The organism is Citrobacter portucalensis (assembly GCF_023374935.1).
Taxonomy (GTDB): domain Bacteria; phylum Pseudomonadota; class Gammaproteobacteria; order Enterobacterales; family Enterobacteriaceae; genus Citrobacter; species Citrobacter portucalensis.
The window spans coordinates 5,060,858-5,118,528 of record NZ_CP092466.1 but is presented as its reverse complement, the minus strand read 5'-3'; the positions used below and the strand labels follow the sequence as shown (position 1 = coordinate 5,118,528).

General features: G+C 51.5%; 48 protein-coding genes, 3 tRNA genes and 3 rRNA genes (2 of these 54 running past the window's edge). 24 read left to right on the top strand and 30 right to left on the bottom strand.

What is annotated here, in order from left to right:
- Together yidC and mnmE are read left to right on the top strand one after the other, a co-directional pair.
- Positions 1-916: the 3' portion of a membrane protein insertase YidC gene (gene yidC, locus LY264_RS24665; protein ID WP_003827058.1), read on the top strand. The gene continues 731 nt to the left of window position 1, outside the view; 916 of the gene's 1,647 nt are visible here — the last part of the coding sequence; its start codon lies beyond the left edge, outside the window; its stop codon occupies positions 914-916.
- Between the two features lie 105 nt (positions 917-1,021).
- Positions 1,022-2,386, top strand: a complete 1,365-nt coding sequence (gene mnmE / locus LY264_RS24660; protein WP_032945460.1) for a tRNA uridine-5-carboxymethylaminomethyl(34) synthesis GTPase MnmE — start codon at positions 1,022-1,024, stop codon at positions 2,384-2,386.
- A gap of 68 nt (positions 2,387-2,454) precedes the next feature.
- Here the strand turns inward: mnmE and LY264_RS24655 are convergent, their stop codons facing one another.
- Genes LY264_RS24655 through LY264_RS24645 form a run of 3 tightly spaced genes read right to left on the bottom strand, consistent with a single transcriptional unit; the run spans position 2,455 to position 6,039 of the window.
- The gene (locus tag LY264_RS24655) at positions 2,455-3,222 is read right to left on the bottom strand and encodes a hypothetical protein (RefSeq protein ID WP_244298659.1); all 768 of its coding nucleotides are present in this window, start codon (positions 3,220-3,222) and stop codon (positions 2,455-2,457) included.
- Entirely contained in the window at positions 3,219-4,004 is a 786-nt protein-coding gene (locus tag LY264_RS24650) for a hypothetical protein (protein ID WP_167493791.1), read from the bottom strand. The genes LY264_RS24655 and LY264_RS24650 overlap by 4 nt, the downstream gene beginning before the upstream one ends.
- Complete coding sequence (locus tag LY264_RS24645; RefSeq protein ID WP_048227369.1) at positions 3,991-6,039, bottom strand: lipase family protein; 2,049 nt, start codon at positions 6,037-6,039, stop codon at positions 3,991-3,993. Before LY264_RS24645 ends, LY264_RS24650 begins: the two co-directional genes overlap by 14 nt.
- A 184-nt stretch (positions 6,040-6,223) precedes the next feature.
- On the opposite strand from LY264_RS24645, the gene LY264_RS24640 reads away from it, so the two are divergent.
- The 4 genes from LY264_RS24640 (at position 6,224) to LY264_RS24625 (ending at position 9,843) form a co-directional block, all read left to right on the top strand.
- Complete coding sequence (locus LY264_RS24640; RefSeq protein WP_048227370.1) at positions 6,224-7,405, top strand: MFS transporter; 1,182 nt, start codon at positions 6,224-6,226, stop codon at positions 7,403-7,405.
- A complete protein-coding gene (yidZ, locus tag LY264_RS24635; protein ID WP_003827051.1) occupies positions 7,374-8,333 on the top strand; it encodes an HTH-type transcriptional regulator YidZ in 960 nt (319 codons plus the stop codon). The genes LY264_RS24640 and yidZ overlap by 32 nt, the downstream gene beginning before the upstream one ends.
- 166 nt (positions 8,334-8,499) lie before the next feature.
- Positions 8,500-9,246: a 4'-phosphopantetheinyl transferase family protein gene (locus LY264_RS24630; RefSeq protein WP_048227371.1), complete on the top strand. Its 747-nt coding sequence runs from the start codon at positions 8,500-8,502 to the stop codon at positions 9,244-9,246.
- A 30-nt stretch (positions 9,247-9,276) separates the two neighbouring features.
- On the top strand, positions 9,277-9,843 hold the full coding sequence (locus LY264_RS24625) for an NADPH-dependent FMN reductase (RefSeq protein WP_048227372.1): 567 nt from the start codon (positions 9,277-9,279) through the stop codon (positions 9,841-9,843).
- Positions 9,844-9,899: 56 nt separating this feature from the next.
- Here LY264_RS24625 and adeP read toward each other — a convergent pair whose 3' ends face one another.
- The gene (gene adeP, locus LY264_RS24620; protein WP_003827042.1) at positions 9,900-11,237 is read right to left on the bottom strand and encodes an adenine permease AdeP; all 1,338 of its coding nucleotides are present in this window, start codon (positions 11,235-11,237) and stop codon (positions 9,900-9,902) included.
- Positions 11,238-11,404: 167 nt separating this feature from the next.
- Here adeP and yieH point away from each other — a divergent pair, with 167 nt between their 5' ends.
- A complete protein-coding gene (gene yieH / locus LY264_RS24615) occupies positions 11,405-12,070 on the top strand; it encodes a 6-phosphogluconate phosphatase (protein ID WP_003827040.1) in 666 nt (221 codons plus the stop codon).
- Between the two features lie 121 nt (positions 12,071-12,191).
- Here the strand turns inward: yieH and phoU are convergent, their stop codons facing one another.
- From phoU to asnC, 20 genes are all read right to left on the bottom strand, one after another.
- Positions 12,192-12,917, bottom strand: a complete 726-nt coding sequence (phoU, locus tag LY264_RS24610; protein WP_003023824.1) for a phosphate signaling complex protein PhoU — start codon at positions 12,915-12,917, stop codon at positions 12,192-12,194.
- Between the two features lie 14 nt (positions 12,918-12,931).
- A complete protein-coding gene (gene pstB / locus LY264_RS24605) occupies positions 12,932-13,705 on the bottom strand; it encodes a phosphate ABC transporter ATP-binding protein PstB (RefSeq protein ID WP_003023821.1) in 774 nt (257 codons plus the stop codon).
- Between the two features lie 46 nt (positions 13,706-13,751).
- Complete coding sequence (gene pstA / locus LY264_RS24600) at positions 13,752-14,642, bottom strand: phosphate ABC transporter permease PstA (protein ID WP_003827037.1); 891 nt, start codon at positions 14,640-14,642, stop codon at positions 13,752-13,754.
- The gene (gene pstC / locus LY264_RS24595) at positions 14,642-15,601 is read right to left on the bottom strand and encodes a phosphate ABC transporter permease PstC (protein ID WP_008786549.1); all 960 of its coding nucleotides are present in this window, start codon (positions 15,599-15,601) and stop codon (positions 14,642-14,644) included. The genes pstA and pstC overlap by 1 nt, the downstream gene beginning before the upstream one ends.
- 143 nt (positions 15,602-15,744) lie before the next feature.
- A complete protein-coding gene (gene pstS, locus LY264_RS24590; RefSeq protein ID WP_003827033.1) occupies positions 15,745-16,785 on the bottom strand; it encodes a phosphate ABC transporter substrate-binding protein PstS in 1,041 nt (346 codons plus the stop codon).
- A gap of 334 nt (positions 16,786-17,119) precedes the next feature.
- Positions 17,120-18,949, bottom strand: a complete 1,830-nt coding sequence (gene glmS / locus LY264_RS24585) for a glutamine--fructose-6-phosphate transaminase (isomerizing) (RefSeq protein WP_003827031.1) — start codon at positions 18,947-18,949, stop codon at positions 17,120-17,122.
- Positions 18,950-19,189: 240 nt separating this feature from the next.
- A complete protein-coding gene (gene glmU / locus LY264_RS24580; protein WP_048227373.1) occupies positions 19,190-20,560 on the bottom strand; it encodes a bifunctional UDP-N-acetylglucosamine diphosphorylase/glucosamine-1-phosphate N-acetyltransferase GlmU in 1,371 nt (456 codons plus the stop codon).
- A 674-nt stretch (positions 20,561-21,234) separates the two neighbouring features.
- Positions 21,235-21,654, bottom strand: a complete 420-nt coding sequence (locus LY264_RS24575) for a F0F1 ATP synthase subunit epsilon (RefSeq protein ID WP_003023809.1) — start codon at positions 21,652-21,654, stop codon at positions 21,235-21,237.
- Between the two features lie 20 nt (positions 21,655-21,674).
- Positions 21,675-23,057, bottom strand: coding sequence for a F0F1 ATP synthase subunit beta (gene atpD, locus LY264_RS24570; RefSeq protein ID WP_003023806.1), 1,383 nt, complete (start codon positions 23,055-23,057; stop codon positions 21,675-21,677).
- 26 nt (positions 23,058-23,083) lie between these two features.
- On the bottom strand, positions 23,084-23,947 hold the full coding sequence (gene atpG / locus LY264_RS24565; RefSeq protein WP_006687765.1) for a F0F1 ATP synthase subunit gamma: 864 nt from the start codon (positions 23,945-23,947) through the stop codon (positions 23,084-23,086).
- 50 nt (positions 23,948-23,997) lie between these two features.
- The gene (gene atpA / locus LY264_RS24560; RefSeq protein WP_003827026.1) at positions 23,998-25,539 is read right to left on the bottom strand and encodes a F0F1 ATP synthase subunit alpha; all 1,542 of its coding nucleotides are present in this window, start codon (positions 25,537-25,539) and stop codon (positions 23,998-24,000) included.
- 12 nt (positions 25,540-25,551) lie between these two features.
- Complete coding sequence (atpH, locus tag LY264_RS24555) at positions 25,552-26,085, bottom strand: F0F1 ATP synthase subunit delta (protein ID WP_003827024.1); 534 nt, start codon at positions 26,083-26,085, stop codon at positions 25,552-25,554.
- Between the two features lie 14 nt (positions 26,086-26,099).
- Positions 26,100-26,570 carry a F0F1 ATP synthase subunit B gene (atpF, locus tag LY264_RS24550; RefSeq protein ID WP_003827022.1) on the bottom strand — a complete coding sequence of 157 codons (471 nt, stop codon included), beginning with the start codon at positions 26,568-26,570 and terminating at the stop codon, positions 26,100-26,102.
- 59 nt (positions 26,571-26,629) lie between these two features.
- On the bottom strand, positions 26,630-26,869 hold the full coding sequence (gene atpE, locus LY264_RS24545; protein WP_003023794.1) for a F0F1 ATP synthase subunit C: 240 nt from the start codon (positions 26,867-26,869) through the stop codon (positions 26,630-26,632).
- Between the two features lie 46 nt (positions 26,870-26,915).
- Positions 26,916-27,731, bottom strand: a complete 816-nt coding sequence (atpB, locus tag LY264_RS24540) for a F0F1 ATP synthase subunit A (RefSeq protein WP_003023792.1) — start codon at positions 27,729-27,731, stop codon at positions 26,916-26,918.
- A gap of 7 nt (positions 27,732-27,738) precedes the next feature.
- A complete protein-coding gene (gene atpI / locus LY264_RS24535) occupies positions 27,739-28,119 on the bottom strand; it encodes a F0F1 ATP synthase subunit I (RefSeq protein ID WP_003827019.1) in 381 nt (126 codons plus the stop codon).
- A gap of 614 nt (positions 28,120-28,733) precedes the next feature.
- Positions 28,734-29,357: a 16S rRNA (guanine(527)-N(7))-methyltransferase RsmG gene (rsmG, locus tag LY264_RS24530; RefSeq protein ID WP_032945471.1), complete on the bottom strand. Its 624-nt coding sequence runs from the start codon at positions 29,355-29,357 to the stop codon at positions 28,734-28,736.
- A 102-nt stretch (positions 29,358-29,459) separates the two neighbouring features.
- On the bottom strand, positions 29,460-31,349 hold the full coding sequence (mnmG, locus tag LY264_RS24525; protein WP_003827014.1) for a tRNA uridine-5-carboxymethylaminomethyl(34) synthesis enzyme MnmG: 1,890 nt from the start codon (positions 31,347-31,349) through the stop codon (positions 29,460-29,462).
- 372 nt (positions 31,350-31,721) lie between these two features.
- On the bottom strand, positions 31,722-32,171 hold the full coding sequence (mioC, locus tag LY264_RS24520; RefSeq protein WP_032945473.1) for an FMN-binding protein MioC: 450 nt from the start codon (positions 32,169-32,171) through the stop codon (positions 31,722-31,724).
- Between the two features lie 88 nt (positions 32,172-32,259).
- Positions 32,260-32,718, bottom strand: a complete 459-nt coding sequence (asnC, locus tag LY264_RS24515) for a transcriptional regulator AsnC (RefSeq protein WP_003023780.1) — start codon at positions 32,716-32,718, stop codon at positions 32,260-32,262.
- Positions 32,719-32,869: 151 nt separating this feature from the next.
- Between asnC and asnA the strand changes: the two genes are divergently transcribed.
- Positions 32,870-33,862, top strand: a complete 993-nt coding sequence (gene asnA / locus LY264_RS24510; RefSeq protein ID WP_003827009.1) for an aspartate--ammonia ligase — start codon at positions 32,870-32,872, stop codon at positions 33,860-33,862.
- A 3-nt stretch (positions 33,863-33,865) separates the two neighbouring features.
- On the opposite strand, the gene viaA is transcribed toward asnA, so the two are convergent.
- Both viaA and ravA read right to left on the bottom strand, forming a co-directional pair.
- A complete protein-coding gene (viaA, locus tag LY264_RS24505; RefSeq protein WP_008786554.1) occupies positions 33,866-35,317 on the bottom strand; it encodes an ATPase RavA stimulator ViaA in 1,452 nt (483 codons plus the stop codon).
- On the bottom strand, positions 35,311-36,807 hold the full coding sequence (ravA, locus tag LY264_RS24500) for an ATPase RavA (protein WP_020996042.1): 1,497 nt from the start codon (positions 36,805-36,807) through the stop codon (positions 35,311-35,313). Before ravA ends, viaA begins: the two co-directional genes overlap by 7 nt.
- Before the next feature lie 329 nt (positions 36,808-37,136).
- Between ravA and kup the strand changes: the two genes are divergently transcribed.
- The 7 genes from kup (at position 37,137) to rbsR (ending at position 45,083) form a co-directional block, all read left to right on the top strand.
- Complete coding sequence (gene kup, locus LY264_RS24495) at positions 37,137-39,005, top strand: low affinity potassium transporter Kup (RefSeq protein ID WP_003827003.1); 1,869 nt, start codon at positions 37,137-37,139, stop codon at positions 39,003-39,005.
- 192 nt (positions 39,006-39,197) lie between these two features.
- On the top strand, positions 39,198-39,617 hold the full coding sequence (rbsD, locus tag LY264_RS24490) for a D-ribose pyranase (RefSeq protein WP_048227374.1): 420 nt from the start codon (positions 39,198-39,200) through the stop codon (positions 39,615-39,617).
- Between the two features lie 7 nt (positions 39,618-39,624).
- Positions 39,625-41,130: a ribose ABC transporter ATP-binding protein RbsA gene (rbsA, locus tag LY264_RS24485; RefSeq protein WP_048227381.1), complete on the top strand. Its 1,506-nt coding sequence runs from the start codon at positions 39,625-39,627 to the stop codon at positions 41,128-41,130.
- A gap of 5 nt (positions 41,131-41,135) precedes the next feature.
- On the top strand, positions 41,136-42,101 hold the full coding sequence (rbsC, locus tag LY264_RS24480) for a ribose ABC transporter permease (protein ID WP_003826999.1): 966 nt from the start codon (positions 41,136-41,138) through the stop codon (positions 42,099-42,101).
- Between the two features lie 24 nt (positions 42,102-42,125).
- Positions 42,126-43,016 carry a ribose ABC transporter substrate-binding protein RbsB gene (gene rbsB / locus LY264_RS24475; RefSeq protein WP_003023760.1) on the top strand — a complete coding sequence of 297 codons (891 nt, stop codon included), beginning with the start codon at positions 42,126-42,128 and terminating at the stop codon, positions 43,014-43,016.
- Positions 43,017-43,157: 141 nt separating this feature from the next.
- Positions 43,158-44,087, top strand: coding sequence for a ribokinase (rbsK, locus tag LY264_RS24470; protein ID WP_003826997.1), 930 nt, complete (start codon positions 43,158-43,160; stop codon positions 44,085-44,087).
- A gap of 3 nt (positions 44,088-44,090) precedes the next feature.
- Positions 44,091-45,083, top strand: coding sequence for a ribose operon transcriptional repressor RbsR (rbsR, locus tag LY264_RS24465; RefSeq protein WP_003023757.1), 993 nt, complete (start codon positions 44,091-44,093; stop codon positions 45,081-45,083).
- Here rbsR and mdtD read toward each other — a convergent pair.
- Together mdtD and LY264_RS24455 are read right to left on the bottom strand one after the other, a co-directional pair.
- On the bottom strand, positions 45,049-46,476 hold the full coding sequence (gene mdtD, locus LY264_RS24460) for a multidrug transporter subunit MdtD (RefSeq protein ID WP_008786557.1): 1,428 nt from the start codon (positions 46,474-46,476) through the stop codon (positions 45,049-45,051). The genes rbsR and mdtD overlap by 35 nt on opposite strands.
- A 1-nt stretch (position 46,477) precedes the next feature.
- Complete coding sequence (locus tag LY264_RS24455; protein WP_003023753.1) at positions 46,478-47,182, bottom strand: FadR/GntR family transcriptional regulator; 705 nt, start codon at positions 47,180-47,182, stop codon at positions 46,478-46,480.
- 481 nt (positions 47,183-47,663) lie between these two features.
- Between LY264_RS24455 and LY264_RS24450 the strand changes: the two genes are divergently transcribed.
- The 6 genes from LY264_RS24450 (at position 47,664) to LY264_RS24425 (ending at position 52,962) form a co-directional block, all read left to right on the top strand.
- Positions 47,664-49,205, top strand: a 16S ribosomal RNA gene (locus LY264_RS24450).
- Between the two features lie 85 nt (positions 49,206-49,290).
- Positions 49,291-49,366 (top strand) — tRNA-Glu (locus tag LY264_RS24445).
- 221 nt (positions 49,367-49,587) lie between these two features.
- Positions 49,588-52,494: ribosomal RNA gene (locus tag LY264_RS24440) — 23S ribosomal RNA — on the top strand.
- 92 nt (positions 52,495-52,586) lie between these two features.
- Positions 52,587-52,702 (top strand): 5S ribosomal RNA (gene rrf / locus LY264_RS24435).
- The 16S, 23S and 5S rRNA genes sit together here with 3 tRNA genes alongside, the layout of an rRNA operon.
- A 55-nt stretch (positions 52,703-52,757) precedes the next feature.
- Positions 52,758-52,834: transfer RNA gene (locus LY264_RS24430), tRNA-Asp, on the top strand.
- Between the two features lie 52 nt (positions 52,835-52,886).
- A tRNA-Trp gene (locus LY264_RS24425) sits at positions 52,887-52,962 on the top strand.
- Between the two features lie 99 nt (positions 52,963-53,061).
- On the opposite strand, the gene hdfR is transcribed toward LY264_RS24425, so the two are convergent.
- Positions 53,062-53,907 carry an HTH-type transcriptional regulator HdfR gene (hdfR, locus tag LY264_RS24420; protein ID WP_008787063.1) on the bottom strand — a complete coding sequence of 282 codons (846 nt, stop codon included), beginning with the start codon at positions 53,905-53,907 and terminating at the stop codon, positions 53,062-53,064.
- 106 nt (positions 53,908-54,013) lie between these two features.
- Between hdfR and maoP the strand changes: the two genes are divergently transcribed.
- On the top strand, positions 54,014-54,352 hold the full coding sequence (gene maoP, locus LY264_RS24415) for a macrodomain Ori organization protein MaoP (protein ID WP_003018025.1): 339 nt from the start codon (positions 54,014-54,016) through the stop codon (positions 54,350-54,352).
- 24 nt (positions 54,353-54,376) lie between these two features.
- Here the strand turns inward: maoP and LY264_RS24410 are convergent, their stop codons facing one another.
- Positions 54,377-55,897, bottom strand: coding sequence for a YifB family Mg chelatase-like AAA ATPase (locus LY264_RS24410; protein ID WP_048227384.1), 1,521 nt, complete (start codon positions 55,895-55,897; stop codon positions 54,377-54,379).
- 352 nt (positions 55,898-56,249) lie between these two features.
- On the opposite strand from LY264_RS24410, the gene ilvL reads away from it, so the two are divergent.
- Both ilvL and ilvG read left to right on the top strand, forming a co-directional pair.
- Entirely contained in the window at positions 56,250-56,348 is a 99-nt protein-coding gene (gene ilvL, locus LY264_RS24405) for an ilv operon leader peptide (protein ID WP_001311244.1), read from the top strand.
- A gap of 139 nt (positions 56,349-56,487) precedes the next feature.
- A protein-coding gene (gene ilvG / locus LY264_RS24400; protein WP_048227383.1) for an acetolactate synthase 2 catalytic subunit crosses the window boundary here: on the top strand, positions 56,488-57,671 show its 5' portion. It continues 463 nt past the right edge of the window; the window shows 1,184 of its 1,647 coding nt (coding positions 1-1,184); its start codon is at positions 56,488-56,490; its stop codon lies off the right edge, out of view.

Sequence of the window (57,671 nt, the reverse complement as noted above, 5' to 3'; positions counted from 1 at the left end):
GAACGTCAATGCTAAAGACGGCTGGGTCGCAATGCTGCAACAGTATTTCGCAACGGCATGGGTTCCGCGTAACGACGGCACCAACAACTTCTATACCGCTAACCTGGGTAACGGCATTGCCGCTATCGGCTATAAATCACAGCCGGTACTGGTTCAGCCTGGCCAGACTGGCGCGATGACCAGCACCCTGTGGGTCGGCCCGGAAATTCAGGATAAAATGGCGGCCGTTGCACCGCACCTGGATCTGACCGTGGATTACGGCTGGTTGTGGTTCATTTCTCAGCCGCTGTTTAAACTGCTGAAGTGGATCCATAGCTTCCTGGGTAACTGGGGCTTCTCCATCATCGTTATCACCTTTATCGTTCGTGGCATCATGTACCCGCTGACCAAAGCGCAGTACACCTCCATGGCGAAGATGCGTATGCTGCAGCCGAAGATTCAGGCTATGCGTGAGCGTCTGGGCGATGACAAACAGCGTCAGAGCCAGGAAATGATGGCCCTGTACAAAGCTGAGAAGGTTAACCCGCTGGGCGGCTGCTTCCCGCTGATCATCCAGATGCCAATCTTCCTGGCGTTGTACTACATGCTGATGGGCTCCATTGAACTGCGTCATGCGCCATTCGCTCTGTGGATCCATGACCTGTCTGCACAGGACCCGTACTACATCCTGCCGATTCTGATGGGCGTGACGATGTTCTTCATTCAGAAGATGTCTCCGACCACTGTAACCGACCCGATGCAGCAGAAGATCATGACCTTTATGCCGGTCATCTTCACCGTGTTCTTCCTGTGGTTCCCGTCAGGTCTGGTGCTGTACTATATCGTCAGCAACCTGGTAACCATTATTCAGCAGCAGCTGATTTACCGTGGTCTGGAGAAACGTGGCCTGCATAGCCGCGAGAAGAAAAACTCCTGATTCGGTGTAGGCCGGATTAGGCGAAGCCGCCATCCGGCAAACGGAACATAAAGTAAAGGGCGGTCATTAGACCGCCTTTTTTATTGCATTAAGAAGAGACAAACCATGAGCCATAACGACACCATCGTCGCTCAGGCCACCCCACCGGGACGTGGTGGCGTGGGTATCCTGCGTATCTCCGGCCTGAAGGCGCGTGAGGTCGCAGAAACCGTACTGGGGAAACTGCCCAAACCGCGTTATGCCGATTATCTGCCGTTTAAAGACGCGGATGGCAGCGCGCTGGATCAGGGGATTGCCCTGTGGTTCCCCGGCCCAAACTCCTTTACCGGCGAAGACGTTTTAGAGCTTCAGGGCCACGGCGGTCCAGTGATTCTTGACCTGCTGCTCAAACGTATTCTGACCATTCCCGGGCTGCGCATTGCCAGACCGGGTGAATTCTCCGAGCGAGCGTTTCTCAATGATAAGCTCGATTTAGCCCAAGCCGAGGCGATTGCCGACCTGATCGATGCCAGCTCAGAGCAAGCCGCTCGCTCGGCGCTGAACTCGTTGCAGGGCGCATTTTCCGCACGGGTAAATCATCTTGTGGAAGCGCTCACTCACCTGCGCATCTATGTTGAAGCAGCGATCGACTTCCCGGATGAAGAAATCGACTTCCTGTCTGACGGCAAGATTGAAGCGCAACTCAACAGCGTTATCAGCGATCTTGATGCCGTACGTGCGGAAGCGCGTCAGGGCAGCCTGCTGCGCGAAGGGATGAAGGTGGTGATTGCCGGGCGTCCAAACGCCGGGAAATCAAGCCTGCTGAACGCGCTGGCTGGCCGTGAGGCGGCCATTGTCACCGATATCGCCGGGACTACCCGCGACGTGCTGCGTGAGCATATTCATATCGACGGCATGCCGCTACACATCATCGACACCGCCGGTTTGCGCGATGCCAGCGACGAAGTTGAACGCATCGGTATCGAACGTGCCTGGCAGGAAATTGAACAGGCCGACCGTGTACTGTTTATGGTTGATGGCACCACCACCGACGCCGTGGACCCGGCAGATATCTGGCCAGACTTTATTGCCCGTCTGCCAGCCAAACTGCCGATCACCGTGGTGCGTAACAAAGCGGATATTACCGGTGAGACGCTGGGCCTTAGCGAAGTAAATGGCCACTCACTGGTTCGCCTCTCCGCGCGTACCGGTGAAGGCGTTGACGTACTGCGTAATCATCTCAAACAGAGCATGGGCTTTGAAACCAATATGGAAGGCGGCTTTCTGGCCCGTCGTCGTCACCTGCAGGCGCTGGCAGAAGCTGCAGAGCATCTCGAGCAGGGTAAAGCCCAACTGCTCGGAGCATGGGCCGGAGAATTGCTGGCTGAGGAGCTACGCCTTGCGCAGCAGAACCTCAGTGAGATCACCGGAGAATTTACCTCCGACGATCTGCTGGGACGGATTTTCTCCAGCTTCTGTATTGGTAAGTAATTCTTCAGAAATTGGCCATTAATGAAAAATCCCGCCAGCACATTCTCTGGCGGGAACTACATAAATCATCATTTCATCGACAGCAATTTTTCATAGCTGGGATAAATATGCGGGATCTTTTCACTACTGCCATCGGGATAAGTTGCCGTAAGTTTGCCTGGAGCATCTGGAGGTGTCAATATAACAACTTTATCGAAATGAATGACTGGCTCAATAAGGATGTTTTGAGTATTCCTAAGCCGAAAACGCCTTCGCCATTTTTCAGGGCCGGTATTTCCACCAAATAAGTTCAATGTTGTTTGATTAAATAAATGGCTAATAAATACTTCAGGGAAATAATCCGTTTTTAAGTCAAGATCTCCACTGACCTCTTTTGCCCTCCCTGTCCCATACCCGTCACTGAGGCCATAATCTCCAAAATCAAAGATATAACTGGTCTCAATGACTTCTTTTCCTTTCACCAGTGGAATATTATCCGCAATCCTGAAACTTACTCTCAGTGAATTTAGCTGCCACTGGCACGGCCCGCCACCATCAATGGCAATACTGATATGCCACAGCCCCCCCATACCCTGCCGGACGAAAGGCTGCGTAAAACCGTTGTATCCCTGCACAGGATAAGATTCAAAGCTGGAGTTATAGCTTTTATCCATACACTTTTCAGAACGGTAAAGAATCTGCATCGGCATTAGAGTGATGCCCTCTGGCATCCGGAATGACACTCTGACACGTTGGGCATTATCAGGAGGGGAAAGTGTCTGATCTGTGTTATCTCCGCAACCGTAAAGTGGTGCGATAGTTAACATAATAACGATGGTTCTCTTAAAATAATTCAACGCTTTCCTCCGTTACAGCTGCGAATCGACAGCAATTTTTCATAGCTGGGATAAATATGCGGTATCTTTTCACTACTGCCATCGGGATAAATTGCCGTAAGTTTGCCTGGAGCATCTGGAGGTGTCAAAGTAACAACTTTATCGAAATGAATGACTGGCTCAATAAGAATGGTTTGAGTATTCCTAAGCCGAAAACGCCTTCGCCATTTTTCGGGGCCGGTATTTCCACCAAATAATTTCAAACTCGTTGTGTTATCAATATGGTTTGCCACCATAGGGAAAAAATCAGTTTTTAAGTCAAGATCTCCACTGACCTCTTTTGCCCTCCCTGTCCCATACCCGTCACTGAGGCCATAATCTCCAAAATCAAAGATATAACTGGTCTCAATGACTTCTTTTCCTTTCACCAGTGGAATATTATCCGCAATCCTGAAACTTACTCTCAGTGAATTTAGCTGCCACTGGCACGGCCCGCCACCATCAATGGCAATACTGATATGCCACAGCCCCCCCATACCCTGCCGGACGAAAGGCTGCGTAAAACCGTTGTATCCCTGCACAGGATAAGATTCAAAGCTGGAGTTATAGCTTTTATCCATACACTTTTCAGAGCGGTAAAGAATCTGCATCGGCATTAGAGTGATGCCCTCTGGCATCCGGAATGAAACGCTGACACGTCGGGCATTATCAGGAGGGGAAAGTGTCTGATCTGTGTTATCTCCGCAACCGCAAAGTGGTGCGATAGTTAACACAATGACGTTAATTCTATTAAAATAATTCAACGCTTTCCTCCGTCACCGCCGCGAAACGGGTCAGGGCATTGCGGCCAATTACATCAGACTCCGTGAGTTGCAGGGCTATCGGCAGTAAATCCTGAAGCATCAGAAATTCACGGTTACGCTGGAACTCATCCGGCTGCCCGTTACTGGATGCACTTTTCTCAACCTCATCGCGAAAGCGCATCCGCATTTCTTTTCTTCTCATCTTTAGCTCCGGATTTGCCAGTTCAAGCAGTTGATTATGGATGTAGGGCAAATAGCGGTGCGCCATCGAATGGTTTTGCGGGTCCGTACCTAAACCGTTCAGCGTTGGATTGGTATTTTTCGGAAAGGTCTTTGTCAGAGCATGCGGTGCGAGGCACTGGATGAACGTTTCCTGATGCTTACCGCTAGATTTCAGACATTCATCATTCAGAGAAGGAACCAGATATAGTTTCACCCCCACAAAATGGCGTGTGTAGATCTGTCCATCAAGTAGAGTTTTGTGGTTCGGGCTGGCAACCCGCATTGAACACTGCTCAGCCAAGAAAAAAACCACCGTTTTACCGTGATGCCAGTAAGGATCTTTTTTATCTACAAGTCCCACAGACTGATAAGTCAGATCCCGAACTGCGCCCCCAAGACCGGCAGCAGTCGTCAGTGACCAGTCAAACCCCAGCTTGTCTCCCAGCAGTCCCCATTTCTTATAAAAAGCGTTATCCAAATCAGCATCCGGAGGGATTTGTGTAATTGAGTCATTGTCGTTGACGTGCCGGTAATGGGTAATGCTGTCCAGAAAAGATATGGCCGCACGGGTAAATGTACGCGGCATTCCGTAGGTATACAGTATAGGCTGGTTGGTTTTCATCTCTCCTGCATATAGCAATGCTAACGCACCGCCTAAGCTATGCCCGCAGATAAAAAGTTTTTTCTCTTTATCTAACATTGCCTTAACAGAATCTAGCTGTTCCTTGAATTTCCGTTTAGCTAGCTCATAAGCCTCCAGAAATCCTCCATGAACATTTCCCGCCCCAGCCAGTTCCGGCAGGCAACGTTTTGGTGCAAATGATAAATCAGTTAGCACATTCAACAGACTATCAGTCCCGCACCATGCAACCAGCACATGCGTGCCACATTCCACCGTAAAGAGCCGGGAGTCCCCCTCCGGTTGATCACTATCTTTCGTGCTCAGATACACTGGTGGGAGATAGCGGTCATGAAAAGGAACATCGACCGCCAACGTGTGGTACCAGGAAGGAAATTCAGCAAACTGAGGAATGCATGATAGATCCTGACACTTATTCCGGAAGAAATAGTTGATAGTTTTATTATCTTTTTCTGCCGCATAAACCAGGTCAGCCATAATACCGAGATTCAGTGCGTTGGCGAGGTCATAGTCTTTTGTGTCGTGCAATGCCAATACCCATGCCCGAAATGGACAGATTTCAATAACGTGTCTTTTTTCCAGTAACTCGCAGGGGATCTCCGTCCCCTTCAAGGAGCGATTCGGTGGGAAATGGAATTCCGGAGCCTCCGGTTCATCCCAGCCTTCAATCAACGGCAGGCGGTCGCATAACTCCCCGATAGTGACATAGTGATACACATGATTAGCCGCTTCTGTTATTTCCTGTACATTCGATCGCCAGCTATTGTCACGGAGGCCCGACCAGAACATATTTTTACTCTCTGGCTGGCTGTTAGGATTACGCCTGACGCCCAGTGGCCGCAGTGTCATCTCGTCAGCCAGTTGCTGCCCATCCGTCTTAACGTCTACAGTTATCCAGTAAAGATCATCAAACCGGACCAATCCTTGATTGTCGGTAACGCCCGCCGGAGGGTTGGGGGGAGGCGTTGGGCTGTAGCTGTTTTCATGCTGATGCCACACTGATGATGTCAGCGGACGATATTCCAGCCTGACATTAAGTCCGCATACAGGAATGTTGTTCTCATCGACGAACTGCAGTTCAAGCCAGTATTTATGCTGTTCTCCACGACAGTAAACGATTTTTCCTTTCGGGTTTATACTCGTAACACAAGTATTATCACCAACTATTTCCACACCAATCCCTTTAACTTTGCATGGTTATATTTAATTCATCTTATCTCGCACATTTCTTAACCAATATAAATACATTCCGAATCAATAATAATTTCCTAACAGGAAATCACTGTTGTCCAAATGGCAACTCGTGCTGTTGACTCTCTGACCGTATGCTTAGCGCCACATTTCTTATGAGGTCGCTATGACACGCTTTCTAATCTGCAGTTTCGCCCTGGTTCTTCTTTATCCTGCCGGTATTGATATGTATCTGGTGGGGCTGCCCCGTATTGCTGCCGATTTACAGGCCAGCGAGGCGCAACTGCATATCGCGTTTTCGGTATATCTGGCAGGAATGGCGACGGCGATGCTGTTCGCCGGTAAAATTGCCGACCAGTCAGGTCGCAAACCGGTCGCCATAGTCGGCGCACTCATCTTTATTTTCGCCTCTGCGCTATGTTCTTTCGCCGAAAGCGGTACGCCATTCCTCATAGGTCGTTTTATTCAGGGCGTAGGTGCGGGCTGTTGCTACGTGGTGGCTTTCGCCATCCTGCGCGACACACTCGACGATCGCCGTCGGGCGAAGGTACTGTCGTTGTTGAACGGTATTACCTGTATCGTGCCGGTGCTGGCTCCGGTGATGGGGCATCTGATCATGCTCAAATACCCGTGGCAGAGCCTGTTCTACACGATGATGGGAATGGGTGTGGCTGTTTGCCTGCTGTCGGTGTTTGTCCTGCGAGAATCGCGCCCAGCAACGCTTATGGCGACGACGGAAAAGAACCACACGACCGAATCACTGGTAAACCGCTTTTTCTTAAGCCGTCTGGCCATTACCACCCTCAGCGTGTCGGTGATCCTGACCTTCGTGAATACGTCTCCGGTGCTGCTGATGGAAGTGATGGGCTTCGACCGTGGTGAGTATGCCACCACGATGGCCATGACCGCAGGCATCAGTATGGCGGTCTCTTTCTCTACGCCATTTGCTCTGAGCGTATTTAAGCCTCGCGTTCTGATGCTGACCTCACAGGTGCTGTTTCTGTGTGCCGGCGTGGTGTTAACCCTTGCCACTTCACACGCAGTAACGCTTCTCGGGCTGACGTTAATCTGCGCCGGATTCTCGGTCGGCTTCGGTGTTGCGATGAGCCAGGCGCTTGGGCCGTTCTCGCTGCGCGCGGGCGTCGCCAGCTCGGCATTAGGTATTGCCCAGGTTTGCGGTTCCTCTCTGTGGATTTGGCTGGCGGCGGTTCTTGGCCTTGATGCGCTGAATATGCTGTTCGGGATTCTGATTGGCTGTAGCATAGTGAGTATCATGCTGATTATCACTGTTGCACCTAACCGGTCCGCGCCAACTCATGAAGAAATCCCTCAGCAGTCTCGATCTTAATTTATTGCTCTGCCTGCAGCTGTTGATGCAGGAACGCAGCGTCACTAAAACCGCCAAACGGATGAACGTCACACCGTCGGCGGTCAGTAAGTCGCTGTCGAAGCTGCGGACCTGGTTTGACGATCCCTTGTTTGTGAACACCCCGCTGGGGCTATCACCGACGCCGCTGATGGTCAGCATGGAGCAGAGCCTTGCTGAATGGATGCAGATGGGCAATCAGTTGCTCGATAAGCCACACCATGAGTCTCCACGCGGGCTGAAGTTTGATCTGGCGGCCGAAACGCCGTTAGTAATGATCATGTTCAATGCGCTCTCCCAGCAGATTTATCAGCGCTATCCCCAGGCGACAATCAAAATACGCAACTGGGACTATGATTCGCTGGATGCCATTATTCGCGGTGAAGTGGATATTGGCTTTACCGGGCGCGAAAGCCATCCGCGTTCGCGCGAACTGCTGAGTTTGTTGCCATTGTCGATCGACCATGAAGTGCTGTTTTCCGATCTGCCCTGCGTCTGGCTACGTGAAGATCATCCCGCACTGCAGGAAGAGTGGAATCTGGACACCTTTCTGCGCTATCCGCACATCAGCATTAGTTGGGAACAAAGCGATACATGGGCGCTGGATGAAGTCCTGCAAGAAATGGGACGCGCACGCAATATCGCGTTATGTCTGCCCGGTTTTGAGCAATCGCTGTTTATGGCCGCGCAGCCGGATCACGCGCTGATAGCCACCGCACCGGTCTATTGCCAGCGTTATAACCAACTCCACCAGCTTCCACTCGTTGCACGGCCGATGCCATTTGATACGGCGCAACTGGAAAAAATGCGCGTACCGTTCACTCTTCTTTGGCATAAACGCAACAGCCACAATCCTAAGATCGTCTGGCTAAAAGACACGATCAAGGCGCTTTATCGCGATATCTCCTGACGATCCTTCGTTTTGGTGTTGCTAAATCGACCATTCTGGCAACAGAAATGTAAATATCGCGTAATGTCTCCCATTTTCGCTTAGTTTTTGGGCAGCAAAGCCTGCCCGGAAGCCGTGTAAATGTTACTCTGGTAATAATCACGGACCATTAATCACGGAGCGACAAATGGCGACACATTTTGCCAGAGGGATTCTTACGGAGGGACACCTGGTTTCAGCTCGCCTCCCTTCTCCATGTCATATCGAAGCAAGAGATCTACCCGCTCATCGCCGGACACGTTTCCTGGCTTCCCGAAGTCTTCTCGCTGAACTGATGTTTATGCTTTACGGCACCAGCACGCTGCCCGAAATTGTTACTCAGGCCAAAGGTAAGCCCGTTTTTCGCGATAAGAACCTGCCAGGTTTTTCGATTTCCTATGCCGGGAATATCGTCGGCGTTGTGCTAACAACTGAAGGAACGTGCGGCCTGGATATGGAACTTCAGCGGGCCACCCGCGGGTTTCACAATCCAAATTCAGCGGAAACGTGGCGCTTCTCCAGTAACGAAAACCTGTGGATCAATAACCAAAACGACCCCAACGAAGCACGCGCGCAGCTCATTACATTGCGCCAGAGCGTACTCAAACTCACTGGCGATGTGTGCAATGACGATCCGCGCGAGCTCCAGCTTTTACCCGGCGCAGGGCGCCTGAAATGTGCCCATGTGGCGCAGGTTGAAGCCATTTGCGATGCGGAAGATGTACTGGTGTGGTCAGTTGCGGTTACGCCAACCATTGAAAAACTCAAAGTTTGGGAGTTTGATGGTAAACAGGACTGGAAAATTTTGCCTGATATCCAGACTCGCGCCAATGAGCCAACGGGTCGTCTGATCCGGTTCTCTCAATTATGTGCAGCGAAGAGCCATACGCTTTGATTTAACCTTCATGATGAAACAGGAGCCACCATGTCTGAAACATTGAATGTTGTTACGTTACTGGGAAGTCTGCGCAAAGGTTCGTTTAATGGAATGGTTGCCCGTACGCTGCCCAAGATTGCTCCAGCGGGAATGGAAGTGAACGCGCTGCCGTCGATTGGTGATATCCCTCTGTACGATGCCGACCTCCAACAGGAAGAGGGTTTTCCGGCCATCGTAGAAGCACTGGCTGAGCAAATCAGAAAGGCTGACGGTGTCGTCATCGTCACTCCTGAATATAACTATTCTGTTCCGGGCGGACTGAAGAACGCCATTGACTGGCTGTCCCGCCTGCCCGATCAGCCATTATCGGGTAAGCCGGTGCTGATCCAGACCAGTTCTATGGGCGCTATTGGTGGCGCGCGCTGCCAGTATCATCTGCGTCAGATCCTGGTATTCCTCGATGCCATGGTAATGAACAAGCCGGAATTTATGGGCGGCGTCATTCAGAACAAAGTAGACCCGCAGACAGGTGAAGTGATCGACCAAAGCACGCTGGACCATCTGACCGGTCAATTGACCGCATTTGGCGACTACATTCAGCGCGTGAAAGCGTAAAAGAAAAAGCCCGGCGATATGCCGGGCTTGTTGATATATGGGCAAATAAACAACGATTAGTGCGCGTCGATAAACACAATCTTCAGCACAAACAGCAGCGCGACAATGATGACGCACGGGCTGAGATCGCGGAAACGTCCGGTACCAATCTTCATCACGCAGTAAGAAATAAAGCCCAGCGCAATACCTTCGGTAATTGAGAAGCTAAATGGCATCATCACGGCAGTAATAAACGCCGGAACCGCTTCTGTAAGGTCATCCCACTTCACGCGCGACAGGCTTGATGTCATCAGGACGCCAACGTAAATCAGCGCACCTGCTGCTGCATAGCCCGGTACCATCCCCGCCAGCGGCGACAGGAAGATAACCAGCAGGAACAGCAGACCAACGACCACGGCGGTCAGACCGGTACGTCCACCGACCGAAACCCCGGAAGAAGATTCGATATACGCAGTAACGGAAGAAGTCCCGATAAACGCCCCGGTAACCGACGACACGCTATCCACATACAGCGCTTGCTTCATGCGCGGGAACTTGCCCTTCGCATCCGCCAGACCGGCTTTATCCGTAACGCCAATCAGCGTACCGGAGGAGTCGAACAGGTTAACCAGCATGAACGAGAAAATCACACCCGCCAGGCCAATGTTAAACGAACCGGCCAGGTCGACATGTCCGATAACGGACATCACGCTCGGTGGCGCAGAAACGATACCGTTGTAATGAACATCGCCAAGCATCCAGCCCAGCAGCGTGGTTACGATGATAGAAATCAGCACCGCCGCGTGAATGTTACGGGACGCCAGAATCGCGATGATAAAGAAGCCCAGGATACCGAGCAGTACGCTGTGGGACGTCAGGTTACCGATAGACACCAGCGTGTCTTTGTTGGCGACGATAACACCGGCGTTTTTCAGCCCCATCATGCCGATGAACAGACCAATACCGCTGGTGATCCCCACACGCAGGCTAACCGGGATATTGGCAATCATCCAGTAACGAACGCGGAAAATCGTCAGCAGCAGCAGACCAACAGCGCCCCAGAAGATAGCGCCCATACCAATCTGCCATGACAGCCCCATCGCGCCAACGACCACGAAAGCGAAGAATGCGTTCAGGCCCATAGCAGGCGCAAGTGCGACCGGCAGGTTGGCAAACAGGCCCATCAGGATGCTACCAAATGCAGCAATAAGGCAGGTGGTAACAAAGACAGCGCTGGTATCCATGCCAGCCACGCCAAGAATTTGCGGGTTAACAAAAACGATATACACCATCGTCAGGAAGGTCGTTAAACCGGCGATCACTTCGGTCCGTGCCGTCGTGCCATGTTCGCGCAGTTTGAACACGCGTTCCAGCATCCCCTGGCCAGAAGCCTGGGTTGTGTGTTGTTGACTCATTATCAATTTCCGAACAAGGAGGGAAAATTCGTCGCTATCCTATACCAAAATGCGACAATAGGGTTGGGTTATGAGCAACTTTTTTCATTGATTTTGCTTATACGGCAACGATTGCGTCGCCCAATAATGCATTACGAAAACGTTAAACTTGTTAAAACGGAAATGACATGTCCCAGATAGAAGCCGTATTTTTTGACTGTGACGGTACCCTTGTCGACAGTGAAGTGATTTGTTCTCGCGCGTATGTCAGCATGTTCCAGGCGTTTGGCATTACGCTCGATCTTGAAGAAATTTTCAAACGCTTCAAGGGGGTAAAGCTGTACGAGATCATCGACATTATCAACGAAGAGCACGGTGTCGAACTGGCAAAAGCCGATTTAGAACCGGTTTACCGCGCTGAGGTCGCACGTCTGTTCGATACGGAACTGGAGGTGATTGCCGGTGCCAATGCGCTACTGGACAGCATGGCCGTACCAATGTGTGTGGTCTCTAACGGTCCGGTCAGCAAAATGCAGCATTCGCTGGGGAAGCTGGGCATGTTGCACCATTTCCCTGATTTACTGTTCAGCGGCTACGATATTCAGCGTTGGAAGCCCGATCCTGCCCTGATGTTCCATGCAGCGAAAGCGATGGATGTTAATGTTGAGAACTGCATTCTGGTTGATGATTCCAGCGCAGGCGCGCAGGCGGGGATTGCCGCCGGGATGGAAGTGTTCTACTTCTGCGCCGATCCGCATAACAAACCGATCGATCATCCAAAAGTGACGACGTTTACCGATCTGGCACAGTTGCCGGAATTGTGGAAGGCGCGGGGTTGGAATATCGTCGAATAAACAGTAGGCCCGATAAGCAAAGCGCCATCAGGTGAATGGCGCAGAATGCCGGATGCGGCGTAACGCCTTATCCGGCCTACAATAGCGACGCCGGGGGAATCCGGCGCACGCAACAAGCTGCTTATTCCTTCGGATCTTTGCCCGCCAGCAGCTTATCCAGCTCATCCCCGCCCACGTGACGGAAGTCTTGTCCCTTCACGAAGTAGAAGATATATTCGCAGATATTCTGGCAGCGGTCACCGATACGTTCGATGGAACGTGCGCAAAACAGCGCGGTCAGCACGCTTGGAATGGTACGTGGGTCTTCCATCATATAAGTCATCAGCTGACGCACGATGCCTTCATATTCCTGGTCAACTTTCTTATCTTCGCGATAAATACGCACTGCTTCGTCCAGATCCATACGCGCAAACGCATCCAGCACGTCATGCAGCATTTGTACGGTGTGGCGGCCCAGTGATTCCAGGCTTACCAGCAGCGGCTGGTGCTGTTGCGAGAACTTCTCCAGCGCGGTACGGCAAATTTTGTCCGCCACGTCACCAATACGTTCCAGCTCAGCGATGGTTTTGATAATAGCCATCACCAGACGCAGGTCGCTCGCTGTCGGTTGACGCTTGGCGATGATACGCACGCAGGCTTCGTCGATCGCCACTTCCATCATGTTAACGTTCTTATCGCCTTCAATGACGCGCTTCGCCAGCTCGCTGTCCTGGTTGTGCATCGCCGTGATTGCATCAGAAAGCTGCTGCTCGACCATGCCGCCCATGGTCATCACCTGGGTACGGATGCTTTCCAGCTCTGCATTGAACTGGCCGGAAATATGTTTATTAAGGTTAAGGTTATCCACAACAAGCTCCTGAATCAGCCGTAACGACCGGTGATGTAATCTTCAGTTTGTTTCTTCGCGGGCTTGGTGAACAGATCGTCCGTGTTGCTGAACTCAATCAACTCGCCCAGGTACATAAATGCCGTGTGATCGGAACAACGCGCAGCCTGCTGCATGTTGTGGGTAACGATAACGACGGTGTAATCCTCTTTTAGCTCAGTGATCAGCTCTTCGATACGCCCGGTAGAAATAGGGTCGAGCGCTGAACATGGCTCATCAAGCAGAAGCACTTCCGGGCGAATGGCGATACCACGCGCAATACACAGGCGCTGCTGCTGACCACCCGAGAGAGAGTACCCGCTCTGGTGTAATTTATCTTTGGTTTCGTTCCACAATGCGGCCTTGGTCAATGCCCACTGCACACGCTCGTCCATATCTGCACGCGAGAGTTTCTCAAACAGACGTACGCCAAAAGCAATGTTGTCGTAGATGGACATAGGGAACGGCGTCGGCTTCTGAAATACCATGCCCACTTTGGCACGCAGCAGAGCGATATCCTGGGTATTGGTGAGAATATTGTCGCCATCCAGCAGGATTTCACCTTCCGCACGCTGCTCCGGGTACAGTTCAAACATTTTGTTGAACGTACGCAGCAGCGTCGATTTACCACAGCCTGACGGCCCGATAAACGCCGTTACCTGGTTTTTAGCTATATCCAGGTTGATGTTCTTCAGGGCATGGAATTTGCCATAGTAGAAGTTCAAATCACGAACCTGAATCTTACCCGGGGCAGTATCAACCATACTCATTTCAATCTCTTCCTCATCCGGCGCCGCATCAGCCACGCCGTAAAAATTAACCGTGTTTCTTCTTCGCGAAAATGACGCGCGCCAGAATGTTCAGCAGCAGTACGCACAGGGTAATAATCAGTACCCCGGCCCAGGCCAGTTGCTGCCACTCAGCAAACGGGCTCATAGCAAACTTAAAGATAGTGACCGGCAGGTTGGCGATAGGCTGCATCATGTCGGTGCTCCAGAACTGGTTGGAGAGCGACGTAAACAGCAGCGGAGCCGTTTCACCTGCGATACGAGCAATCGCTAACAGAACACCTGTAATGATCCCCGAGACAGACGCCTTCAGGGTGATCGCAGAAATCATCTTCCATTTCGGCGTACCCAGTGCATAGGCAGCTTCACGCAGGCTATCCGGCACCAGCTTGAGCATGTTCTCCGTGGTACGGATAACAATGGGCACCTGCAGCAGCGCCAGCGCGATAACGCCCGCCCAGCCAGAGAAGTGCTCCATTTTTGCTACCACGATGGTGTAAACGAACAGACCGACTACGATTGATGGCGCAGACAGCAGAATGTCATTGATAAAGCGGATAACCTCAGCCAGCCAGGACTTACGTCCGTACTCTGCCAGGTAGATACCCGCCATAATGCCAAGCGGAGTACCAAACACGGTCGCCCACAGAATTAACAGTCCGCTACCGGCCAGGGCGTTCGCCAGACCACCACCCGCTGTATTCGGCGGAGGCGTCATTTCGGTGAACAGCGCCAGCGACATACCGTCAATACCACGGGTGATCGTGGACATCAGGATCCAAATGAGCCAGAACAGACCGAACGCCATGGTCGCCATAGAGAGCGTCAGCGCGATGCGGTTCTTCAGACGGCGACGTGCCTGCATTTTACGGCGGGACTCCGCCAGCGCAGTGGTGTTTTGCATTTCAAGCGTAGCCATTAGCGTGCCCCCTCGTTCTTCGCAAGGCGCATGATCATGAACTTAGACGCCGCCAGTACGATGAAGGTGATCACAAACAGAATCAGACCCAGTTCCATCAACGCAGCAACGTGCAGCCCCGATTCCGCTTCGGCAAATTCATTCGCCAGCGCAGAGGTAATACTGTTGCCCGGCATGTACAGCGAGGCGCTATCGAGCTGGTAGGTGTTACCAATGATAAAGGTCACCGCCATGGTTTCACCCAGCGCGCGGCCCAGACCCAGCATCACACCACCGATCACACCATTTTTGGTGAACGGCAGGACGATACGCCAGATAACTTCCCAGGTGGTACAGCCGATGCCGTAGGCTGACTCTTTCATAAGCACCGGCGTTTGTTCGAACACATCACGCATAACCGCAGCAATGTACGGAATGATCATGATAGCGAGGATCACACCAGCCGCCAGAATACCGATACCAAACGCCGGGCCAGCAAACAGTGCGCCAACAAACGGAATGTTGGAAAGGATGTTTCCGACCGGCTCCTGGAAGTACGTCGCAAACAGCGGGGCAAAGATAAACAGGCCCCACATGCCGTATACGATACTCGGAATTGCTGCCAGCAGTTCAATAGCGATACCCAACGGGCGACGCAGCCAGCCAGGTGCAAGTTCCGTCAGGAATAACGCAATGCCGAAACTCACCGGAACGGCAATCAGCAATGCAATAAACGAGGTGACCAGCGTACCGTAAATCGGTACCAGCGCGCCGTAGATATCGTTCGGCGCATCCCAGTCTTTGGTCCACAAAAAGGAGAAACCAAATTTCTGAATGCTTGGCCAGGAGGAGATAACCAGAGAGACAATAATGCCACCCAACATCAATAGCACAATCAGCGCAGCCAGTTTTACCAGCGCGCTGAATATCATGTCACCCTTTTTACCCGGTGGGTTAAAAGCAGGCTTGGTTGCAGCCATAAATCACTCTTTAAGTTAAACGCGTTTACGAAATTGCCCTGCCGGATGGCGCTACGCTTATCCGGCCTACAAATTGGGCCTACAGTCGGAACTGTAGGGCGGATAAGCGTAGCGCCATCCGCCAACTCGTTAAAGATATTCTATTAGTACAGCGCTTTACCGCTGCTGTCTTTCACGTTGGTCTTCCATGCAGCACGAATCTGCTCAACCACGCTGTCCGGCAGGCTGGCGTAATCCAGGTCATTAGCCTGTTTGCCACCATTTTTGTATGCCCAGTCGAAGAATTTCAGCACTTCAACGCCCTGCTCAGGCTTCTTCTGCTCTTTATGGACGAGGATGAAGGTGGTGGAAGTGATTGGCCACGCATCGTCACCTTTCTGGTTAGTCAGATCCTGAGCGAAAGTTTTGCTCCAGTCAGCGCCTTTAGCGGCGTTGGCAAAGTTTTCTTCGGTCGGGCTTACCGGTTTACCATCAGCAGAGACCAGCTTGGTGTACGCCAGGTTGTTCTGCTTAGCGTAAGCGTACTCAACGTAACCGATAGAACCCGGCAGACGCTGTACGAACGCGGCGATACCGTCGTTACCTTTACCGCCCAGACCGGTCGGCCAGTTTACGGTAGAGCCAGAACCAATTTTAGATTTCCACTCTTCGTTCACTTTCGCCAGGTAGCTAGTGAAGACGAAGGAAGTACCGGAACCATCAGCGCGGCGCACAACAGCGATATTCTGCGAAGGCAGCTTCAGACCTGGGTTCAGTTTGGTGATGGCTTCGTCATCCCACTTCTTAATTTTACCGAGGTAGATGTCGCCCAGCGTTTTACCATCAAGCACCAGCTCGCCGGATTTCAGTCCAGGGATATTCACCGCCAGCACCACACCGCCGATAACGGTCGGGAACTGGAACAGGCCTTCTTGTGCCAGTTTCTCGTCAGACAGCGGGGCATCAGAAGCGCCGAAATCAACGGTATTGGCCGTAATTTGTTTTACACCACCGGAGGAGCCGATACCCTGGTAGTTTACTTTGCTACCGGTCTCTTTCTGATAGGTATCTGCCCATTTGGCATACACTGGCGCAGGGAAGGTTGCACCTGCACCTGTCAGGCTCGCTGCTGCAAACGCAGAGAACGCGCTCATGGATAAGGTCGCGGCGACAACAGTTGCGACAGTGGTACGCATAACTTTCATAATGTCTCCTGCACGGTTTTCGTAAATCGTTGTTTGAGTTGCTACTGTGAGCAAAATAGGACAAACAGGTGACAGTTAAATGTACGAAATATGACAGTTTTATGACAATGAAAAATACGAGAAGTTATTTACCTAAAAATACATTTAAAACAAAACGTTAACCATTACCATGACAATAACATTTCGCTAAAATTTTCTTTTTATGACACTGCAAACAGTAGCTGAAGATGACGGTTTGTCACATAAAACAGGCGGGATAATTGATTAAAAACAGAACAAGTTTAAAAAAATGCCCCGCTTATAGCAGGGCATTTTCAGTTCAGTTAGGTACGGATTACTCTACGGTAACCGACTTCGCCAGGTTACGCGGCTGATCCACGTCGGTGCCTTTAATCAGCGCCACATGATACGCCAGCAACTGCAGCGGAACGGTATAGAAGATCGGTGCAATCACCTCTTCCACATGCGGCATCTCAATGATGTGCATGTTTTCGCTGCTGGTAAAGCCAGCATCCTGGTCAGCAAAGACGTACAGCTGACCGCCACGGGCGCGAACTTCTTCAATGTTGGACTTCAGTTTTTCCAGCAGTTCGTTGTTCGGCGCAACCACGATAACCGGCATATCGGCATCAATCAGCGCCAGCGGACCGTGTTTCAGCTCGCCTGCGGCATAAGCTTCAGCGTGAATATAAGAGATCTCTTTCAGCTTCAGCGCACCTTCCAGCGCAATCGGGTACTGATCGCCGCGGCCCAGGAACAGCGCATGGTGTTTATCAGAGAATCCTTCAGCCAGAGCGGCAATGCGTTTGTCCTGAGACAGCATCTGCTCAATACGGCTCGGCAGCGCCTGCAGACCGTGAACGATTTCCTGCTCAATAGCCACATCCAGGCCTTTCAGACGAGACAGTTTCGCCACCAGCATCAGCAGAACGGTCAGCTGAGTGGTAAATGCTTTCGTGGAGGCCACGCCGATTTCGGTACCGGCATTGGTCATCATCGCCAGGTCGGATTCGCGCACCAGAGAAGAGCCCGGTACGTTACAAATAGCCAGCGAGCCCAGATAGCCCAACTCTTTGGATAAGCGCAGACCCGCCAGGGTATCTGCCGTTTCACCAGACTGGGAAAGGGTGATCATCAGGCTGTTACGACGCACGGCGGATTTGCGATAGCGGAATTCGGAAGCAATTTCGACATCACAAGGAATGCCAGCCAGCGATTCAAACCAGTAGCGGGACACCATACCGGAGTTGTACGACGTACCGCAGGCGATAATCTGGATATGCTCAACCTGAGACAGCAGCTCGTTGGCATGCGAACCCAGCTCGCTTAAATCCACTTCACCGTGGCTGATACGGCCGGTCAGCGTGTTTTTAATTGCGTTCGGCTGTTCGTAGATCTCTTTCTGCATGTAGTGGCGATAAATACCTTTTTCGCCCGCATCGTATTGCAGATTAGATTCGATATCCTGACGTTTCACTTCCGCGCCAGACTTGTCGAAAATAGAGACCGAACGACGGGTTACTTCCGCGATGTCGCCCTCTTCCAGGAAGATGAAGCGACGGGTTACCGGCAGCAGTGCCAGCTGATCGGAAGCAATAAAGTTCTCACCCATACCCAGACCAATCACCAGCGGGCTGCCAGAACGGGCCGCCAGCAGGGTTTCCGGGTTACGGGTATCCATGATCACCGTGCCGTAGGCACCGCGCAGCTGCGGAATAGTGCGCAGCACGGCTTCACGCAGCGTACCACCCTGTTCCAGCTCCCAGTGCACCAGGTGAGCAATCACTTCGGTGTCGGTTTCAGAAACAAAGGTGTAGCCACGCGTTTTCAACAGCTCACGCAGTGGTTCATGGTTTTCAATGATGCCGTTATGCACCACAACAATGTGTTCAGAAACATGGGGATGCGCGTTCGCTTCTGAAGGTTCACCGTGTGTCGCCCAGCGGGTGTGAGCAATACCAGTACCACCATGCAGCGGATGTTCTTCCGCAGCAGCAGTCAGCATCTGCACTTTACCCAAACGACGCAGACGGGTCATGTTGCCTTCAGCATCGACAACGGCCAGACCAGCAGAGTCATAACCACGATATTCCAGACGACGTAAACCTTCGAGAAGGATTTCAGCTACATCACGCTGCGCGATAGCGCCAACAATTCCACACATATTTTTTGATTCCGAATTTAGGCATTGTGCCTGTCGTTGTCGGTCAACCTGATACCCGTATTCCGGGCGCCCCGAGCCTTGTAGAGAGTGGGGTTATTTTTATAGGTACTGCTTGTTGAGCGGAGGATTATATTATCCCCTCATCTCTTGTCTGCCTGATGGCGCTCACGCTTATCAGGCCTACAGAACGTCACCGCACGTAGGCCGGATAAGGCAAAGCCGCCATCCGGCAAAAATAAATTACTTCTTCTTCACCGGACGCTGCCAGCCCTGTTTATGGACCTGAGGTACACGGCTTAATACCAATTCGTTATCAGCGACATTACGCGTTACGGTGGTTCCTGCTGCAATCGTCGCACCTTTACCCACGGTGACAGGTGCCACCAGCTGAGTATCAGAACCCACAAACACATCATCACCAATAATGGTTTTAAACTTATTGGCACCATCGTAGTTACAGGTGATCGTACCCGCGCCGATATTCACGTTATCGCCAATTTCCGCATCGCCCAGATAGGTCAAATGACCAGCTTTAGAGCCTTTACCCAGACGCGCTTTTTTCATTTCGACGAAGTTACCCACGTGTGCGCCTTCCTGCAGCTCTGCACCCGGGCGCAGACGCGCGAATGGACCGATGGTGCAAGCGGCTTCCAGATGGGCATCTTCCACCACACTGTACGGGCTAAGCTCACACCCCTCACCAATCACGCTGTTTTTGATGATACAGCCAGCGCCAATCTTGACGCGATCCCCAACGGTTACGTTACCTTCAATGATAACGTTAGTATCAATTTCAACATCGCGCCCGTGAATAAGCGTACCGCGAAGATCAAAACGTGCAGGATCGCGCAGCATCACGCCCGCTAACAGCAGTTTTTCTGCCTGCTCGGACTGATACACGCGCTCCAGACGGGATAACTGAAGACGGTTATTCACCCCTTCCGTTTCGCTAATACGTGCCGGATGTACCGCAGCAATTTCGCGCCCTTCCTGGTATGCCATCGCAATGATATCGGTGATGTAGTATTCACCCTGCACATTGTTATTAGTCAGTTTGGACAGCCAGCGTTTCATGTCTGCGCCATTGGCAATCAGAATACCGGTGTTGATTTCCTGGATTTGCCGCTGCTCGTCGGTTGCATCTTTATGCTCAACGATACCGGTGACGTTACCGTTTTCACGCGTAATACGCCCATAACCGGACGGGTCGTCCAGTTTTACCGTTAACAAGCCAATGCCACCCTGCGGTTTGGCTTCACGCAGGCGACGCAAGGTATCGGTAGAGATCAGCGGCACATCGCCATAGAGCATTAAAATGTCTTCGTCATCACCAAAGAATGGCGCTGCCTGCTGCATTGCATGGCCGGTGCCCAACTGCTCTGCCTGCAAAACCCAGTTTAGATTGCCATCTTTCAGCGTCTGCTTGAGCAAATCACCACCGTGCCCGTAGACCAGATGTACGTGAGTCGCACCTAATTCATTAGCAGCATCAATGACATGCTGAACCATCGGTTTTCCTGCGAGGGTATGCAGCACTTTAGGGAGATCGGAATACATACGCGTGCCTTTGCCTGCGGCAAGGATCACGACGCTCATAGCATTATTCAACATACACGTCCTGACTGTAATTTGAGAACGAATTTATACCGTTTCACATTGAAAATACTACATTTTTTTCAGCGTGAAATGGACCGAAGATAAAACGTTCAATCGGGGAAATTTCCCCTCTGATAACTGTCTATTTTCATCTATTTCGGCGTCTTTTGTCTCCCAAAAACCAGGAGTCTGCTTTTATTAAAGCCTTAGGTTAATGTTTTTGCTATTTTTTTACTGCATGAATAAAGAGCTACAAAAGAAAAATACAATTTTATTAATATGATTCAGTGAGAAGCAGAGAAAACAGACAGGAGAAATACAGTTTTAAAAGGAAAGAGTACAAATGATAATACGGGGGAGGGGAATTTATTAACAGATGGCGCGAGCAGGTAACCGTATGAAGCATCGCGCCACAGAGCAGTTAAGGGAAGACTAAACGTCCATGCTGCTGAAAAGGGCGATGATTTTGTTAAACAATTTCATGTTGGTATCCTGTTTTTATCTGAATTAATTTTGTGACACACATCACACAAAAAAGAGTTTACGCCTCATTTTTTAACCGATCAATATTTTTGTGATGTAAATCACAAAATAATAAAACAGCTTTTTAGTTCCACTTTTACTGAAACAAATCCATAAAAAAAGCCAGCCTGGAAACCAGACTGGCCTTTGTGCTTTTCAAGCCGGTGTTACATCGCTTTTTTGGTCAACTCGATAACGCGCAGTTTCGCGATCGCTTTGGCCAGTTCCGCAGATGCCTGAGCGTAATCCACGTCACCATGAGAGCTCTTAATGTGCTCTTCAGCCTTACGCTTCGCTTCCAGGGCTCTCGCTTCATCGAGATCCTGTCCGCGAATCGCGGTATCAGCCAGTACGGTCACGCTGCCAGGCTGCACTTCGAGAATGCCGCCGGACAGATAGATAAACTCTTCATGACCGAACTGTTTAACGATGCGGATCATACCAGGCTTAATGGCGGTGAGCAGCGGTGCGTGACCCGGGAAAATACCCAGTTCACCTTCACTACCCGTTACCTGGATTTTCTCGACCAGACCAGAGAACATTTGTTGCTCTGCGCTGACGACGTCCAGGTGGTAAGTCATTGCCATATCACCCTCCGATTAAGGCGTTAAAGTTTTTTGGCTTTTTCCACGGCTTCGTCGATAGAACCAACCATGTAGAACGCCTGCTCTGGCAGGTGGTCGTATTCGCCTTCCATGATGCCTTTAAAGCCACGGATGGTGTCTTTCAGGGAAACGTATTTACCCGGAGAACCGGTGAATACTTCCGCAACGAAGAACGGCTGGGACAGGAAGCGCTGGATCTTACGCGCACGTGCTACCACCAGTTTATCTTCTTCAGACAGTTCATCCATACCCAGGATGGCGATGATGTCTTTCAGTTCCTGATAACGCTGCAGCAGGGACTGTACGCCACGCGCTGTGTCGTAGTGTTCCTGACCAACAACCAGCGGATCCAACTGACGGCTGGTGGAGTCCAGCGGGTCAACTGCCGGGTAGATACCCAGAGAAGCGATCTGACGGCTCAGTACCACGGTTGCATCCAAGTGAGCAAAGGTGGTTGCTGGGGACGGGTCAGTCAAGTCATCCGCAGGTACGTATACCGCCTGAACGGAGGTGATAGAACCGGTTTTGGTAGAGGTGATACGTTCCTGAAGAACACCCATCTCTTCCGCCAGGGTCGGCTGGTAGCCTACCGCTGATGGCATACGACCCAGCAGTGCAGATACTTCTGTACCGGCCAGGGTGTAACGGTAGATGTTATCAACGAACAGCAGAACGTCACGACCTTCGTCACGGAACTTCTCAGCCATGGTCAGACCGGTCAGTGCAACGCGCAGACGGTTTCCCGGCGGCTCGTTCATCTGGCCATATACCAGGGACACTTTGTCCAGTACGTTGGAGTCGGTCATTTCGTGGTAGAAGTCGTTACCCTCACGAGTACGTTCACCTACGCCCGCAAACACGGAGTAACCGGAGTGTTCGATCGCGATGTTACGGATCAGCTCCATCATGTTTACGGTTTTACCTACACCCGCACCACCGAACAGACCGACTTTACCGCCCTTAGCGAACGGACACATCAGGTCGATAACTTTGATGCCGGTTTCCAGCAGTTCCTGAGAGCTGGACAGCTCTTCGTAGGAAGGTGCTGCGCGGTGGATAGCCCAACGCTCTTCTTCACCGATATCGCCTTTCATGTCGATCGGGTGACCCAGGACGTTCATGATACGACCCAGGGTTGCTTTACCTACCGGGACTTCGATCGGGTGTTCGAGGTCTTTAACTTCCAGACCACGACGCAGACCGTCGGAAGAACCCATGGCGATGGTACGTACGATACCGCCGCCGAGCTGCTGCTGAACTTCCAGCACCAGGCTCTCTTTACCATTCATAACCTCAAGAGCATCGTACACGCGCGGTACGGCATCCTGAGGGAATTCGACGTCAACCACGGCGCCGATTACCTGGACAATTTTTCCAGTAGCCATCTTGAATCCTCTACGAATTAACCTGGTTATACCGCGGATGCACCACCGACGATTTCGGTGAGTTCCTGAGTAATGCTGGCCTGACGAGCTTTGTTGTATACCAACTGCAGCTCTTTAATCAGGCTGCCGCCATTGTCGGTCGCGGCTTTCATCGCCACCATACGTGCGGCCTGCTCGCTGGCCAGGTTTTCTACCACGCCCTGATAAACCTGAGACTCGACATAACGACGCAGCAAGGTATCCAGCAGCGCTTTCGGGTCTGGCTCATACAGGTAATCCCAAGATTTACGCTTCAATTCATCATCATCTGATGCCGGCAGAGGCAGCAGTTGAGTGATGGTTGGCGTCTGAGACATGGTGTTAATAAATTTGTTGCTGACAACGTACAGTTTGTCCAGACGACCTTCATCGTAGGCCTGCAGCATCACTTTAACCGGACCGATCAGTTCGGACAGGGAAGGGTTATCCCCCATGCCGGTTACCTGAGCGATCACGTTTCCGCCAACGGAGTTAAAGAAAGACACGCCCTTAGAGCCAATCATTGCGATATCGCACTGAACGCCTTTATCGGACCATGTTTTCATATCCGCCAGCAGCTTTTTGAACAGGTTAATGTTCAAGCCACCACACAGACCACGGTCGGTCGACACCACCAGGTAGCCCACGCGTTTAACGTCGCGTTCTTCCAGGTAAGGGTGCTTATATTCCAGATTACCATTCGCAAGGTGACCAATCACTTTGCGCATGGTCTCTGCATAAGGACGGCTGGCCGCCATGCGATCCTGCGATTTACGCATTTTGGAAGCGGCGACCATCTCCATCGCTTTAGTGATCTTCTGCGTGTTCTGGACGCTTGCGATCTTACTACGTATCTCTTTTGCGCCGGCCATGAGCTTCTCCTCAATGCCTTGCGGTCCGCCCTAAAGCAGACCGCCAGACGTTACCAGGACTGGGTTGCCTTGAAGGAATCGAGGATAGCTTTCAGCTTGCCTTCGATTTCATCGTTATAGCCACCGGACTGGTTGATCTCTTGCATCAGCGGAGCGTGGTCACGGTCAACGTAAGCCAGCAGAGCGGCTTCGAAGCTACCGATTTTCGCCAGTTCCACATCTTCGAGGTAACCGCGTTCAGCCGCAAACAGCACCACACCCTGCTGTGCAACAGACATTGGCGCATACTGTTTCTGCTTCAGCAGTTCAGTTACTTTCTGACCATGGCTCAGCTGCTTACGAGTAGCTTCATCCAGGTCGGAAGCGAACTGAGAAAACGCTGCCAGTTCACGATACTGTGCCAGAGCGGTACGAATACCACCGGACAGTTTCTTGATGATCTTGGTCTGCGCTGCACCACCAACACGAGATACGGAGATACCCGGGTTAACTGCCGGACGAATACCGGAGTTAAACAGGTTAGTTTCCAGGAAGATCTGACCATCGGTAATGGAAATTACGTTGGTCGGAACGAACGCAGAAACGTCACCCGCCTGGGTTTCGATAATCGGCAGAGCGGTCAGGGAGCCGGTTTTACCTTTAACTTCACCATTGGTGAACTTCTCAACGTATTCCGCGTTTACGCGGGATGCGCGTTCCAGCAGACGGGAGTGGAGGTAAAATACGTCGCCCGGGAATGCTTCACGTCCTGGCGGACGACGCAGCAGCAGGGAAACCTGACGGTAAGCAACGGCCTGTTTAGACAGGTCATCGTAAACGATCAGTGCATCTTCACCGCGGTCACGGAAGTATTCGCCCATTGCGCAACCGGCATATGGTGCCAGGTATTGCAGTGCAGCAGATTCAGACGCGGTCGCCACAACAACGATGGTGTTGGACAGTGCGCCGTGTTCTTCCAGTTTACGAACCACGTTGGAAATGGTGGACGCTTTCTGGCCGATAGCCACGTACACACATTTGATGCCGGAATCACGCTGGTTGATGATGGCATCGATTGCCATCGCAGTTTTACCTGTCTGACGGTCACCGATGATCAGCTCACGCTGGCCACGACCGATTGGGATCATGGCATCAACAGATTTATAACCGGTCTGTACTGGCTGGTCGACGGACTGACGTTCGATTACGCCTGGTGCGATAACTTCGATTGGCGAGAAGCCATCGTTATCAACCGGACCTTTACCGTCAATCGGGGAACCCAGAGTGTTCACCACACGACCCAGCAGGCCACGGCCAACCGGAACTTCCAGAATACGACCCGTACACTTAACCTTCATGCCTTCGGCGAGGTCAGCGTATGGACCCATCACAACTGCACCTACGGAGTCGCGCTCCAGGTTCAGTGCGATAGCGTAACGGTTACCCGGCAGGGAAATCATCTCACCCTGCATACAATCGGCCAGGCCGTGAATGCGGATAACACCGTCACTTACAGAAACAATAGTACCTTCGTTATGAGCTTCGCTCACAACACTGAACTGAGCAATGCGCTGCTTGATCAGTTCGCTGATTTCGGTGGAATTCAGTTGCATGCTCCAGTCCCCTTAAGACTGCAAGACGTCTGCAAGGCGCTCAAGACGGCCGCGTACGCTGCCATCAATGACCATATCACCCGCTCGGATGATTACGCCTGCCATTACAGACTTATCGATTTTGCAATTCAGCTTAACTTTGCGTGACAGACGTTTTTCCATCGCAGCACTAATCTTCGTAAGCTGTTCATCACTCAGTGCATTGGCAGAAGTGACTTCTACCTCAGAGATAGCCTCACTGGCTGCACGCAGGTGAATAAACTGCTCAAGAACATCCGGGAGCGCATTCAGACGGTTATTTTCAGCCATAACCCTAATCAGGTTTTGGCCGCTTTCGTCCAGCTGCTCACCGCACACGGCGATAAACGACTCAGCGAGCGTTTCCGGCGCCAGCGCGCCAGAGAGAAGCTCTGCCATTTGTTCGTTTTTTGTCACCTCAGCGGCGAACGTCAACATATCCTGCCAACGGTCAATGCTTTGGTGCTCAACGGCAAAGTCAAAAGCTGCTTTGGCGTAGGGGCGAGCTACCGTAATAAATTCAGACATCAGCCCCTCCCTCCTTACAGTTCAGCGACAAGTTTGTCCACGATGTCGCTATTAGCAGCTTCATCCACGGAACGTTCGATGATCTTCTCGGCGCCAGCAACAGCCAGGATAGCAACTTGCTTACGCAGCTCTTCGCGAGCACGTTTACGCTCGGCGTCAATTTCCGCCTGCGCCTGTGCCACGATTTTAGTACGTTCCTGCTCTGCTTCAGTTTTAGCTTCGTCCAGGATCTGAGCACGGCGTTTGTTCGCCTGCTCGATGATTACCTGAGCTTCCGCCTTCGCTTTTTTCAGCTGGTCGGTCGCGCTGGCCTTTGCAAGGTCAAGATCCTTATGTGCTCGTTCTGCAGAAGCAAGGCCGTCAGCAATTTCTTTTTGACGTTTTTCGATGGCAGCCATTAATGGCGGCCATACGTACTTCATGCAGAACAGAACGAACAGGACAAACGCGATGGCCTGGCCGAGGATTGTTGCGTTAAGATTCACAGCACAATGCCTCTATCTAGTTAACGTTCTGATATTGCTCTTAATTCAAGCAACGCTTACTACGCGACAGCAAACATCACGTACAGACCCAGACCTACAGCGATCATTGGGATTGCATCCACCAGACCCATAACGATAAAGAACTGAGTACGCAGCAGAGGAATCAGATCCGGTTGACGCGCTGCGCCTTCCAGGAATTTACCCCCGAGGATGCCGATACCGATCGCAGCACCGATTGCCGCCAGACCCATCATCACAGCGGCAGCAATGTACAGCAGATCCATATTCAGGTTTTCCATGACAGTCTCCAGTTTGTTTCAGTTAAAACGTAGTAGTGTTGGTAAATTAATGCTCTTCAGATGCCATCGACAGATAGACAATCGTCAGAACCATAAATATGAAGGCTTGCAGCGTGATAATCAGTATGTGGAAAATGGCCCAAGGCACATTCAGGATCCACTGTGACCACCACGGCAACAGACCAGCAATCAGAATGAAAATCAGCTCACCGGCATACATGTTGCCGAACAGTCGCAGACCAAGAGAGATTGGTTTGGACAGCAGGCTTACCCCTTCAAGGATTAAGTTGACAGGGATGAACGCCCAGTGATTGAACGGCTGCAGCGTCAACTCTTTCGCGAAGCCACCGATGCCTTTCATTTTGATGCTGTAGAACAGAATGAGGATAAATACGCCCAGCGCCATCGACAGGGTGATGTTCACGTCAGCAGACGGAACCACACGCAGAGCCGGTAGGCCAAAGATATGCTCACCGATGTACGGCAGCAGGTCGATAGGCAGCAAATCCATCAAGTTCATCAGGAATACCCAGACGAAAATCGTCAGGGCCAGCGGAGCAATCAGCTTGCTTTTGCCATGGTACATGTCTTTCACGCTACCATGCACAAAGCCGATTACCAGCTCAATCGCGGTCTGAAATTTACCTGGTACGCCGCTGGTCGCCTTTTTGGCTACGCTACGGAACATAAGCAGGAACAACAGACCCAGAACCACCGAGAAGAAAATGGAGTCAATATTGAGCGTCCAGAAGGTGGCTGGGGGGTTGTGCGGATCCACCAGCGAGAATGTACGTAGGTCCAACTGAAGGTTATTCAGATGGTGTCCTATGTAATCCTGCGGCGTCATATTTTCTGAAGCCATGATGCCTTTACCCTTTGTTGTTAATTACAGCCGGCGCCAGTATCTGAACCACCAGCACCAAAACCCACGTAACGATCAGCGGCATGAATACCGCTTTCAAAACAGCCAACGCCACCACCAACAACACCAGCATCGCTAATACCTTGAAGGCTTCGCCGAAAGCGAACGACCAGGCTACTCGGCCCTTCGCTGGTGTATGTACCTGGTGACGCCAGGCAAATATCATAAACAACACATTAGGCAGTAACACTGCCAATCCTCCACACAACGCGGAGATGCCCCAGAAAGGGTCTTTGAGGCTAAACAGCAATCCACTTGCTATTACAACCAGAAGCTGTGTGAGCAAAAGCTTACGAGCAACGTTTCGACTCAAGAGCGACATAGACATCACGTTTTTACTCCTGCTCCCTTCGAGGTATGCCGCGTGTCGTATAAAACGTTCTTTATGGCTTAGAGTCAAGCATCAAAAAGCGGACAAATTATACGGTGCGCCTTCGTGATTTCAAACAATAAGTAGCTAAAAAGTGAATAAATGTTTAAATATTTTTCGCTGACCCACATTTATTACTTTTAGGCAAACTGTGAACGATCATGCAAAACTGCAAATGCCGCGAAAACACTGGCGTCAAAGCGTGCACCAGATCACATATTGAACATATTCACCTTCGCATAATTTATTTACGTGGCAATTGATGCCTTTTCATCTTTTTGATATTTAAGCGTAAAAATAGCCACTATTTCAAAAACAACGCCTAACAACAAAAAAACCGCTCATTGACATTTATAATAAAAAATTAACACGAACGGTGATTCTTACGTTCTATTTTTAGCAGACTGATATTTTCACAGCTGACTTGTTTCGCTTTTAACAAAAAACGGTACGTTATAGTTATGATGCAAAACCGTAAGGCACTAGTGAAATGTAACGACATTTAACCACACTATTACCTATGACTTTTAACACCTGAAAAGCCGTTTTTTCTCTATTTTTTTTGATAAAAATTAAATTTTGTTTGGCTTAATAACCACCAAATGACGTTCACCATCCAACTGCGGAACGCGTAATTTTTCGACGGACTCAACGCTGAATTCTGCTGGCAGCGAATCAATTTCATCTGCAGGCAACTGCCCTTTTAGCGCATAAAAACGCCCATTCTGGCCCGGCAAATGGTGACACCAGCTCACCATATCATTGAGTGAAGCGAAAGCACGGCTAATCACCCCATCAAACGGCGGTTCTGAAGGAAATTCTTCAACTCGGCTTTGCACTGGAGTGATGTTAGTAAGCGCAAGCTCATGCTGCACCTGACGCAAGAAACGAACACGTTTTCCCAGGCTATCGAGCAGTGTGAAATGCACTTCTGGACGCACGATAGAGAGCGGAATTCCCGGCAGGCCAGGTCCCGTACCTACATCGATAAAACGCTCACCCTTCAGATACGGTGCAACGACAATGCTGTCCAGAATATGGCGTACCAGCATTTCGTTGGGATCCCGCACCGACGTCAGGTTGTACGCTTTGTTCCATTTGTGCAGCATATCGACATACGCAATCAGCTGATTTTTCTGGTGATCGGTAAGAGAAATACCGGCATCAGCCAGCAGACGAGAGAGTTTGTTGAGCACGGTCGTTACCTGTTAATAATCAAATGCCCGATGCGCTTTCGCTTATCGGGCCTACAAATTTGTACGGCGGGCAAGCGAAGCGCCCCCGCCAAAATAGTGTTATCAAGCGCTGCGGCGCAGCATACCTTGTTTTTTCAGCCATACCAGCAGAATGGAGATGGCGGCAGGCGTTATGCCGGAAATACGCGATGCCTGACCGATCGAGACGGGTTTGTGATCGTTCAGCTTAGCGATAACTTCATTCGACAAGCCAGAGACCTGGCGATAATCCAGCGTTGCAGGCAACAGGGTGTTTTCATTGCGCTGTTGTCTTTCAATTTCTTCCAGCTGACGGGCAATATACCCTTCGTATTTCACCTGAATCTCAACCTGCTCTGCGGCCTGAGCATCATCAAGCGCGGGTGCGAACGCAGATAAAGAGGTCAACTGAGCATAGGTCATATCCGGGCGACGCAGCAGATCTTCACCGCTCGCTTCACGGGACAGAGGTGTAGCCAGGTGAGCATTCACTTCTGCTGCGGACTCCGCTAACGGATTCACCCAGGTTGATTTAAGACGTTGGCGTTCCTGTTCGATACGCTCCAGTTTCTCGTTGAAGCGAGCCCAGCGCTCATCGTCCACCAGACCCAGTTCACGACCAATTTCGGTCAGACGCAGGTCGGCGTTATCTTCACGCAGCATCAAACGGTATTCAGCGCGAGATGTGAACATACGGTACGGTTCTTTGGTACCCAGCGTACACAGGTCGTCCACCAGCACGCCAAGATAAGCCTGATCGCGACGCGGTGCCCAACCCTCTTTTTCGGCAGACAAGCGTGCGGCGTTCAGACCTGCCAGCATGCCTTGTGCGGCGGCTTCTTCATAACCGGTTGTACCGTTAATCTGGCCCGCAAAGAACAGACCCTGGATGAATTTGCTTTCCAGAGTAGGTTTCAGGTCACGCGGATCGAAGAAATCATACTCAATCGCGTAGCCTGGGCGGACGATTCTGGCATTTTCCATCCCCTGCATGGAGCGGACAATTTGCATCTGCACATCGAACGGCAGGCTGGTGGAGATGCCATTCGGGTAAATTTCGTTAGAGGTCAGTCCTTCCGGTTCGAGGAAGATCTGATGCTGGTTACGATCGGCAAAGCGCATTACTTTGTCTTCGATCGACGGGCAGTAGCGTGGGCCAATACCTTCGATCACGCCAGCGTACATTGGGCTACGATCGAGGTTATTGCGGATCACGTCATGGGTTTTCTCATTGGTATGCGTGATGTAACACGGCATCTGGCGCGGATGTTGAGAAGCATCGCCCAGGAATGAGAAGACCGGCATCGGGTTATCGCTGTTTTGCTGGCCGAGCACGCTGAAATCAATCGTGCGCGCATCGATACGCGGCGGTGTACCGGTTTTCAGGCGGCTGACGCGCAGCGGCAGTTCACGCAGACGGCGTGACAGCGGGATGGACGGCGGATCGCCAGCGCGGCCACCGCTGTAGTTATCCAGACCAATATGAATTTTGCCGTCGAGGAAAGTCCCCACAGTTAATACGACCGCTTTGGCACGGAACTTCAGTCCCATTTGGGTTACTGCACCCACAACGCGATCGTTTTCGACAATCAGATCTTCAACCGCCTGCTGGAAGATCATCAGGTTGGGTTGATTCTCCAGCGCAGTGCGTACCGCCTGACGATAGAGCACACGATCGGCCTGAGCTCGGGTAGCGCGAACGGCTGGCCCTTTGCTTGCGTTTAGTATCCTAAACTGGATACCCGCGTGGTCGATCGCTTTTGCCATCAATCCACCAAGCGCATCCACTTCTTTTACCAGGTGTCCCTTCCCAATACCGCCGATCGCCGGGTTGCAGCTCATCTGCCCCAGAGTGTCGATATTGTGTGTCAAAAGCAGAGTCTGTTGACCCATTCGCGCCGCGGCCATTGCGGCCTCGGTGCCTGCATGACCCCCGCCAATGATGATGACGTCAAAAGGATCCTGATAAAACATGGTAATTGCCTCGCATAACGCGGTGTGAAAATGGATTGAAGCCCGGGCCGTGGATTCTACTCAACTTTAGTCGATGGAGAAAGACCTGGGATCCTGGGTATTAAAAAGAAGATCTTTTTATTTAGAGATCTGTTTTATTGTGATCTCTTATTAGGATCGCACCTTTCTGTGGATAAGGACGATCCTTTAAGTAAGATCAACAGGTTGCTGAGGATCATTAGCTGTGAATGATCGGTGATCCTGGTCCGTATAAGCTGGGATCAGAATGAAGGGTTATACACAACTCAAAAACTGAACAACGGTTGTTCTTGGGATAACTACCGGTTGATCCAAGCTTTTAACCAGAGTTATCCACATAAAAAAGTACGATCTTTACAAATCTCTGAGCAACGGATGCCACGATCCCAGCCAAATTTCAGCCGGATCTTCCGGAATTTCATGTTCCAGCACGTTGATCCTGAGAGTTTCGCCGATCTGTTTTGCCCCACAGGCCTTCAATTCGGCTTCCAGCTTGTCGATTGCGCCGCAAAAGGTGTCATATTCACGACTGCCGATCCCGATTGCACCAAAGCGCACTAGTGACAGGTCCGGCTTTTGCTCGCGTAACGCATCATATAAAGGCTGCAGGTTGTCAGGAATATCTCCCGCACCGTGCGTGGAGCTGATAATCAGCCAGATCCCGTCAGTCGGAACCTCTTCAAGCATTGGCCCATGCAGTATTTCGCTGGAAAAACCGGCGTCGTCCAGCTTTTCAGCCAGATGCTCTGCTACATATTCCGCACTGCCAAGCGTACTACCGCTGATAAGAGTGATGTCTGCCATGATCGCCCACCTTTATAAAGAGGGCGTATTGTACGCTGTGAGCGAGCTGGGATCTACCTGTGGAAAAATAGGGGATTAAAAAAAACGATCATGGCTTGATGGTGCGCATGATCGGGTTTTGCAGGACGATCAGCGTTTCCGTGGACTGAATTTCGTCAATTGTTTGGATCTTGTTGATAAGTACCTGCTGCAATGCGTCGATCGACTTGCACATCACCTTAATAAAGATGCTGTAGTGCCCGGTGGTGTAATACGCTTCGGTCACTTCATCGAGGCTTTCCAGTCTGGCCAGCGCTGACGGATAGTCTTTCGCACTTTTCAGGATGATGCCGATAAAGCAGCCGACGTCATAACCCAATTGTTTGGGACTGACATCAATCCGCGCGCCGGTAATAATCCCCGCCTGCTTCATCTTTTCTACGCGAACGTGAATTGTTCCTGGGCTGACGCCGAACTGTTTGGCTAATTCTGCGTAGGCGGTACGAGCATTTTCCATTAAGGCGTCAAGAATGCCGCGGTCCAGATTGTCGATCTGATAATTTTCCATAGGTTTTTCTTATGTAGATTAATGATTCCCTCTATTTTAGACGTAATTTTTAACGAATCAAAATCGAAGTCGGCTTTTTGTTTGTTGATTATTGAATATTACCTCCATTCTGTTGCTTAATCATAGGCAACAGGACACAGGAGTACACATAATGAAAACCGCTTACATTGCCAAACAACGTCAAATTAGCTTCGTAAAATCTCATTTTTCTCGCCAGCTGGAAGAGCGTTTAGGCCTGATCGAAGTTCAGGCGCCGATCCTCAGCCGCGTTGGAGATGGCACGCAGGATAACTTGTCGGGCTGTGAGAAAGCGGTGCAGGTGAAGGTTAAAGCATTGCCAGACGCTCAATTCGAAGTGGTTCATTCACTGGCGAAGTGGAAGCGTCAAACGTTAGGACAACACGACTTTAGCGCAGGCGAGGGGCTGTACACGCACATGAAAGCCCTGCGTCCCGATGAAGATCGCCTCTCCCCATTGCACTCAGTGTACGTTGACCAGTGGGACTGGGAGCGCGTGATGGGCGACGGTGAGCGTCAATTCTCCACTCTGAAAAGCACGGTAGAGGCTATCTGGGCGGGAATTAAGGCCACCGAAGCTGCGGTTAGCAAAGAGTTTGGTCTGGCACCGTTCCTGCCAGAGCAGATCCACTTTGTTCATAGCCAGGAGCTGTTATCTCGTTATCCGGATCTTGATGCAAAAGGTCGTGAACGTGCGATCGCTAAAGAGCTGGGTGCGGTATTCCTGGTGGGGATCGGCGGTAAGCTCAGTGACGGTCACCGTCATGACGTACGTGCGCCCGATTATGATGACTGGAGTTCAGCGTCCGAGCTGGGGCACGCCGGTCTGAACGGTGATATTCTGGTCTGGAACCCGGTTCTGGAAGATGCGTTTGAGCTGTCTTCTATGGGGATCCGTGTGGATGCTGACGCCCTGAAACACCAGCTGTCTCTGACCGGTGATGAAGATCGCCTGAGTCTGGAGTGGCACCAGGCGCTGCTGCGCGGTGAAATGCCGCAGACAATTGGTGGCGGCATTGGGCAGTCGCGTCTGACCATGCTGTTGCTGCAATTACCGCACATTGGTCAGGTTCAGTGTGGCGTATGGCCGGCCCAGGTACGTGAAAGCGTTGCTTCTCTGCTGTAACAATTAACGCCGCCAGCGTCTGAGCAGGCGGCTTCGCATCCCGGTATCAAAGCGCCAGATATGATCGAAAATGCGCATGATGCCGGGTTTGCCATGTGCTGACATCGCCACCGCGTGAAAACGGTGCTGGTGCACCCGCTGTAATTCACCCACTTTATTGACGACCTCATCGGGCAATCGCTGAGCGATAAAATCTGAGATCACCACCGCATCGGCATCAAACCATTCCCGACCCTGCATGCGCTCAATTATGGCGCGAAAACAGCTGGCAATATCAGTGCCACCACGAAAGCGCTGACTTAAAAAGCGGATAGCCTGTTCGATGCCCTCCGGACCGGAAAGCTCATAGCGCACCACTTCTGTTGAAAACAGCATAATGAAACAGCGCCGGTTATCGGCAAGGGCAACGCGCATTAGCGCCAGACAAAAGGCTTTCGCACACTGCTCATTAAATCCACCCATCGATCCCGAGGTATCAACGCAGACGATAAAAGGCCCGCGCGGCTGCTCGTCAAAATCCTGATGCACCACCGGACGTTCCGTTACTTTCTCACGCCATGCTTCGCCGTGCAGGCGGTAGGTGAGCAGTTGCTTTTCCACCAGCCGTCGGTAGAACTCGTATTCCAGTTCGGTAATGCCCAGCGTGGCCAGCTCTGGCGGTAGCAGGCGCAGGATATCGTCACTTTGCTGGATGCCATCCACCTGCTCCGGGACGGTTGCAGGTTCGCGCACCAGGGTACGGAAGGTTTCCATTGGCGCATCTTTACGCGGCACGGATTTCGCCTCTCTGGAACGACCTAACTGCTCGGCCAGGCGCTGGAGTTCGGGTTGTTGCGTCAGAAATTCGCCGTATTTCACCATCAACTGATAATCACCGCGCTTGATTTGGCCCGCGCTCATATCCCACAACCGGCCTGCTGCGTTGTCATTTTCTGCCAGTACAGGTTCCAGTTGCCCGCTGAGGGTCATCCGTTCTTGTACTTCACTGAGCAAATGCTCGCGCTCTTCTTCCAGCAGTTGCTGATTCAGCGTTGTGGTTTGCACCACCAGGCTCAGGCGCCAGCGCTGGAGAAAAAGCGTATGTAGGGCGGGCGTAAAGGTGCTGTTGTCATTGACCAGTTGCTGCGCTTGTCCGGCCCAGGGCGAATGGAGGCGGTGCAATAGGGATAATATTTGCGGTAGCTGAACGATAAACTGCGCATGAGAGAGGAGCTGGCTTTGTTGATAGCACATAACCTCCTCCATCAGCTCCGGCGGTACATGGGTATCTTTGAGGCGGCTACGCAATGATTCACGCCAGCGGGGAATGTCGTCAGTGATCGCTTTTTTAAGGCGAGGAAATTTTTTAAAAAATACCACCATCTTTGGGGAAGCCAGCAGGGCGACGATCATCTCTTCGATCATCGCCTCTTCGCTGACTGCCAGCATGATGTTGAGCGTATCAAGGGTCAGCATTGTTGCGCCTGGCGGATTTGCGCCCCGACATCCTGCAGGCTGGCCTCAATGCGGCCTAACCAGTCGCTATGAATAAACAGGCATTTTTGCTGTTCGCTGAATGCGCTGTGCTGCTGATGCCACTCATTATCGAGCGCTTCAAGCTCCTGTTTTATCTCTGCGGGCATACTCTCTTGCGAAGCACCCGGCAGCGCCAGGCGAGAACCTTGTAAACTGACATCGCGTACAACCAGATGCTGTGCGCTATCGACTTCCATATTCAGCGTTTGGGCAAAGCCGATCCCGTTTAGTTTTCCGCGGATCTCACCACCTTTTGTTAGCCACAGTTCCAGCGCGCCACGTTCGAAAGCTATATGGATAACCTCCATATCATGCAGTTTTAAAGGCTTTTGCAGCAGTAATGTCACGACAGAAGACGAGGCTTCTGGCGGTAAATCATAATGAGGACGACGGCTGAACATTCCGCCCTGGCGGATCACCGTGAACGCCGTTTTATCGCTTTGCTGCTGCTGGAGCTGAATGCGGCGCTGCACAATGCTGCCCAGGCGCGTCAGCATGGCTTGCTGTTGCCAGGCGTGTCCGGTCATCAATATTTCAAGCTGCTGTTGCATCAGATTCAGGCTTTGTGCGTCGTACCACAGGCAATCTTTCAGCAGGATCAGGTCGATAGGTACTACCGCATCGCGTCCGCTAAAGAAAGCGCTGGCCTGGAGTAAGCGGATCGCTTTTTTCCAGCGACGATCGGACACATAAGGAGCATTCGGTAACACGTCCAACTGTTGGCGCAGCGTGAAAATGAGCTCAAACACGCGATCGGGAAGCTTGATCGCACCAATGTCTTTTTGCCACTGGTGATACTCTTCATCCGTCACCTGCAATGATGCCGGGACCGGATTGTCGCTTTCATCCTGCTGACTTAACAGCATGGAGCGGAAATTGGCCTTGTCCTGAACTTTATCCAGCCACAGCCGAATCAGCATACGGTCGTACAGCGCTTCCAGGCTGCTGTCGGCTTCAGGCAGTTCGTTGGAAGCCGCCACCAGCAGACGCATCGGAATTTTTTCTTCATACGCGCCGTTACGGAAGTGACGTTCGTTAATGGCGGTCAACAGGGTGTTAAGAATTGCCGGGCCTGCTTTCCAGATTTCATCGAGAAAAACGATTTCAGCTTCAGGAAGATAGCCCGCCGTTAAGCGTTCATAGCGACCTTCGTCTTTTAACGCCTGAATGGACAGCGGACCAAACACCTCTTCGGGCGTAGAGAAGCGCGTCATCAGGTATTCAAAAGCGCGTGCGTTTTGGAAGGCAAACTTCAGTCGGCGGGCAATTAAGCTTTTTGCGATCCCCGGGGGACCTAATAAGAAAACGCTCTCGCCGCTGAGTGCTGCCAGCAGACACAGACGAATGGCGTGGCTACGTTCATAAAGTCCCTTTTCCAGCGCATTGCTCAGACGGGAAATTCTTTCCGCTAATAAATGTGGGTGAGCCATAATGAAGTGGCGTCCTTTCGCCAAATGTACTGCATAAACTGCGAGTATAGATGCTTCACACCATTGCAGTAATAGACTGAAGGTGCGCTTATTTTTCTTTGAGCCAGATTAATCTGGTCTCATTTAGGGGTACGATTTTGTGATTAATCGTGCATACTGTGCGCCTTTTTGTGGGCCAAGGGACGACGCACACATTTCTTATATATACACCAAATCAATCAAGCTGCACCAAGGCGGCAATGGAGTTTTCTTCTGGGATGGGGGGAATAACGAATGCAGCCCATACGGAGTGGCTTGAAAGATGATGTGTATAAACGAAAGACGAGTCTATGAGCACTGATAATAAACAATCATTGTCTGCGATTACCCTTGCAGCCATTGGGGTTGTCTACGGTGATATTGGTACCAGCCCACTTTATACGCTTCGTGAATGTTTGTCCGGCCAGTTTGGTTTTGGCGTTGAACGTGATGCCGTATTTGGTTTTCTCTCGCTGATTTTCTGGCTGCTGATCTTTGTTGTCTCCATTAAATACCTGACGTTTGTCATGCGCGCAGATAACGCCGGAGAAGGCGGGATCCTTACGCTGATGTCATTGGCCGGGCGCAATACCTCGGCGCGAACAACCTCCATGCTGGTCATTATGGGATTGATAGGCGGCAGCTTCTTCTATGGTGAAGTGGTGATTACGCCAGCCATTTCGGTGATGTCTGCAATTGAAGGTCTGGAGATAGTTGCCCCGCAACTGGATACCTGGATTGTTCCGCTCTCGATAATTGTGCTGACCCTGCTGTTTTTGATTCAAAAACACGGTACCGGTATGGTCGGTAAGCTGTTTGCGCCGATTATGCTGCTATGGTTCCTGACGCTCGCGGTATTAGGCGTGCGCAGTATTATTGGCAATCCGGAAGTGCTGCAGGCGCTCAATCCATATTGGGCGGTGCATTTCTTCCTCGAATTCAAAACGCTGTCCTTTATCGCGCTGGGTGCGGTGGTGCTGTCGATTACCGGTGTTGAAGCGCTGTATGCGGATATGGGCCACTTCGGTAAATTGCCGATTCGTCTGGCATGGTTCTCAGTTGTATTGCCTTCACTGGTGCTGAACTATTTTGGGCAGGGCGCGTTGCTGTTAAAGCATCCTGAAGCGATCAAAAACCCGTTTTTCCTGCTGGCGCCGGACTGGGCATTAATTCCATTGTTGATCCTCGCCGCGCTGGCAACGGTCATCGCCTCTCAGGCGGTTATCTCCGGTGTCTTCTCGCTGACGCGTCAGGCCGTACGTCTGGGGTATTTATCGCCGATGCGTATCATCCATACCTCGGAAATGGAATCGGGCCAGATTTACATTCCTTTCGTTAACTGGATGCTCTATTTTGCGGTAGTTATCGTGATAGTGAGCTTTGAACACTCCAGTAACCTTGCCGCGGCGTATGGGATTGCGGTAACGGGGACGATGGTACTGACTTCAATTCTGTCGACCACCGTGGCGCGCAAAAACTGGCACTGGAATAAATACTTCGTCTTCCTGATCCTGGTGGCGTTCTTGTGCGTCGATGTTCCGCTGTTCTCCGCGAACCTCGATAAGCTTATTTCCGGCGGTTGGCTGCCACTGACGCTGGGTCTGGTGATGTTCACCATCATGACCACCTGGAAAAGCGAACGCTTCCGTCTGCTGCGTCGCATGCATGAGCACGGTAACTCTCTGGAGGCGATGATTGCTTCTCTGGAGAAATCGCCACCGGTACGCGTGCCGGGAACGGCGGTGTATATGTCCCGCGCACTGAACGTCATCCCGTTTGCGCTTCTGCATAACCTCAAGCATAACAAGGTGCTGCATGAGCGCGTTATTCTGCTGACGCTGCGCACGGAAGATGCGCCCTATGTTCACAACGTGCGTAGGGTGCAGATTGAGCAGTTATCGCCCACCTTCTGGCGCGTGGTGGCCAGCTACGGTTGGCGTGAAACGCCGAACGTTGAGGAAGTGTTCCATCGCTGCGGTCTGGAAGGTTTAAGCTGTCGAATGATGGAAACCTCTTTCTTTATGTCGCATGAGTCGTTGATTGTTGGCAAGCGGCCATGGTACCTGCGTCTGCGCGGCAAGCTGTATCTGCTGCTACAGCGCAACGCGCTGCGCGCGCCGGACCAGTTTGAAATCCCACCGAACCGGGTTATTGAGCTTGGTACTCAGGTAGAGATTTAATCTCCTCGACGCCCTCTTTCATCGCGAAAGGGGGCGTTTTGTTTTGCCCCTCTCAGTTTTCATTTCATCAAATGATAATCCTTGCGAAACGTTTCGATGGCGATCACATTTTCGTAACGTCGCGGTGGTTTTCTGTCCACTCTTCGCACTACACTTATCTCCAGCGAAACGTTTCGCTAGTGGGGAAAGAAAATGAAGAAAGGCGCGGTACTCAACTCTGAAATTTCAACGGTGATCTCCCGTCTGGGGCATACCGATACGCTGGTGGTGTGTGATGCAGGTTTACCCATCCCGAACAGCACAACGCGTATTGATATGGCATTAACCCAGGGCGTACCTTCTTTTATGCAGGTACTGGATGTGGTCACACGTGAAATGCAGGTCGAGGCGGCCATTCTCGCGTCGGAAATTAAACAACATAATCCGCAACTCCACGAAACGTTGCTCAGCCACATTGAGCAACTGCAACAACACCAGGGAAACACCATAGAAATTCGTTACACCACGCATGAACAATTCAAAAAACAAACCGCAGACAGTCAGGCGGTAATTCGCAGCGGAGAATGTTCTCCGTATGCGAATATCATTCTCTGTGCTGGCGTCACGTTCTGAGGCCATCATGAACGCATTACTGCAACTCAAAGGGATCGATAAAGCGTTCCCGGGCGTAAAAGCGCTATCCGGCGCCGCGCTGAATGTCTACCCTGGCCGCGTGATGGCGCTGGTGGGCGAAAACGGCGCGGGCAAATCCACCATGATGAAAGTACTGACCGGGATCTATACCCGTGATGCCGGTTCTTTATTGTGGCTGGGGAAAGAGACCACCTTTAACGGCCCGAAATCCTCCCAGGAAGCCGGAATCGGTATCATCCACCAGGAGCTGAACCTGATCCCGCAACTCACTATCGCCGAGAACATTTTTCTTGGCCGTGAGTTTGTGAATCGCTTTGGCAAAATTGACTGGAAGAAGATGTACGCCGAAGCCGATCTGCTGCTCGCCAAACTCAATCTACGCTTTAAAAGCGACAGGCTGGTCGGTGAGCTGTCGATTGGCGATCAGCAAATGGTCGAAATTGCCAAAGTGCTGAGCTTTGAATCGAAGGTCATCATTATGGATGAACCGACGGATGCCCTCACCGATACCGAAACCGAATCCCTGTTCCGCGTCATCCGCGAACTGAAATCCCAGGGACGCGGCATTGTCTATATTTCTCACCGTATGAAAGAGATCTTCGAGATTTGCGACGACGTAACCGTCTTCCGTGACGGGCAGTTTATTGCCGAACGTGAAGTTGCCTCGCTGACAGAAGACTCGCTGATTGAAATGATGGTGGGACGTAAGCTGGAAGATCAGTACCCGCGCCTGGAAAAAGCGCCGGGTGATATTCGCCTGAAGGTCAATAACCTGTGCGGTCCTGGCGTAAACGATGTTTCGTTCACGCTGCGTAAAGGCGAGATCCTTGGCGTATCCGGGCTGATGGGGGCCGGACGTACCGAACTGATGAAAGTGTTGTACGGCGCATTGCCGCGCACCAGCGGTTACGTCACGCTTGATGGCCATGAAGTGGTTACCCGTTCGCCGCAGGATGGGTTGGCTAACGGCATCGTCTATATTTCTGAAGACCGTAAACGCGATGGCTTAGTGCTGGGTATGTCGGTGAAAGAGAACATGTCACTGACCGCGCTGCGTTATTTCAGCCGCGCCGGTGGAAGCCTGAAACATAAAGATGAGCAGCAGGCGGTGGGTGATTTTATTCGTCTGTTCAATGTTAAAACACCATCAATGGAACAGGCTATCGGCCTGCTTTCCGGTGGTAACCAGCAGAAAGTGGCGATTGCGCGCGGTCTGATGACCCGGCCAAAAGTGCTGATCCTTGATGAACCAACGCGCGGCGTTGACGTTGGGGCTAAGAAAGAAATCTATCAGCTTATCAACCAGTTTAAGGCTGACGGACTGAGTATCATTCTGGTCTCCTCTGAGATGCCAGAAGTATTGGGCATGAGCGATAGAATTATCGTTATGCATGAAGGGCATCTCGGCGGTGAGTTCACTCGCGAGCAGGCCACTCAGGAAGTATTAATGGCTGCCGCTGTGGGCAAGCTTAATCGCGTGAATCAGGAGTAAAAAAGATGACTACCCAGGCTGTTTCTGGTCGCCGTTATTTCACTAAAGCATGGCTTCTGGAGCAAAAGTCGCTCATCGCTCTGTTAGTGCTGATCGCGATTGTTTCCACCATGAGCCCTAACTTTTTTACCGTTAATAACCTGTTCAACATTCTCCAGCAAACGTCGGTGAACGCCATCATGGCCGTTGGCATGACGCTGGTTATCCTGACGTCGGGTATCGATCTGTCCGTCGGTTCCTTGCTGGCGCTTACCGGCGCGGTTGCGGCTTCAATTGTAGGGATTGAGGTCAATGCGCTGGTGGCCGTTGCTGCAGCCCTGGCGCTCGGCGCTGCCATTGGCGCAGTCACCGGGGTGATTGTTGCGAAAGGCCGGGTGCAGGCGTTTATTGCAACGCTGGTGATGATGCTGCTGCTGCGCGGCGTGACCATGGTGTACACCAACGGCAGTCCGGTTAATACCGGATTTACTGACAATGCCGATCTGTTTGGCTGGTTTGGTATTGGTCGTCCGTTAGGCATCCCTACGCCAGTGTGGATCATGGGGATTGTCTTCCTCGCGGCGTGGTACATGCTGCACCACACTCGTCTGGGCCGTTATATCTACGCGCTGGGCGGTAACGAAGCGGCAACGCGTTTGTCCGGTATCAGCGTCAGTAAAATCAAAATTATCGTTTACTCACTGTGCGGTCTGCTGGCATCGCTGGCGGGCATCATTGAAGTCGCGCGCCTCTCCTCTGCGCAACCAACAGCAGGTACTGGCTATGAGCTGGATGCTATCGCAGCGGTGGTGTTAGGCGGTACCAGCCTGGCGGGTGGTAAAGGACGTATTGTTGGGACGCTGATCGGCGCATTGATTCTTGGTTTCCTCAATAATGGTTTGAATTTGTTAGGTGTATCCTCCTATTACCAGATGATCGTCAAAGCGGTGGTGATTTTGCTGGCGGTACTGGTAGACAACAAAAAGCAGTAACAACGATTACAGGACATCTTAAATATGAACATGAAAAAACTGGCTACCCTGGTTTCTGCTGTTGCGCTGAGCGCCACCGTGAGCGCGAATGCGATGGCGAAAGATACCATTGCGCTGGTGGTCTCCACCCTCAACAACCCGTTCTTTGTTTCTCTGAAGGATGGGGCGCAAAAAGAGGCGGATAAGCTGGGTTACAACCTGGTGATTCTGGACTCGCAGAACAACCCGGCGAAAGAGCTGGCTAACGTTCAGGACTTAACGGTTCGTGGAACTAAAATTCTGCTGATCAACCCGACTGACTCTGATGCCGTTGGTAATGCTGTGAAGATGGCTAACCAGGCAAAAATTCCGGTTATTACCCTTGACCGTGTTGCCTCCAAAGGCGAAGTGGTAAGCCACATCGCGTCTGATAACGTGTTGGGTGGCAAAATTGCGGGTGATTACATCGCGAAGAAAGCAGGTGAAGGCGCGAAAGTTATCGAACTGCAAGGGATTGCCGGAACTTCAGCGGCGCGTGAGCGTGGCGAAGGTTTCCAGCAGGCCGTTGCGGCACACAAATTTAACGTACTGGCCAGCCAGCCGGCAGACTTCGACCGCACCAAAGGTCTGAACGTCATGCAGAACCTGCTGACCGCGCATCCTGATGTGCAGGCCGTATTTGCCCAGAACGATGAAATGGCGCTGGGTGCGCTGCGCGCACTGCAAACCGCGGGTAAATCTGATGTGATGGTGGTTGGATTTGACGGCACTCCAGATGGCGAAAAAGCAGTAAATGATGGCAAACTGGCTGCGACCATTGCTCAGTTGCCGGATCAGATCGGCGCGAAAGGCGTTGAGACTGCGGATAAAGTCCTGAAAGGCGAGAAGGTTCAGGCTAAATATCCGGTTGACCTGAAGCTGGTCATCAAGCAGTAATACCGATTCAGGTCGCTCGCGGCCTGATGGAGACATAAATACGCCATCCCCGTATCTGATTTTGGGGATGAAAGCGTAAAAAGAAAAGCAGGGCACGCGCCACCCTAACCCGGTGGCGCACTTTGACTTGGAACACCAAATATGAAAACCGCAGGCAACCTCGTTGTTCTTGGCAGTATCAATGCCGATCACATCCTTAACCTTAACTCTTTCCCGACACCTGGTGAAACCGTAACAGGTAGCCATTATCAGGTCGCATTTGGCGGTAAAGGCGCGAATCAGGCTGTTGCTGCGGGTCGTAGTGGCGCGAATATCGCATTCATTGCCTGTACGGGCGATGATGATATTGGCGAAAGTGTGCGTAAACAGTTAGCCAAAGATAACATCGATATTGCGCCGATTAGCGTAATTTCGGGGGAATCGACCGGTGTGGCGTTGATTTTTGTGAATGGTGAAGGTGAGAACGTTATCGGCATTCATGCCGGAGCGAACGCAGCTCTTTCGCCAGCGTTGGTGGAAGCACAGCATGAGCGTATTGCTCAGGCGTCCGCCTTACTTATGCAGTTAGAATCGCCGATCGAAAGCGTACTGACTGCAGCAAAGATTGCACATCAAAATAAGACCATGGTCGCCCTGAACCCGGCACCGGCACGTGAACTTTCTGATGAACTGCTGGCGCTGGTGGATATTATTACCCCGAATGAAACCGAGGCTGAAAAGCTGACGGGGATCCGGGTCGAAAATGATGAAGACGCGGCCAAAGCGGCGCAGGCATTGCACGCTAAAGGTATCCATACTGTACTGATTACTTTAGGTAGTCGCGGTGTGTGGGCCAGTGTTAATGGCGAAGGACAGCGTGTGCCCGGTTTTAAAGTGGAAGCCGTTGATACTATTGCCGCTGGAGACACCTTTAATGGCGCGTTAATTACGGCGTTGCTGGAAGAGACTCCGCTGCCTGAAGCGATCCGTTTTGCGCATGCCGCTGCGGCGATTGCGGTTACCCGTAAAGGCGCACAGCCTTCCGTTCCGTGGCGCGAAGAAATAGAAGCGTTTTTAAGTCAACAGAGGTAACGCTTGGCTACAATGAAGGACGTCGCCCGCCTGGCGGGTGTTTCCACGTCGACGGTTTCTCACGTCATTAATAAAGATCGCTTTGTCAGTGAGTCCGTCACTGACAAAGTAGAAGCTGCAATTAAAGCGCTTAACTACGCGCCCTCCGCACTGGCGCGTAGCCTCAAGTTAAACCAGACCCGCACGATTGGCATGTTAATCACTGCCAGTACCAATCCCTTCTATTCTGAACTAGTGCGCGGCGTTGAACGTAGCTGTTTTGAGCGCGGCTACAGCCTGGTGCTGTGCAATACCGAAGGCGATGAACAGCGCATGAACCGTAACCTGGAAACTCTGATGCAAAAACGTGTGGACGGCTTGTTGCTGCTCTGCACCGAAACACATCAGCCTTCCAGAGAGATAATGCAGCGTTATCCTTCTATACCGACCGTGATGATGGACTGGTCGCCTTTTGATGGTGAAAGCGATCTGATTCAGGATAACTCCTTGCTGGGCGGGGATTTAGCCACGCAACATCTTATCGAAAAAGGTTTTACGCGCATTGCCTGCATCACCGGGCCGCTGGATAAAACCCCGGCGCGTTTGCGTCTGGAAGGATATCGGGCAGCAATGAAGCGGGCGGGGTTGCCTGTCCCGGAAGGCTACGAGATTACCGGTGACTTTGAGTTCGGCGGCGGCTTTGAAGCTATGCAAACGTTGCTGTCGCATAAACAGCGACCGCAGGCTGTTTTTACCGGCAATGATGCAATGGCAGTTGGCGCGTATCAGGCTCTGTACCAGTCAGGATTGCGCATTCCGCAGGATATGGCTGTGGTGGGTTACGATGATATCGAGCTGGCGCGCTATATGACGCCGCCCCTGACGACCATCCACCAACCAAAAGATGAATTGGGCGAACTGGCCATCGATGTATTAATTCACCGGATGGCGCAGCCCGCATTACAGCAACAGCGTTTGCAGCTTACTCCTGTTCTGATGGAGCGGGGGTCGGTTTAGGTTTGTGCCGATCTTTGATCAGGTTACGTCCATCTTTGGCTTTTAGCAGCATGAACATCAGCGCGGATATTACCGTGATAGCGCCCATCGTCATAAAGGTGTAGTGGAACTGTTCGACCGTATTGGTTCCTTCCATACCTTCATAGATACGCAGAACGGCGGCGCTGATGGCAACCCCTAAACTGATTGATAACTGCTGAGTAACAGCCAATACGCTGTTGCCGCTGCTGGCATTTTCATCGGTCAGATCCGCCAGAGTGATGGTATTCATTGAAGTAAACTGGGTGGACATCGCCATACCTAAAATGAACAACGGCAGGATTAGCATCCAGATCGGCATGGCAGGAGATTGCAAAGCGAACTGCGCAATCATCAGGCCGATAAATACCGTAACACCCACCAATGTGGTCCTGTAGCCGAGTTTGCGCAGAACCTGCGTCACCATGGATTTTGCCAGAATTGAACCCAACGCTGTTGGCGCCATCATGCAGCCGGCTATCAGAGCCGGATATCCAAATCCTACCTGCAACATCAGCGGCATTAAGAAGGGCACGCAGCCTGTGCCCAGGCGAGTGGCGAGGTTTCCGGCGATCCCAACAGAAAAGGTCCGAGTCTTAAATATCGGAAGCGATATCAGCGGCGTTGGGTGGCGACGCGCATGGCGAATATAGGCGAGTAGTAACAACACACTGGCAAGAATAATACCGAGTGCGACCCAGGTCTCGACAAGCTTCTCACCGAACAATTCAACGCCGCTGGAAAACAATACCAGGCTCAAACCAAACAGAAAGAAACCGGTCATATCAAAACCGCGGCGTGGCGTGGTGAAGTTCGGCATATATTTGCGGGCATAGAAGATACCGGCAATGCCAATTGGAATATTAATCAGGAAGATCCAGTGCCAACTGGCCCATGTAACCAGTACACCGCCCAATACCGGACCTAAAATCGGCCCCACAAGTCCTGGCATGGTGACGAAGTTAAGCACGGGAAGCAGTTCGCTGCGGGGGTAAGCACGCAATAACGCCAGACGGGCAACGGGCATCATCATGGCGCCACCGATCCCCTGAATGACACGGAAAATCACCAGCTCGCTTAAGGAACTGGACAGCGCGCAGGCCAGCGATCCCAACGTAAACAGGCTAACGGCAATCATAAAGACGCGTCGGGTACCAAATCGGTCTGCCAGCCAACCACTTACCGGGATCAGCATCGCGACAGTCAGGGTATAGCTGATAATGGCCGACTGCATGGCGAGTGGAGAGCGGTTAAGACTATGTGCTATTGCGGGTAGGGCGGTATTGAGGATCGTGGCGTCTAGTGCCTGCATAAAAAAGGCCATGGCTGCTATCCACGGTAGCCCGGCCATACTGCGTGATTTCTTTTCTGACATATTATTTATCCGGTAGCACGTTCGGTGCTATCAGCAATGCCTGACAGGCAGCAAAGGCGCGATCGCCATCGTTATCATCTATTGCATCGACAATGGCCTGGTGCAAATCCAGTTTCACCACATCGTTATAGGTAATAGAGGTAAAGTAGGTCTGGTAAACCGAATGGAACAGAGATGCAAAGGAAATAAGGAACGGATTCGCACTCATTTCATAGATGTGCTCATGCCAGGCGATATCAACCTCAATCCAGCGTTCGCGTCTGAAGTTTCTTTTCAGCTCGACCATCTCTTCCATCAGCGTGTTGAGGTGCGCTTTCTGTTCAGCCGTACCTATAGTCGCTGCCAGTAAGCACGCCTGAGGCTCCAGGCTGATACGCATCACCAGAAAATGTTTAATGACCTGCGGGAAATTATCTTCCGTCATCCACCAGGTGAGTAGCTCCTGGTCAAGGAAGTTCCAGTTTGCTTGCGGCATGACGCGTGTGCCAATACGTGGGCGCGGTAATACCATACCTTTTGCCGTTAATGTTTTTACCGCCTCTCTTACCGCGGTGCGACTCACGCCAAACTGATCGCCCAGCTCTATTTCGCCAGGCAATATTGCACCCGGCGCGTATTCACCTTTTAATATTCGCTGAGCCAGCTTTTCGGCCAGAACGTAGGACAAGTTTTTCTGTGCGGCTAGCTGTTGGGCATTTAACGGCATGAATGTTCTTCCTTACTCTTTTTCTTATTCATTAGTATGCCACCTGGAAGTGTGATTGCGGCTGCAAAAACGGCAATTTGCTTATTTTATGGCATGTTAATGGTTGTTTTGGTGAAAAAACACGCACTCGGAAAGTTATTTTAAATTTCCCCTTGTCAGCCTGAAATAACTCCCTATAATGCGCCTCCACTGACACGGAACAACGGATTACAAGCCGCCGGGTCAGCGGGGTTCCACTGAGAACTCCGGCGAAGAAAGCGAAATTAAATGCTTGACTTCGTAGCGGGATGGCGTAATATGCACACCCCGCGCCGCTGAGAAAAAGCGAAGCGGCACTGCTCTTTAACAATTTATCAGACAATCTGTGTGGGCACTCGAAGATACGGATTCTTAACGTCGCAAGACGAAAAATGAATACCAAGTCTCAACGAGTGAACACGTAATTCATTACGAAGTTTAATTCATTGAGCATCAAACTTTTAAATTGAAGAGTTTGATCATGGCTCAGATTGAACGCTGGCGGCAGGCCTAACACATGCAAGTCGAACGGTAGCACAGAGGAGCTTGCTCCTTGGGTGACGAGTGGCGGACGGGTGAGTAATGTCTGGGAAACTGCCCGATGGAGGGGGATAACTACTGGAAACGGTAGCTAATACCGCATAACGTCGCAAGACCAAAGAGGGGGACCTTCGGGCCTCTTGCCATCGGATGTGCCCAGATGGGATTAGCTAGTAGGTGGGGTAACGGCTCACCTAGGCGACGATCCCTAGCTGGTCTGAGAGGATGACCAGCCACACTGGAACTGAGACACGGTCCAGACTCCTACGGGAGGCAGCAGTGGGGAATATTGCACAATGGGCGCAAGCCTGATGCAGCCATGCCGCGTGTATGAAGAAGGCCTTCGGGTTGTAAAGTACTTTCAGCGAGGAGGAAGGTGTTGTGGTTAATAACCGCAGCAATTGACGTTACTCGCAGAAGAAGCACCGGCTAACTCCGTGCCAGCAGCCGCGGTAATACGGAGGGTGCAAGCGTTAATCGGAATTACTGGGCGTAAAGCGCACGCAGGCGGTCTGTCAAGTCGGATGTGAAATCCCCGGGCTCAACCTGGGAACTGCATCCGAAACTGGCAGGCTAGAGTCTTGTAGAGGGGGGTAGAATTCCAGGTGTAGCGGTGAAATGCGTAGAGATCTGGAGGAATACCGGTGGCGAAGGCGGCCCCCTGGACAAAGACTGACGCTCAGGTGCGAAAGCGTGGGGAGCAAACAGGATTAGATACCCTGGTAGTCCACGCCGTAAACGATGTCGACTTGGAGGTTGTGCCCTTGAGGCGTGGCTTCCGGAGCTAACGCGTTAAGTCGACCGCCTGGGGAGTACGGCCGCAAGGTTAAAACTCAAATGAATTGACGGGGGCCCGCACAAGCGGTGGAGCATGTGGTTTAATTCGATGCAACGCGAAGAACCTTACCTACTCTTGACATCCAGAGAACTTAGCAGAGATGCTTTGGTGCCTTCGGGAACTCTGAGACAGGTGCTGCATGGCTGTCGTCAGCTCGTGTTGTGAAATGTTGGGTTAAGTCCCGCAACGAGCGCAACCCTTATCCTTTGTTGCCAGCGATTCGGTCGGGAACTCAAAGGAGACTGCCAGTGATAAACTGGAGGAAGGTGGGGATGACGTCAAGTCATCATGGCCCTTACGAGTAGGGCTACACACGTGCTACAATGGCATATACAAAGAGAAGCGACCTCGCGAGAGCAAGCGGACCTCATAAAGTATGTCGTAGTCCGGATTGGAGTCTGCAACTCGACTCCATGAAGTCGGAATCGCTAGTAATCGTGGATCAGAATGCCACGGTGAATACGTTCCCGGGCCTTGTACACACCGCCCGTCACACCATGGGAGTGGGTTGCAAAAGAAGTAGGTAGCTTAACCTTCGGGAGGGCGCTTACCACTTTGTGATTCATGACTGGGGTGAAGTCGTAACAAGGTAACCGTAGGGGAACCTGCGGTTGGATCACCTCCTTACCTTAAAGAACCGACCTTTGCAGTGCTCACACAGATTGTCTGATGAAAAGTAAATAGCAAGGCGTCTTGCGATTGAGACTTCAGTGTCCCCTTCGTCTAGAGGCCCAGGACACCGCCCTTTCACGGCGGTAACAGGGGTTCGAATCCCCTAGGGGACGCCACTTGCTGGTATGTGTGAGTGAAAGTCGCCGACCGAAGTATCTCAAAACTGACTTTCGAGTCACGTTTGAGATATTTGCTCTTTAAAAATCTGGATCAAGCTGAAAATTGAAACGACACACTGTTTCATTTCTCCGTAATAAGAAATGAAAAGCGGTGTGTTCGAGTCTCTCAAATTTTTGCAAGTCGATGATGAATCGAAAGAAACATCTTCGGGTTGTGAGGTTAAGCGACTAAGCGTACACGGTGGATGCCCTGGCAGTCAGAGGCGATGAAGGACGTGCTAATCTGCGATAAGCGTCGGTAAGGTGATATGAACCGTTATAACCGGCGATTTCCGAATGGGGAAACCCAGTGTGATTCGTCACACTATCATTACGTGAATACATAGCGTAATGAAGCGAACCGGGGGAACTGAAACATCTAAGTACCCCGAGGAAAAGAAATCAACCGAGATTCCCCCAGTAGCGGCGAGCGAACGGGGAGCAGCCCAGAGTCTGAATCAGCATGTGTGTTAGTGGAAGCGTCTGGAAAGTCGCACGATACAGGGTGAAAGTCCCGTACACAAAAGTGCATGTGTTGTGAACTCGAAGAGTAGGGCGGGACACGTGGTATCCTGTCTGAATATGGGGGGACCATCCTCCAAGGCTAAATACTCCTGACTGACCGATAGTGAACCAGTACCGTGAGGGAAAGGCGAAAAGAACCCCGGCGAGGGGAGTGAAAAAGAACCTGAAACCGTGTACGTACAAGCAGTGGGAGCACCCTTTGGGGTGTGACTGCGTACCTTTTGTATAATGGGTCAGCGACTTATATTCTGTAGCAAGGTTAACCGAATAGGGGAGCCGAAGGGAAACCGAGTCTTAACTGGGCGTTAAGTTGCAGGGTATAGACCCGAAACCCGGTGATCTAGCCATGGGCAGGTTGAAGGTTGGGTAACACTAACTGGAGGACCGAACCGACTAATGTTGAAAAATTAGCGGATGACTTGTGGCTGGGGGTGAAAGGCCAATCAAACCGGGAGATAGCTGGTTCTCCCCGAAAGCTATTTAGGTAGCGCCTCGTGAACTCATCTTCGGGGGTAGAGCACTGTTTCGGCTAGGGGGTCATCCCGACTTACCAACCCGATGCAAACTGCGAATACCGAAGAATGTTATCACGGGAGACACACGGCGGGTGCTAACGTCCGTCGTGAAGAGGGAAACAACCCAGACCGCCAGCTAAGGTCCCAAAGTCATGGTTAAGTGGGAAACGATGTGGGAAGGCACAGACAGCCAGGATGTTGGCTTAGAAGCAGCCATCATTTAAAGAAAGCGTAATAGCTCACTGGTCGAGTCGGCCTGCGCGGAAGATGTAACGGGGCTAAACCATGCACCGAAGCTGCGGCAGCGACACTATGTGTTGTTGGGTAGGGGAGCGTTCTGTAAGCCGTTGAAGGTGTGTCGTGAGGCATGCTGGAGGTATCAGAAGTGCGAATGCTGACATAAGTAACGATAATGCGGGTGAAAAACCCGCACGCCGGAAGACCAAGGGTTCCTGTCCAACGTTAATCGGGGCAGGGTGAGTCGACCCCTAAGGCGAGGCCGAAAGGCGTAGTCGATGGGAAACAGGTTAATATTCCTGTACTTGGTGTTACTGCGAAGGGGGGACGGAGAAGGCTATGTTAGCCGGGCGACGGTTGTCCCGGTTTAAGCATGTAGGCGGAGGTTCCAGGTAAATCCGGTACCTTTTAACGCTGAGGTGTGATGACGAGGCACTACGGTGCTGAAGTAACAAATGCCCTGCTTCCAGGAAAAGCCTCTAAGCATCAGGTAACACGAAATCGTACCCCAAACCGACACAGGTGGTCAGGTAGAGAATACCAAGGCGCTTGAGAGAACTCGGGTGAAGGAACTAGGCAAAATGGTGCCGTAACTTCGGGAGAAGGCACGCTGATATGTAGGTGAAGTGATTTACTCATGGAGCTGAAATCAGTCGAAGATACCAGCTGGCTGCAACTGTTTATTAAAAACACAGCACTGTGCAAACACGAAAGTGGACGTATACGGTGTGACGCCTGCCCGGTGCCGGAAGGTTAATTGATGGGGTTATCCGTAAGGAGAAGCTCTTGATCGAAGCCCCGGTAAACGGCGGCCGTAACTATAACGGTCCTAAGGTAGCGAAATTCCTTGTCGGGTAAGTTCCGACCTGCACGAATGGCGTAATGATGGCCAGGCTGTCTCCACCCGAGACTCAGTGAAATTGAACTCGCTGTGAAGATGCAGTGTACCCGCGGCAAGACGGAAAGACCCCGTGAACCTTTACTATAGCTTGACACTGAACACTGGTCCTTGATGTGTAGGATAGGTGGGAGGCTTTGAAGTGTGGACGCCAGTCTGCATGGAGCCATCCTTGAAATACCACCCTTTAATGGCTGGTGTTCTAACGTAGACCCGTAATCCGGGTTGCGGACAGTGTCTGGTGGGTAGTTTGACTGGGGCGGTCTCCTCCTAAAGAGTAACGGAGGAGCACGAAGGTTAGCTAATCCTGGTCGGACATCAGGAGGTTAGTGCAAAGGCATAAGCTAGCTTGACTGCGAGAGTGACGGCTCGAGCAGGTGCGAAAGCAGGTCTTAGTGATCCGGTGGTTCTGAATGGAAGGGCCATCGCTCAACGGATAAAAGGTACTCCGGGGATAACAGGCTGATACCGCCCAAGAGTTCATATCGACGGCGGTGTTTGGCACCTCGATGTCGGCTCATCACATCCTGGGGCTGAAGTAGGTCCCAAGGGTATGGCTGTTCGCCATTTAAAGTGGTACGCGAGCTGGGTTTAGAACGTCGTGAGACAGTTCGGTCCCTATCTGCCGTGGGCGCTGGAGAATTGAGGGGGGCTGCTCCTAGTACGAGAGGACCGGAGTGGACGCATCACTGGTGTTCGGGTTGTCATGCCAATGGCATTGCCCGGTAGCTAAATGCGGAAGAGATAAGTGCTGAAAGCATCTAAGCACGAAACTTGCCCCGAGATGAGTTCTCCCTGACCCTTTAAGGGTCCTGAAGGAACGTTGAAGACGACGACGTTGATAGGTCGGGTGTGTAAGTGTAGCGATACATTGAGCTAACCGATACTAATGAACCGTGAGGCTTAACCTTACAACGCCGAAGATGTTTTGGCGAAGAGAGATATTTTCAGCCTGATTACAGATTACATCGACATGCAAAAGCGTGTTGATAGACAGAATTTGCCTGGCGGCTGTAGCGCGGTGGTCCCACCTGACCCCATGCCGAACTCAGAAGTGAAACGCCGTAGCGCCGATGGTAGTGTGGGGTCTCCCCATGCGAGAGTAGGGAACTGCCAGGCATCAAATTGCAGTAAACCGGGATGAAGAATCCGGGTAGTGACAAAGAAATTCGGTGGAGCGGTAGTTCAGTTGGTTAGAATACCTGCCTGTCACGCAGGGGGTCGCGGGTTCGAGTCCCGTCCGTTCCGCCACTTATTAGAAAATTAAGCCTGCTACTAAGCAGGCTTAATGATAAGAAGATTTAGGGGCGTAGCTCAGTTGGTAGAGCACCGGTCTCCAAAACCGGGTGTCGCGAGTTCGAGTCTCTCCGCCCCTGCCAGAAACAATCCTTAGCATTATTGCTAAGGATTTTTTTTACCTGTAATTTGAGTTTTTCCTTCTTTCTATTTTACTCCCGGCATCCTTGCCAGCGTTTTCCTTAATCTTCCAGAATATTCGTTCTCAGCAGATCGCAAATCAGCGCATGTTTATCGCTATTTTGCAGCCAAACTGCATATAACGGGCGTGAAAGCGTTGTACTGTCGGTAACCGTATGGAGATCGCTTTTACCTTTAGCCCAGCTGACCGGTAGCCAGCTAAAACCTTTGAGGACTGAAAGTTGCTGCCTGGCTAATTCTGCCGAACTGGTGGTAAGTACCGGCACTTCATCTCCCGCAATCAATCCAGCCTCGTGTTGCTGAAAGTCAGGTCCCCATTCCAGACGCAGATAATTCAGTTCATCTTTGGTTTGTGAAGGAGAACTGCAATACAGCGCCAGCGTGAAATATCCCAACAGTTGGCTGCTAAATTCGTCCATTTTGGGCGTTTCGGTAGTAATCAATAGATCAAGCTGTCGTTCATGAAGCTGTTTTACTAACGACTGTCGCTGCGCGATCCTCGCTTCAAATTGCAGGCTGGATTGTGGCTCCTGGGATTGGTACAAACGCCCCAGCCAGCCATTAAGCATGCATTCCCAGAGGGATGCGCTGGCACCAATAGAAAACTCGTTATGCCGCGAGGTATTCGCAACCTCCTTACGTGCTGCTTGCCACGTATTCATCAGCGTTTCAGCGTAAGGTAATAATTTTTCACCTGCAGCGGTTAAACGGATATTGTTTCTGTGTCGGGTGAACAGGTTTACACCCAATTGATTTTCCAGTTGTCTGATCCGAAAACTAACCGCTGATTGGGTCAGATAGAGCGCTTCAGCAGCCCTGCCAAAGTGGCGTGTCCGGCTAACTTCCAGGAAAGTTTTTAACAATTCCGTATCCACAACTCGCTCCATAAAATTATTTGTCGTTATGATTTAAATCTTTTGTTTGACGCTCTGTCAAGCGTAACTAATACTCCGCGCCATAAATAGCTCGGCCAAAGAATTAGGAGCGTGCAGGATGGCGGAAAGCTTTACGACGACTAATCGATATTTCGATAATAAATATTATCCCCGCGGATTCTCCCGTCATGGTGATTTCACCATTAAAGAAGCACAACTGCTTGAGCGTCACGGTTATGCTTTCAACGAGCTGGATCTGGGCAAGCGTGAGCCGGTAACGGAAGAAGAAAAACTGTTTGTTGCGGTATGCCGTGGTGAGCGCGAACCGGTTACCGAAGCTGAACGTGTGTGGTCCAAATACATGACGCGCATTAAGCGTCCAAAACGCTTCCACACGCTGTCTGGCGGGAAACCTCAGGTGGAAGGTGCGGAAGACTACACCGAATCTGATGATTAATAAAAAAGGGCGAAAGCCCTTTTTTTATGCCAGTAGTTTCTGCAAATGAATGAGTAATCTGTCTATCGCCCGATACCCAACAGCCTCCTGTAAGTGCTGGCGAGATATATGGTCAGATTGTTCTATATCCGCGATCGTTCGAGCGACCTTTATCAGGCGTAACCAGGCGCGGATGAATAATCCGAGATGCGCGAGCGTTTCTTCAAGCCACTGCGCATCGTCGCTACGCAGTGGACAGTATTTATGGATATCCTGACTGTCCAGTTGCGCATTTAACTTATTCTGCCGCCGATACTGACGCTCTCGTGCTGCTATAACGCGTTGCTTCACCGTTGCGCTATCTTCCCCTTTTACCTGGCTCTGGCTGAGTATGCCGGGCGGCGGTAAGGGGATTTCGAGGGAGAGATCGAAGCGGTCAAGAAATGGGCCTGATAATCGATTGAGGTAGCGTAGTGTCTGCTCTGGGGTACAGCGGTTATGGTTCCCCTGATAATGTCCTGTTGGGCTAGGATTCATGGCAGCAATAAGCTGAAAACGCGCGGGGTAAGTTATTTTTGCCCGAGTGCGGGATAAATGAATCTGCCCGGACTCAATGGGCTCTCGCAGTGCATCCAGCGTGCGCCGCTCAAACTCGGGAAGTTCATCCAGAAACAGTATGCCGTTATGCGCCAGAGATATCTCGCCTGGCGCAGGAATAGAGCCGCCACCGACCATGGCAGTTAATGAAGCACTGTGATGTGGCGAACGAAAAGGGCGTTGTTTCCACTGTTTTTGTAGCGTGTCGGAATTGACCAGACTTAGAATCGCGGCGCTTTCCAGTGCTTCATCATTGCTCAGTGGCGGAAGCAATCCTCTCAGGCGACTGGCCAGCATGGTCTTACCCGTTCCCGGCGGCCCGATGAGTAAGAGGTTATGACCGCCAGCTGCGGTAAGCTCCAGCCCGCGTTTACCCTGTTCCTGGCCGATAACATCGCTCAGATCATCTGCTAATGCGCAGGGGGTAAAATCTGCCGATGATGGTCTGTCTAAATCATGCTTACCTTCGAGAAATGCGCATACGGCCTGTAGATGATCGGCTATCAGGCACCCTTCACCGTGTATCAGTCCCACTTCAGCTGCATTCTCTTTTGCGACAATAATTCTCCTGCCTGCGCGAATAGCTTCAGTTGCACTTGATATCGCACCGGGAACGCCACGTAACGCGCCTGTAAGCGCTAATTCGCCTACCAGCTCGTATGTATCGAGGTTATGGGTTGTAAGCTGCTTAGACGCTGCCAGAAGCGCAACTGCGATAGGTAAATCATATCGTCCCCCTTCTTTCGGGAGATCGGCCGGAGCGAGGTTTATGGTTATCTTCTTCGCCGGGAATTCATAACCGCTATTAATAATCGCACTGCGAACTCGATCGCGAGCCTCTTTTACCGTTGTTTCGGGTAATCCCACCATGGTTAAACCAGGCAAACCATTGCTGATATGTACCTCGATGGTAATGGCTGGCGCATTCACGCCCAGCGCAGCGCGTGTGTGAACAATCGATAGTGACATAATCCCTCCTGATGAAAGCATTATGTCGCAATACATCGCGGCAAGATTTCACATAATTACGGTTTTTAGAGGCTTATTCCCGTGTTTTTATGTAGCTCAATACTGCTTGCATAAAGCCTGGAATAGCGCTCGCAAACGCTTTTGAATAACGTTTTTAGTAGGGAACGGGTTGCCGAGAATCACCTGAAACGTGAAATATTTTCACTTTTGATTTTTTGTATAAAAAACAACGATATTTATCTAAACCGTTAACGGCGTCAGAAAAACGAATAAAAAAATAACTTGTGTCATTTGCAAATTCTATGGTAACTCTTTAGGTATTCCTTCGAACAAGATGCAAGAAAATACAAAAATGACAGCCCTTCTACGAGTGATTAGCCTGGTCGTGATTAGCGTGGTGGTGATTATTATCCCACCGTGCGGGGCTGCACTTGGACGAGGAAAGGCTTAGAAAACAAGCCTTAACGAACTAAGACCCCCGCACCGAAAGGTCCGGGGGTTTTTTTTGACCTTAAAAACATACACGAGGAGCAGAAAGTGAACGGTAGCATAAAATTCTGTTTCTCAAGATTTACGGCGGGGATGTAACTATGAATGGGGCACAGTGGGTGGTACATGCGTTGCGTGCACAAGGGGTTCAAACCGTCTTTGGTTATCCTGGTGGCGCAATTATGCCGGTTTACGATGCGTTGTATGACGGCGGCGTAGAACACCTGTTGTGCCGACACGAGCAGGGCGCGGCAATGGCGGCAATTGGCTATGCCCGTGCGACCGGTAAAACCGGCGTGTGTATCGCCACTTCAGGTCCTGGCGCTACCAACCTGATCACCGGACTTGCCGATGCGCTGTTAGATTCTGTTCCTGTGGTGGCGATCACCGGTCAGGTGGCCTCACCTTTCATCGGAACGGATGCGTTTCAGGAAGTGGACGTTCTGGGTATGTCTTTGTCCTGTACCAAACACAGTTTCCTGGTGCAGTCACTGGAAGAGCTGCCGCGCATTATGGCAGAGGCTTTCGCTGTGGCGAACTCCGGTCGTCCGGGTCCGGTTCTGGTTGATATCCCGAAAGACATCCAGCTGGCCAGCGGTACGCTGGAGCCGTATTTTACGACCGTCGAAAACGTAGAGGATTTCCCGCACGCTGACGTTGAGCAGGCACGTAAAATGCTGGCGCAGGCGCAAAAACCGATCCTGTACGTCGGTGGCGGCGTTGGTATGGCGCAGGCGGTCCCGGCCCTGCGTGAATTTATCGCGGTAACCCAAATGCCGGTCGCCTGCACGCTGAAAGGTCTGGGCGCAGTAGAATCTGACTACCCATACTATTTGGGTATGTTGGGAATGCATGGCACTAAAGCGGCAAATTTCGCGGTGCAAGAATGTGATTTACTGATTGCAGTGGGCGCGCGTTTTGATGACCGGGTGACCGGTAAGCTGAATACCTTCGCACCGAACGCCAGCGTGATCCACATGGATATCGACCCTGCGGAAATGAACAAGCTGCGTCAGGCGCACGTAGCATTGCAGGGTGATTTAAATTCTCTGCTGCCGGCATTGCAGCAATCTCTGAAGATTGACGCATGGCGTCAGCATAGCGCTGAACTGCGCACAGAGCATACCTGGCGCTATGATCATCCCGGTGAGGCTATCTACGCGCCACTGTTGTTGAAGCAGTTGTCCGATCGCAAACCCACGGACAGCGTAGTGACAACGGATGTTGGTCAGCATCAGATGTGGTCGGCGCAGCATATGACCTACACCCGCCCGGAAAATTTCAT

What these genes read in the sequence shown, in the direction of transcription:
- mnmE (WP_032945460.1), top strand. Translation starts at nt 1,022, where the DNA reads ATGAGCCATAACGACACCATCGTCGCTCAGGCCACCCCACCGGGACGT.
- LY264_RS24640 (WP_048227370.1), top strand. Translation starts at nt 6,224, where the DNA reads ATGACACGCTTTCTAATCTGCAGTTTCGCCCTGGTTCTTCTTTATCCT.
- yidZ (WP_003827051.1), top strand. Translation starts at nt 7,374, where the DNA reads ATGAAGAAATCCCTCAGCAGTCTCGATCTTAATTTATTGCTCTGCCTG.
- LY264_RS24630 (WP_048227371.1), top strand. Translation starts at nt 8,500, where the DNA reads ATGGCGACACATTTTGCCAGAGGGATTCTTACGGAGGGACACCTGGTT.
- LY264_RS24625 (WP_048227372.1), top strand. Translation starts at nt 9,277, where the DNA reads ATGTCTGAAACATTGAATGTTGTTACGTTACTGGGAAGTCTGCGCAAA.
- adeP (WP_003827042.1), bottom strand. Translation starts at nt 11,237, where the DNA reads ATGAGTCAACAACACACAACCCAGGCTTCTGGCCAGGGGATGCTGGAA.
- yieH (WP_003827040.1), top strand. Translation starts at nt 11,405, where the DNA reads ATGTCCCAGATAGAAGCCGTATTTTTTGACTGTGACGGTACCCTTGTC.
- pstB (WP_003023821.1), bottom strand. Translation starts at nt 13,705, where the DNA reads ATGAGTATGGTTGATACTGCCCCGGGTAAGATTCAGGTTCGTGATTTG.
- pstA (WP_003827037.1), bottom strand. Translation starts at nt 14,642, where the DNA reads ATGGCTACGCTTGAAATGCAAAACACCACTGCGCTGGCGGAGTCCCGC.
- pstC (WP_008786549.1), bottom strand. Translation starts at nt 15,601, where the DNA reads ATGGCTGCAACCAAGCCTGCTTTTAACCCACCGGGTAAAAAGGGTGAC.
- pstS (WP_003827033.1), bottom strand. Translation starts at nt 16,785, where the DNA reads ATGAAAGTTATGCGTACCACTGTCGCAACTGTTGTCGCCGCGACCTTA.
- glmS (WP_003827031.1), bottom strand. Translation starts at nt 18,949, where the DNA reads ATGTGTGGAATTGTTGGCGCTATCGCGCAGCGTGATGTAGCTGAAATC.
- glmU (WP_048227373.1), bottom strand. Translation starts at nt 20,560, where the DNA reads ATGTTGAATAATGCTATGAGCGTCGTGATCCTTGCCGCAGGCAAAGGC.
- LY264_RS24575 (WP_003023809.1), bottom strand. Translation starts at nt 21,654, where the DNA reads ATGGCAATGACTTACCACCTGGACGTCGTCAGCGCAGAGCAACAAATG.
- atpD (WP_003023806.1), bottom strand. Translation starts at nt 23,057, where the DNA reads ATGGCTACTGGAAAAATTGTCCAGGTAATCGGCGCCGTGGTTGACGTC.
- atpG (WP_006687765.1), bottom strand. Translation starts at nt 23,947, where the DNA reads ATGGCCGGCGCAAAAGAGATACGTAGTAAGATCGCAAGCGTCCAGAAC.
- atpA (WP_003827026.1), bottom strand. Translation starts at nt 25,539, where the DNA reads ATGCAACTGAATTCCACCGAAATCAGCGAACTGATCAAGCAGCGCATT.
- atpH (WP_003827024.1), bottom strand. Translation starts at nt 26,085, where the DNA reads ATGTCTGAATTTATTACGGTAGCTCGCCCCTACGCCAAAGCAGCTTTT.
- atpE (WP_003023794.1), bottom strand. Translation starts at nt 26,869, where the DNA reads ATGGAAAACCTGAATATGGATCTGCTGTACATTGCTGCCGCTGTGATG.
- atpB (WP_003023792.1), bottom strand. Translation starts at nt 27,731, where the DNA reads ATGGCTTCAGAAAATATGACGCCGCAGGATTACATAGGACACCATCTG.
- atpI (WP_003827019.1), bottom strand. Translation starts at nt 28,119, where the DNA reads ATGTCTATGTCGCTCTTGAGTCGAAACGTTGCTCGTAAGCTTTTGCTC.
- mnmG (WP_003827014.1), bottom strand. Translation starts at nt 31,349, where the DNA reads ATGTTTTATCAGGATCCTTTTGACGTCATCATCATTGGCGGGGGTCAT.
- mioC (WP_032945473.1), bottom strand. Translation starts at nt 32,171, where the DNA reads ATGGCAGACATCACTCTTATCAGCGGTAGTACGCTTGGCAGTGCGGAA.
- asnC (WP_003023780.1), bottom strand. Translation starts at nt 32,718, where the DNA reads ATGGAAAATTATCAGATCGACAATCTGGACCGCGGCATTCTTGACGCC.
- asnA (WP_003827009.1), top strand. Translation starts at nt 32,870, where the DNA reads ATGAAAACCGCTTACATTGCCAAACAACGTCAAATTAGCTTCGTAAAA.
- viaA (WP_008786554.1), bottom strand. Translation starts at nt 35,317, where the DNA reads ATGCTGACCCTTGATACGCTCAACATCATGCTGGCAGTCAGCGAAGAG.
- ravA (WP_020996042.1), bottom strand. Translation starts at nt 36,807, where the DNA reads ATGGCTCACCCACATTTATTAGCGGAAAGAATTTCCCGTCTGAGCAAT.
- kup (WP_003827003.1), top strand. Translation starts at nt 37,137, where the DNA reads ATGAGCACTGATAATAAACAATCATTGTCTGCGATTACCCTTGCAGCC.
- rbsD (WP_048227374.1), top strand. Translation starts at nt 39,198, where the DNA reads ATGAAGAAAGGCGCGGTACTCAACTCTGAAATTTCAACGGTGATCTCC.
- rbsA (WP_048227381.1), top strand. Translation starts at nt 39,625, where the DNA reads ATGAACGCATTACTGCAACTCAAAGGGATCGATAAAGCGTTCCCGGGC.
- rbsC (WP_003826999.1), top strand. Translation starts at nt 41,136, where the DNA reads ATGACTACCCAGGCTGTTTCTGGTCGCCGTTATTTCACTAAAGCATGG.
- rbsB (WP_003023760.1), top strand. Translation starts at nt 42,126, where the DNA reads ATGAACATGAAAAAACTGGCTACCCTGGTTTCTGCTGTTGCGCTGAGC.
- rbsK (WP_003826997.1), top strand. Translation starts at nt 43,158, where the DNA reads ATGAAAACCGCAGGCAACCTCGTTGTTCTTGGCAGTATCAATGCCGAT.
- mdtD (WP_008786557.1), bottom strand. Translation starts at nt 46,476, where the DNA reads ATGTCAGAAAAGAAATCACGCAGTATGGCCGGGCTACCGTGGATAGCA.
- LY264_RS24455 (WP_003023753.1), bottom strand. Translation starts at nt 47,182, where the DNA reads ATGCCGTTAAATGCCCAACAGCTAGCCGCACAGAAAAACTTGTCCTAC.
- hdfR (WP_008787063.1), bottom strand. Translation starts at nt 53,907, where the DNA reads ATGGAGCGAGTTGTGGATACGGAATTGTTAAAAACTTTCCTGGAAGTT.
- maoP (WP_003018025.1), top strand. Translation starts at nt 54,014, where the DNA reads ATGGCGGAAAGCTTTACGACGACTAATCGATATTTCGATAATAAATAT.
- LY264_RS24410 (WP_048227384.1), bottom strand. Translation starts at nt 55,897, where the DNA reads ATGTCACTATCGATTGTTCACACACGCGCTGCGCTGGGCGTGAATGCG.
- ilvL (WP_001311244.1), top strand. Translation starts at nt 56,250, where the DNA reads ATGACAGCCCTTCTACGAGTGATTAGCCTGGTCGTGATTAGCGTGGTG.